This is a genomic window from Paenirhodobacter ferrireducens, from assembly GCF_004022265.1.
GTDB classification, from domain to species: domain Bacteria; phylum Pseudomonadota; class Alphaproteobacteria; order Rhodobacterales; family Rhodobacteraceae; genus Rhodobacter; species Rhodobacter ferrireducens.
Genome location: NZ_SAVB01000025.1, coordinates 1 through 53333, shown reverse-complemented (window position 1 = coordinate 53333; position 53333 = coordinate 1). Strand labels below are relative to the sequence as shown.

The window sequence follows — 53333 nt, the reverse complement described above, 5'->3', positions numbered from 1 at the left end:
ACCGTCTCCATGCCGGCCGAGACGATGGCCTATGCGGGCCATGCCGACGGGCTGAAGGCGATGCTGAGCGTGCGCGAGAACCTGCGCTTCTGGGCCGATGTCTACGCGACGCCCGACATCGCCCCGGCAATCGAGCAGATGAACCTGCGCGCGCTGGCCGACCGGGCGGCGCACAGCCTGTCGGCCGGGCAGAAACGCCGGCTGGGTCTCGCGCGGCTTCTGGTCACCGGCCGCCCGATCTGGGTGCTCGACGAGCCCACCGTCTCGCTCGATGCGGCCTCGGTCGCGCTTTTCGGGACGGCGGTGCGGGCGCATCTCGCTGCGGGGGGTGCCGCGCTGATGGCCACGCATATCGACCTCGGCATCCCCGAGGCCGAGGTGCTCGACCTCGCCCCCTTCAAGGCGCGTCCGCCCGAACAGGGCGGTTTCCGCGGCAGCTTCGACGAGGCTTTCGGATGAGCCGCTGCGGCACCTGTGACATCTGCCGGACGCCTCCGGCCGGAGTATTTGGGCCAGGGAAAAGGCCCCCCGTTTTTTCTTGGCCCGAATGCTCCCCGCGGCGCGTCCGAGCTCTGTGCCGAAACGGAGGCCGGGCATGATTGCGCTGCTTCTTCGCGACCTGCGGCTTGCCGTGCGGGCGGGCGGCGGCTTCGGCCTCGGCCTTGCCTTCTTCCTGATCGTGGTGACGCTTGTCCCCTTCGGCGTCGGGCCCGAGGGCGGGGTGCTCGCCCGCATCGCCTCGGGGGTGCTGTGGCTCGGTGCGCTGCTCGCCTGTCTGCTCTCGCTCGACCGGATCTTCGCGCTCGATTACGAGGACGGCACGCTCGACCTGCTGGTGACGGCGCCGATCCCGCTCGAGGGTGCGGTCTCGATGAAGGCCGCGGCGCATTGGATCACCACCGGGCTGCCGCTGGTGCTGGCGGCGCCGGTCTTCGGCGTGCTGCTGCATCTGCCCGCGCCGGCCTATCTGTGGCTCGTGGTGTCGCTGCTGCTGGGCACGCCGGCGCTCTCGGTGCTGGGCACCTTCGGCGCGGCGCTGACGGTGGGGCTGAAGCGCGGCGGGTTGCTGCTGTCGCTCCTCGTGCTGCCGCTCTACGTGCCGACGCTGATCTTCGGGGCCGAGCTCGTGCGCCGCGGTGCCGCGGGGATGGAGGTGCGGGTGCCGCTCCTGATGCTCGCGGGGATCACCGCCGCGACCATCGCCCTTGTGCCCTTCGCCTCGGCCGCGGCGATCCGGGTGAACCTGCGGCAGGCTTGACGCGCGGCAAGCCGTCGCATCGAATGTCGGGCCATACGCGATAGTGAGTTGAGCGCGAAAGAACAGGAAGGTAGCCAGAGCCCATGTCGATCTGGGAATATGCGAACCCCGTCAAGTTCATGAAGACCTCCTCGCTCGTCCTGCCCTGGGCGACGGGGCTGGCGGCAGCCTGCCTGATCGGCGGGCTGATCTGGGGCTTCTTCCTGACCCCGGACGCCGACAATTTCGGCTCGACGGTGAAGGTGATCTACGTCCATGTGCCGGCCGCGATGATGGCGATCAACATCTGGGTGATGATGCTGGTCACCTCGCTGATCTGGCTCATCCGTCGCCACCATGTCTCGGCACTGGCCGCCAAGGCCGCGGCGCCGATCGGCATGGTGATGACGCTGATCGCGCTGATCACCGGGGCGATCTGGGGCCAGCCGATGTGGGGCACCTGGTGGGAGTGGGACCCGCGGCTGACCTCGTTCCTGATCCTGTTCCTGTTCTACCTGGGCTACATGGCGCTGTGGGAGGCGATCGACAACCCGGACACCGCGGCCGACCTCACCGGCGTGCTGTGCCTCGTCGGCTCGGTCTTCGCACTGCTCAGCCGCTATGCGGTGCTGTTCTGGAACCAGGGCCTGCATCAGGGCGCGACGCTGAGCATGGATTCGGCGCAGCACATCTCGGACGTCTACTGGTTCCCGCTGCTGCTGTGCATCGCGGGCTTCATCCTGTTCTTCGTGGCGCTGGTGCTGTTGCGCACCCGCACCGAGATCCGCCTGCGCCGGCTCAAGGCGCTCGAGCAGAGGGAGCGCATGGCATGATGCCGGAACTCGGGAAATACGCGGTCACGGTGCTCGGCTCCTATGTCGCCACCGTGGCGCTTCTGGCGGGGCTGGTCGCGCTCTCGCTGTGGAAGGGCGCGAAAGTGAAACGGGCGCTCGCGCGCCAGGAAGAACGGATGCGAAAGAATGGTTAAGCCGCTCGTGCTGCTGCCCCCGGTCGCCTTTGCGGCGCTGGCGGGGCTGTTCCTGTGGGGGATGAACCGCACCGATCCGACGGCGCTGCCCTCGGCGCTGATCGGCAAGGCCGCCCCGCCGGTCGAGACCGTGCCGCTTGGCGAGGCGCAGATGTTCACCGATGCCGATCTCCGCGATGGCAAGATCAAGCTGGTGAACTTCTGGGCCTCGTGGTGCGCGCCCTGCCGGGTCGAGCATCCGACGCTGAAGGCGATGGCCGAGGACGGGGTCGAGATCTATGGCGTGAACTGGAAGGACAAGCCGGCGCAGGCGCTGTCCTTCCTCGCCGATCTTGGCGATCCCTTCGCGCGGATCGGGGCCGATCCGAAGAACACCATGGGCCTCGACTGGGGCGTCGCGGGTGTGCCCGAGACCTTCGTGATCGACGGCGAGGGGACGGTCTTGATGCGCTATGCAGGGCCGATCACGCAAAAGGTGCTCGATGAGCAGATCGCACCGCTGCTGGCGGGCGAGGGCGAGTAACCCTCAGTGCAGGCGCGGGCGCGGGGCGCGGTCGAGCCGCGCCCAGTCCGGCCAGAAGCCCAGCTTGTCGACGATGACGATGGCCACGGCGATCGCGAGCACGGTGCCCGCGATCTTGACCTGGGTCATCGAGGGCGGCCGACGCGCCCATTTCGCCATGCGGATGAACCACAGAGGGTTCACTTCGCCGCCTCGCCGGTGAAGCGCACGGTGCCGATGAAAGGCAGGTTGCGGTGCGTCTGCGCGAAGTCGAGCCCGTAGCCCACGACGAATTCATCGGGGATCTCGAAGCCGGTCCAGGTCGCATGCACGTCGACCTCGCGGCGCGAGGGCTTGTCGAGCATCGCACAGCATTCGATCCGCCGCGGGTGGCGGTCGCGCAGGATGTCCATCACCTTGGAAATCGTGTGGCCGGTGTCGACGATGTCCTCGACCACCAGCACGTCGCGCCCGCCGATGCTGCCGCGCAGATCCTTCAGGATGCGCACTTCGCGGGTCGAGGTGGTGTCGTTGCCGTAGCTCGAGGCCTCGAGGAAATCGACCTCGCAGGGCAGGTCGATTTCGCGGATCAGGTCGGCGATGAAGACGAAGGACCCGCGCAGCAGCCCCACCACGACGAGCCGGTCGGTGCCGCGGAAGCTTTCCGAGATTTCGGCGCCAAGCGCCTCGACCCGCGCGGCGATGCGCTTGGCGGAAATCATCTGGTCGATCTCGTAGGTGCGACCATCGGCGGTGCGCTGCGTCATCCTGTTCTCCTGAACCGGCCCGGGGGGCCTTGCATTTCCCCGCCGGTTTATCGCAACAAGGGGGCGAAGGGAACGGCGCACGGACAGGAGCAGATGCCGACACATTCCGAAAAGCGCGTCATGCCCTATTCGGCGCGGCAGATGTATGACCTCGTCGCCGATGTGGCGAAATACCCGCAGTTCCTGCCCTGGAACTCGGCCGCGCGGATCCGTGCGCGCCGCCCGGGCGAGGAGCCCGGCTCCGAGGTGCTCGAGGCCGATCTGGTGATCTCGTTCAAGGTCTTCCGCGAACGCTTCGGCTCGCGCGTGACGCTGTTTCCGGCGCGCTCCCGGGTCGATACCGAATATCTCGACGGTCCGTTCAAGTACCTGAAAAGCTGGTGGCAGTTCACCGACCGCGACGAGGGCGGCTGCAATGTCGATTTCTTCGTCGATTTCGAGTTCAAGAACGCGATTTTGCAAGGCGTGATCGGCGTCGTCTTCGATCAGGCGATGCGCCGGATCGTCAAGGCGTTCGAGGATCGCGCCGTGGCGCTCTACGGGCCGGTTGCCTAGGCCAGCGCCCGCGCCAGCAGTGCGAGCGCATGATCGCGCGCGGCAAGGCGCACGCGGTCGCGGCCAAGGGCGCCGAACTCGACGGTTTCGGTGACGGTCGCGCCCCCCGTGGCGGCAAGGCCGAAGCAGACCCGCCCCTCGGGCTTGAATTCCGATCCGCCGGGGCCGGCGATGCCGGTGATGGAGACCGCAAGATGGGTGTCGGAATGGGCAAGCGCCCCCTCGGCCATCTCGCGCGCAACCTCCTCGGACACCGCGCCATGGGCGGCAAGCGTCTCCGCCCGCACCGCGATCATCTCCTGTTTCGCAAGGTTCGAATAGGTGACGAAGCCGCGCTCGAACACGTCGGAGCTGCCCGGGATGTCGGTCAGCGCCGCGGCGACCATGCCGCCGGTGCAGCTTTCCGCCGTGGCGATGCGCAGCCCCTTCGCGCGGGCCGCGGCAAGGATCTCGGCCGGTGTCATCGCATCATCACCCCGTGATAGAGCCCCGCCAGGATCACCGTGATGATGCCCGCGAAGACGCCCGCGATCAGGTCGTCCAGCATCACGCCGGCCGGGTCGTTGCGGCGGTCGGCGGTGCCGACGGGGCCGGGTTTCCAGATGTCGAAGAGGCGGAACAGCAGGAAGGCCGCGACCGGGCCCGGCCAGACCATCGGCACATCGCGCAGCCAGAACCCCATGGCGGGGAAGAGGAGCGCCAGCCATTGCCCGGCGACCTCGTCGATCACCACCTCTGACGGGTCCTCGCCCGGTTTCAGCGCAGCATTGACCGCCCAGAAGCCGAGGAGCGTGACCGCGACGGTGGCAATCACCAGCGGGATGAAACCGAGCCAATGCTCGATCGCCCAGCCAAGGGCCACCGCGACGAGCGAGCCCCAGGTGCCCGGGGCCGGGCGCAGCAGGCCCACGAAACCGAAAGTGGTGATCGCACGCAGCGTCATGGTCAGTCTCCGATCAGGGTGGCGGTGGCGAGGGCGGCGATGCCTTCCTCGCGGCCGGTGAAGCCGAGCCGTTCCGAGGTGGTCGCCTTGACCGAGACCCGGTTCGGCGAGATCCCGAGGATGCGGGCCAGTTCGGCCATCATCGCCGCCGCATGCGGGCCGACCTTCGGCCGCTCGCACACGATCGTCACATCGACGTTCGAGATGCGATAGCCCTTGTCGGTGGCGAGCTTCGCGGCATGGGCAAGGAAGATCTCGCTCGCCGCGCCCTTCCACTGCGGATCGGAGGGCGGGAAGTGGCGGCCGATGTCGCCCTCGGCCAGCGCGCCATAGATCGCGTCGGTCAGCGCGTGCATGCCGACATCGGCATCCGAATGACCCAGAAGCGCCTTCGTGTGCGGCACTTTCACCCCGCACAGGATGACGCCGTCGCCTTCGCAAAAGGCGTGCACGTCATAGCCGTTGCCCGTTCTCACATCCATGCCTCTGTCCTTTCGTGCGGCGAGGATCGCGCGCGCGCGGGCGAAGTCCTCGGCGAAGGTGATCTTCAGATTGTCTTCCGAGCCGGGGGTGATGTCCACCGTCAGCCCGGCGGCGCGGGCAACCTCGACGTCATCGGCGGCGCCGCCCGGATGGGCGCGATGCGCGGCCAGGATCTGCGCGAAGCGGAAGCCCTGCGGCGTCTGCGCGCGAAAGAGGCCCTCGCGGCTCTCGGTGCCGCTGACATGGCCGTCGGTGCCGCGCCAGAGCGCATCGGTGACGGCAAGCGCCGGCGCGGCGGCGGGCGCGGTGTCGAGCGCGTCGAGCACCCCCGCGATCACCGAACGCGGCACCAGCGGGCGCGCGCCGTCGTGGATCAGCACCTTCTCGACGCCGCTGCCCGTGAGACTTTCAAGCGCTGCCCGCACCGAGGCGTCGCGTGTCGCCCCGCCCGCGACCAGCGTCACCGTGCCGCCGAAGAGCGCGACGCCGCGCGCCATGTCGTCTGGGTGCAGCACCACGGTGATGCGGCCGAGGCCGCGGAAGGCCGCAACGGTGCGCGCCAGCACCGGCACGCCCGCCAGGTCGCGCCACTGTTTCGGCTCGCCCCCGCCCGCGCGGCTGCCACGCCCCGCCGCCACGATGATCACCGCAACCGTCATCCGATCTCCTCCGGTTCCGGCGAAAGGCTTAGGCCAAGCCCGCGCCCGGTGCAATCGGGGGCAAAACCGGGTGATTCCGGTTGTGAGCGGTAACCTCGGGCCAGATTGCCCGGTGTATCGCGTAAATTTTAGGCAAGTGCTGATTTTTCTCGCCGAAACTGGCGCGTTTCAATTGTGATTCCCGATCTCAGCCGCTACCTCAGGTGCAGCAACAATCTGGAATGCCAAGTGACCCTCACGCTCGACACTTTCCGGCTGGAGCCCCCGGTGCTGCTTGCACCCATGGCCGGTATCACAGATCTGCCGTTCCGGCGGATCGTGGCGCGTTTCGGCGCGGGGCTTGTGGTCTCCGAAATGGTGGCCTCGGGCGAGATGTTGACCGCCAAGCCCTCGGTGCGGGCGAAGGCACGCAGCGAGCTTGGCCTCGATATGGCCTCCTCGGTGCAGCTTGCCGGGCGCGAGGCGGGCGCGATGGCCGAGGCGGCGAAGGTCGTGGCCGACATGGGCGCGAAGATCATCGACATCAACATGGGCTGCCCGGCGAAGAAGGTGACGGGCGGCTATTCCGGCGCGGCGCTGATGCGCGACCCGGACCATGCGCTTGGCCTGATCGAGGCGGTGACGGGGGCGGTCGACGTGCCGGTGACGCTGAAGATGCGGCTTGGCTGGGATAGCGACTGCCTGAACGCGGCTCAGATCGCCCGGCGCGCCGAGGCGGCAGGCGTGCGGATGATCGTCATCCACGGTCGCACCCGGATGCAGTTCTACAAGGGCGCGGCCGACTGGGCGGCGATCCGGCCGGTGGTGCAGGCGGTCTCGGTGCCGGTGATCGCGAATGGCGACATCACCGACGCGGCCTCGGCCCGCCGCGCGCTGGCGGAAAGCGGCGCAGCCGGGGTGATGGTCGGGCGCGGCGCGCAGGGAAGGCCCTGGGCGCTGGCCGAGATCGGCGCGGCGCTCTTCGGTACGCCGGCGCCGCGGGTTCCCACGGGCGACGCGCTCGCCGCGCTGGTGGCCGAGCATTACGAGGCAATCCTGTCATTCTACGGCATCGAGGTCGGTCTGCGGCTCGCACGCAAGCATCTGGGCTGGTATGCCGAGGCCGCAGGCGCACCTCTGCGCGCCGAGATGATGGTCTCGCAGACCCCGGCGGCGACGCTTGCGCTGATCGGCGCGGCTTTCGGCGAAAGGATGGCGGCATGACCCTTCCCGCACCCGGCATCATCTGGAGCTCGCTGCCGATCCCGGCGCTTCTGATCGGCGAAGACGACCGGATGATCGAGGTCAACCCGGCGGCCGAGCTGTTTCTCAACATCTCGGCGCGGATGCTGAAGGGGCAGTCGGTGCTCGAGCGGCTGGCGATCTCGGCGCCGCTCGAGGAGATCTTCGCCCGCGTCCGCAAGAACCGCTCGGCACTTTTCGTCAACGACGTCGAGGTGACGACGGGCGAAAAGGCCCCGGTGCAGTGCAACCTGCAGGCGGCCCCGCTGGGCGAGGATGCGGCGACGATCCTGTTCCTGATCTCGCCGCGCGAGCTCGCCGACCGGCTCGGCCGGGCGAGCATGGTGAAATCGGCGGCGCGTTCGGCGATCGGCATGGCCGAGATGCTGGCGCATGAGATCAAGAACCCGCTTGCGGGCATCGCCGGGGCGGCGCAGCTGCTGAGCATGAGCCTTGCGGGCGACGATCTGGAGCTGACCGATCTGATCGTCGACGAGACCCGGCGGATCGTGAAGCTGCTCGAACAGGTCGAGCAGTTCGGCAATGTCCGTCCGCCCGAGAAGAAGCCGGTCAACATCCATGACGTGCTCGACCGGGCGCGAAAGTCGGCGCTGGTCGGCTTTGGCGCGCATATGACGATCATCGAGGATTACGACCCCTCGCTGCCGCCGACGCTGGGCGATGCCGATCAGCTCACCCAGGTTTTCCTGAACCTGCTGAAGAACGCATCGGAGGCCTCGAAGGGCCAGCCCGGAACGATCCGGCTGCACACCTTCTACGAACATTCGCTGCGGCTGCGGCGCGCCGACGGGCTGGGGCAGGCGCTGCCTCTGCAGATCGAGATCGTCGACGACGGCCCGGGCATTCCGCCCGACATCGCCTCGTCGATCTTCGAACCCTTCGTCTCCGGCCGCGAGAACGGCACCGGGCTCGGCCTTGCGCTGGTGTCGAAGATCATCTCGGAACACGACGGCTGGATCTCCGTCGATTCCGTTCCGGGAAAGACCGTGTTCCGGATTTCCCTGCCTGTCGCCCCGAAGGAGAGCTGACCGATGGACGGCACCGTACTTGTCGCCGATGATGACCGCACGATCCGCACCGTGCTCACCCAGGCCCTGACCCGGGCCGGGTGCAAGGTTCATGCGACTGCCTCGCTGATGACGCTGATGCGATGGGTCGAGGAGGGCAAGGGCGATCTCGTGATCTCCGATGTCGTCATGCCCGACGGCAACGGGCTCGAGGCCCTGCCGCGCATCGCGCAGGAACGCCCCGGCCTGCCGGTGATCGTGATTTCGGCGCAGAACACGATCATGACCGCGATCCAGGCCGCGGAGGCGGATGCCTACGATTATCTGCCGAAGCCCTTCGATCTGCCCGATCTGATGAAGCGCGCCGCCCGCGCGCTCGAGCAAAAGCGCAAGGCACAGGTCGTGCAGAAAACGATCGAGCCGCGCACCGAGGGCGGCACCGACCTGCCGCTGGTGGGCCGCACCGCGGCGATGCAGGCGCTCTACCGCCTTGTGGCGCGGGTGATGAACGCCGATCTGCCGGTGCTGATCCTCGGCGAATCTGGCACCGGCAAGTCGCTGATCGCCCGCGCGATCCACGACTTTTCGGATCGTCGCACGCTGCCCTTCGTGGTGGCGCAGGCAGCCGACCTGCAGGGCGCCGACGGCCCCTCGACGCTGCTGGCGAAGGCCAAGGGCGGCTCGCTCGTCTTCGACGAGGTCGGCGATTACGACGACGAGACCCAGGGCCGCATCGTGCGCATGCTCGACGCCTTGCCCGATCCCGCACCGCGGATCATGGCAACGACCCAGGTCGACCTGTCGGCGCTGATGGAGGCGGGCAAGTTCCGCCAGGACCTGTTCTACCGCCTCGGTGGTGTCACCATCGCAGTGCCCGCGCTGCGCGAGCGCGTCGAGGATATCCCGCTGCTCGCCGACCACTTCCTGACCCGGGCCGAGCGCGACGGGCTTGGCGCCCGCCGCTTCTCGGCCGAGGCGCTGGCGCTGGTGCGCGCCTATGCCTGGCCGGGCAACGTGCGCCAGCTTGAGAACACCGTCCGCCGGCTGGTGGTGACCTCGTCCGAAGAGGAAATCACCCGGACCGAGGTGGAATTCGTGCTCGGCAACCAGCCGGCGATCGAGCCGCTGCGCTCGGGCGGCGAGGGCGAGAAGCTTTCCGCCTCGATCGCGCGCCACCTGCGGCGCTATTTCGACCTGCACGGCGGCAACCTGCCTGCGCCCGGACTCTATGACCGGATCCTGCGCGAGATGGAGGCGCCGCTGATCGAGATCGCGCTCGACGCCACCGGCGGCAATCAGGCGAGATGTGCCGACCTGCTTGGTATCAACCGCAATACCTTGCGCAAGAAGATCACCGATCTGGATATTCAGGTGACACGGCGCCGGAAACTGATGTAAACCCGCAACAGGGGATTGTGGCAATTTCGCCTCGGCGGATTCGCCCGGCCCCGGAGAGCGGGAGAGGCATTTTGCACGGCACGGTCGATCGCAGCGCGTGGGGCAGGCTTGTTCGTTTGCGTCGCCAGCGCCGGGTGCAGAACGGCTTTGCGCTCGGGCTCACGGTGTTGGGCCCGGTGCTCGCACTTGGCACCTCCTTCGTGCTCGGGCCGATGGGGCAGGGCGCCGATTCGAATGCGCTGCGGCTGACGCTGCTTGCCGATTTCGTCTATTTCCTGCTGCTCGCCGGACTGATCGTGATGCGCCTGACGCAGATGATCGCGGCGCGGCGCGCCCGTGCCTCGGGCTCGCGGCTGACGCTGCGGCTCACCGGCGTCTTCGCCGGCATCGCGCTGGTGCCGACGATCCTCGTCGCGCTGTTTGCCGGGCTCACCGTGAACATCGGCCTCGAGGGCTGGTTTTCCGACCGGGTGCGCTCGGTTGTCGGCACCTCGCTCGCCGCGGCTGAGGCCTATCAGGACGAGCACAAGCGCGACATCGTGTCCGATGCCGAGGCGCTCGCGGGCTTTCTGAACCTGCGCCGGCAGGCCGCGACTTTCATGTCGGACGGCGACCTGCGCGAGCTGCTGGTTGCCGGACAGGCGGGCATCCAGCGTGGGCTGAAGGAAGCCTATGTGATCGACGGCACCGGCGAGATCATCGCCCGCGGCGAGCGCAGCTATCTCTTCGATTTCGAGAAGCCCGCGCCCGAGAAGATCGTCGAGGCGCAGAAGGGCGGCACCGTCCTGATCGAGGACTGGCCGAATTCCGAGCTGCGTGCGCTCGTTCGCCTCGATGCCTTCGTCGATCGCTATCTCTATGTCTCGCGCACCGTCGACGGCCAGATCCTGTCGCTTCTCGACAGCACGCGCGAGACCGTGCACCTCTATCAGCAGCTTGAGACCACACGCGGCCGGGTGCTGTTCGAGTTCGGCCTCGTCTACATCGGCTTTGCGCTGATCCTGATCCTCGCCGCGGTCTGGGTCGGGCTGTGGTTCGCCGAGCGCCTGTCGCGCCCGATCGGGCGGCTCGCCTCGGCCGCCGAGCGGGTCGGCGCAGGCGATCTCGATGCCCGCGTGATCGAGGATGAGGGCGATGACGAGATCGCCACGCTCGGCATCGTGTTCAACCGGATGACGCGCGAGCTGAAAGGCCAGCGCGAGGCGCTGATCGCCTCGCACCGCAAGACCGAAGAGCGCCGGCGGCTGTTCGATTCGGTGCTGAGTTCGGTCACCTCGGGGGTGATCGGCCTCGATGCCGAGGGCCGGCTCGATTTCCTCAACCGCTCGGCAATGCGTTTGCTGGAGCTTGCCCCGGGCCAGGATCACGACCTTTCCCTTTCCGAGGCTGTTCCTGAATTTTCAAGCCTTTTCCATCGTTTGCAGGATGGTTTTCATCCTGTCGTGCAAGAAGAGGTACGGATCTCGCGCGGCGGGCGGCTGGAAAGCCTGCTGGTGCGGATGGCGGTGCGCAGCGGCGAAGACGGCCAGCGCGAGGGCTATGTGGTGGCTTTCGACGATGTGACCGAGCTGGTCTCGGCGCAGCGCATGGCCGCCTGGGGCGATGTCGCACGCCGCATCGCGCACGAGATCAAGAACCCGCTCACCCCGATCCAGCTCTCGGCCGAGCGGATCAAGCGCAAATATTCGCGCCTTGTCTCGGGCGAGGATCTGGAGACGCTCGAACAGCTCACCGGGGTGATCGTGCGGCAGACGAATGACCTGCGCCGCATCGTCGACGAGTTTTCGCGCTTTGCCCGGATGCCCGAACCCGACCGGCGCGATCACGACCTCGCGCGGCTGATGCGCGACGCGGTGCTGTTGCAGGAGGGCGCGCTGCACGGGGCGAAGCTGGTCTCCGACCTGCCGGCCGATCCGGTGGTGGTGGAACTCGACGCGACGATGATCTCGCAGGCGGTGACCAACCTCATCAAGAACGCCGGCGAGGCGATCGAGAGCCTTGCCGAGAAGGGCGCGCCTGCGGGCTGGGTGCCCGAGGTACGGGTCGCGATGGAGGCCGCGCCCGACGCCGTCACCATCCGCATCATGGACAATGGCATCGGCCTGCCGCCCGACCGCTCGCGGCTGTTCGAGCCCTATGTGACGACGCGGGCGAAGGGCACCGGGCTCGGCCTGCCGATCGTGAAGAAGATCATCGAGGAACATGGCGGTACGCTGGTGCTGACCGATGCACCGGCCTTTGCCGAGGGCGCGCATCGCGGCGCGCTCGCCGAAATCAGACTGCCGCGGGCCCGGGCGGGCCAGCGCGCCATCAAGGACAGTGGGACCCATGAGTGACATTCTGATCGTCGACGACGAGAAGGACATCCGCGAACTGATCGCAGACATCCTGAAGGACGAGGGCTATGCCACCCGTCTGGCGGCGAATTCCGACGAGTGCATGGAGCAGATCAACGCCGAGGCGCCGGCGCTGATGATCCTCGACATCTGGCTGAAGGACAGCCGGATGGACGGCATCGACATCCTGAAGACGGTGAAGCGCGACAACCCGGACATCCCGATCATCATCATCTCGGGGCACGGCAACATCGAGATCGCCGTCGCCGCGATCAAGCAGGGCGCCTATGACTTCATCGAGAAGCCGTTCAACATCGACCAGCTGATGGTGGTGATCGGCCGCGCGATGGAGACCGCCCGGCTGCGGCGCGAGAATTCCTCGCTGCGCCGGCGCGACCTGCATTCGGGCGAGATGCTCGGCGCCTCGGCCGCCTTCCGCAAGCTCAAGGACCAGCTCGACAAGGTGACGAAGTCGAACGGCCGGGTGATGCTGACCGGCGAGCCGGGCTCGGGCAAGGAAACCGCCGCGCGCTTCGTGCATCAGCATTCGAACCGGGCCGCGGCGCCCTTCGTCACCGTCAATTCGGCTTCGATCGCCGCCGAGCGGATGGAAGAGGTGCTCTTCGGCCGCGAGACCTCCGAGCGTGGCATCGAGAAGGGGCTGCTTGAGCAGGCGCATGGCGGGGTGATCTATTTCGACGAGGTGGCCGAGATGCCCTCGGGCACCCAGTCGAAAATCCTGCGCGTTCTGACCGAACAGCAGTTCACCCGGGTGGGCGGCGCCGACAAGGTGCGGGTCGATCTGCGGGTGATCTCCTCGACGACGCGCGACCTGTCCGCCGAGATTGCCGCCGGCCGCTTCCGCCAGGAGCTGTTCGACCGCCTCAACGTGGTGCCGATCGCGGTGCCGCCGCTGAGCGAACGGCGCGAGGACATCCCGCTGCTTGCCCGCCATTTCATCGAGGCCTTCAACCGCACCCAGGGCCTGCCTGCGCGCGAGGTCTCGGACGAGGCGGGGGCGGCGCTGCAGACGATGGACTGGCCGGGCAACATCCGCCAGCTGCGCAACATCGTCGAGCGGGTGCTGATCCTCGGCGAGGGCACCGGCCCGATCGAGGCGCGCGAGCTGCCGGGCGAGGGCAGCCCGGCCGAGGAGGGGCGGATCGTGCTCGGCGGGGCGCTGGCCACGCTGCCGCTGCGCGAGGCGCGCGAACTCTTTGAGCGCGAATACCTGCTGACCCAGATCAACCGCTTCGGCGGCAACATCTCGCGCACCGCGGCCTTCGTCGGCATGGAACGCTCGGCGCTGCACCGCAAGCTGAAGTCTCTGGGCGTCGTCACCTCGGCCAAGGCCGGCGGCCGCGTTGCCCATCTCGAGGAGGACGACGAGGACGACGACCTCTGAGCTGCGCGCGGGCCGCAGCCGCCGATCGCCTCCGGCGGGAGTATTTGGGCCAGGAAAAACCTGAGGCAAGGTCTTTCGGACCTTCGGCTTTTCCTTGTGAAAATACTCCCCGCGGAGCGGCCGCAGCCGGGGCAGGGTGCGGTGTCCGGGCGCCGTGATTGACCGTCGGGGGCTGTGCGCATACAACAGCCAGACGGCCAGTCGGAGGACGGAATGAAGGTCATCATCTGCGGTGCGGGACAGGTCGGCTGGCAGATCGCGCGCCATCTGGCGGGCGAACGCAACGACGTCACGATCGTCGACAGCAATGCCGAACTGGTGCGCCGCGCCTCGGACACGCTGGACGTGCAGGGCGTGGCGGGCTTTGCCTCGCATCCGGACGTTCTGGAAAAGGCCGGCGCGCGCGACTGCGACCTGATCATCGCCGCAACCCATTCGGATGAGGTCAACATGGTGACCTGCCAGGTGGCGCAATCGGTCTTCGGCGTCACCCGCAAGATCGCCCGGATCCGCGCGCAGACCTATCTGGCACCGCAATATGCCGATCTCTACCGCCGCGACCATCTGCCGATCGACGTCGTCATCAGCCCCGAACGCGAAGTGGCCGAGGCTGCGCTGCAGCGGCTGAACGCGCCCGCGACCTTCGACACCGAGAGCTTCCTCAACGGCGGGGTGCAGCTTCTGGGCATCGTCCTCGAGGAGGACTGTCCGGTGCTGAACACCCCGCTGCGCCAGCTCACCGACCTCTTTTCGACGCTGCGCGCGCTGGTCGTCGGTGTGCGGCGCGAGGGCCGTCTGTTCGCCCCCGAGCCGGGCGATCAGCTTTTCGCCGAGGACCAGATCTATGTCTTCGCCTTCACCGAGGATGTGAACCGCACCCTCGAGATTTTCGGCAAGGCGACGAAGAAGCAGGAACGCATCGTCATCATCGGCGGCGGCAATGTCGGGCTTGGCGTTGCCCGCGCGCTTGAGGCGCGCTCGGACCGGGTGCGGGCGAAGATCATCGAGAAGAACCGCGCCAATGCCGAACGCGCGGCCGACGCGCTCGAACGCACGATCGTGCTCAATGGCGACGGGATGAGCGCCGAGCTGCTCGAGGAAGCGAACATCGACCGCGCAGACGCGGTGCTGGTGGTGACGGACGACGACAAGACCAACATCCTGGCCGCCGTGCGGGCGAAGCAGGCGGGCTGCAAGATGGCGATCTCGCTCGTCAACGACCCGACGATGGTGCCGCTGATGGCGCCGCTCGACATCGACGCCTACATCAACCCGCGCGCCACCACGGTCAGCTCGATCCTGCGCCACATCCGCCACGGCCGGGTGCGGGCGATCTACTCGATCGGCGATGCCGAGGCCGAGGTGATCGAGGCGCAGGTGCTGGGCACCTCGCCGATCGCAGGCCGGCTGCTGCGCGACATCGACTTCCCCGAGGGGGTGCTGATGGGGGCGCTGATGAAGGGCGACCGCATCGTCAAGCCGGGCGGCGACACCAAGGTCGACGAGGGCGACGTCATCGTGCTCTTCGCGCTTGCGGCGGACGTTCCGGTGGTGGAGCGCTTGCTGCAGGTGTCGATCGACTTCTTCTGAGGCGGCGCGATGCTGCAGAAGCTGCGCCATGTTCCGCTTTTCGTCTTCCTGATCGCGATCGCGGCGGCGGCGATGCTGGTGCCGGCCGCGCATGCCTTCGTGCTGCGCAACTACGCGGTGTCGCGCGCCTTCTTCTATTCCGGCGTGCTGTTTCTGATGCTGAGCGCGTTGCTCGCCCTCGCCACCGCCTCGAACCCGAAGGGGCATCAGGGGCGCACGCATCTGCTGACCATGTTCGCGGCCTTCGTGCTTCTGCCGGTGGTGCTGGCGGTGCCGTTCAACGAATCGGTGCGCGACACCGGGCTCTACAATTCCTGGTGGGAGATGGTCTCGTCGCTGACGACGACCGGCGCCACGCTCTACGTCCCCGACCGGCTGGCGCCGAGCCTTCACCTGTGGCGCGCGCTGGTGGGCTGGATGGGCGGCTTCTTCATGCTGGTGATGGCGATCGCAGTGCTCGCCCCGCTGCGTCTCGGGGGCTTCGAGATTTTCGTTGCCGGCAACAGTTCGGGGGGGGAGGCGCCCTCCTTGCTGCGCGACGGCGCGGCCGAGCCGGGCGAGCGCGTGGTGCATTACGCGGGCGTGCTGCTGCCCGCCTATGCCGGGCTTACCGCGCTGCTGTGGCTGCTGCTGATGATGGCGGGCGATGATTCCCTCGTCGCGCTGTGTCATGCGATGTCGACGCTGGCGACCTCGGGGATCTCGCCGCTGACCGGCGTCGCCGGGGCGCCCGCGGGGCTCGTGGGCGAGATGCTGATCTTCCTCTTCCTGATCCCGGCGCTGTCGCGTCGGCTCTGGCCGGGCGGCGGCGAGCTGCGGGCCTCGGAAAAGCTGCGCGACGACCCCGAGCTGTGGCTCGCCGCGGTGCTGGTGGGGATGGTGGCGGCCTTCCTGCTGATGCGGCACTGGATCGCGGCGCTCGATGTCGAAACCCCCACGGCCTTCGGCCCGGTGCTGCATTCGCTCTGGGGGAGCCTCTTCACCGCGCTCTCCTTCCTGACCACCACGGGCTTCGAGAGCGCGAGCTGGGACGACGCGCGGCACTGGTCGGGGCTGGGCACGCCCGGCCTGATCCTCGCGGGGCTGGCGATCACCGGCGGCGGCATCGCCACCACGGCGGGGGGCGTGCGGCTGCTGCGCGTCTATGCGCTGCTGCGCCACGGCGAGCGCGAGCTGAACAAGCTCGTCCACCCGACCTCGATCGCGGGCGGCGGGCCCACGGCGCGCAAGCTGCGCCGCGAGGGCGCCTATATCGCCTGGATCTTCTTCATGCTCTTCGCGATGTCGATCGCGGTGGTGATGATGGCGGTGTCGCTGACCGGGCTGGCCTTCGAGCCGGCGACGATCATGTCGATCGCGGCGTTGTCGAACACCGGCCCGCTGGCGGCCTTTGCCGCCGACACGCCGCTGAGCTGGGCGGACCTCGGCGACGCGACAAAATTTGTTCTGGCCGCGGCGATGGTGCTTGGCCGGCTCGAAACCCTCGCGATCATTGCACTTTTCAACCCCGAGTTCTGGCGCGGCTGAACGGGCTGCGAGCGCTATCTTTGGCGCGCATGGGGTAACGGGCTGTTTTTGGGGGTGGAATCTCCCCCACTCTTGCGCATACTGATTCCAACGGACGCAGCAACGCGGCCGGCGCGCGACAAAAACACGAAGGCATAATAAAAATGGCTGCCGACAAACAGAACCTGCAGGACGCATTCCTCAACCACGTCCGCAAGACGAAGGTTCCGGTCACGATCTTCCTCATCAACGGGGTCAAACTGCAGGGCGTGATCACCTGGTTCGACAACTTCTGCGTGCTGCTGCGCCGGGATGGCCAGAGCCAGCTTGTCTACAAGCACGCGATCTCGACGATCATGCCGGGTCAGCCGATTTCTCTGTACGAGGGCGAAGACTGAGCGATCCCGTCCTGTCGCAGGCACGGCCCACGCGGGCCTGGGTCCTGCATCCCGATCTGAAGACGGCCGATGCCCGCCGTCTGCCGCAGCACCGCCTCGCCGAGGCGGTCTCGCTGGCGGCGGCCCTGCCGAACCTCGAGGTTGTCGGCGCCGAGGTCGTGCGCCTGCCGAAACCCAACCCCGGCCATCTGTTCGGCACCGGCAAGCTTGCCGAGCTGAAGGAGCGCCTGCAGGCGGCCGAGGTTGACCTTGTCCTCGTCGACGGGCCGGTGACGCCGGTGCAGCAGCGCAACCTCGAGAAGGACTGGGGGGTGAAGCTCCTCGACCGGACCGGGCTGATCCTCGAGATCTTCGCCGACCGAGCCCGCACGCGTGAAGGCGTGCTGCAGGTCGAGCTTGCCGCGCTCAGCTATCAGCGCACGCGGCTGGTGCGCGCCTGGACTCACCTCGAGCGGCAGCGCGGCGGCTTCGGCTTCGTCGGAGGCCCCGGCGAGACGCAGATCGAGGCCGACCGGCGCGCGATCGACGAGCAGGTCATCAAGATCCGCCGTCAGCTCGCCAAGGTGGTGAAGACGCGCGAGCTGCACCGGGCCGCGCGGCGCAAGGTGCCGTTCCCGATCGTCGCGCTCGTTGGCTATACCAACGCCGGGAAATCCACGCTCTTCAACCGGATGACCGGGGCGGATGTGCTGGCGAAGGACATGCTCTTCGCCACGCTCGACCCGACGATGCGCGGCATCACGCTGCCCTCCGGGCGCAAGGTGATCCTGTCGGACACGGTGGGCTTCATCTCGGACCTGCCGCACGAGCTGGTCGCGGCCTTCCGCGCGACGCTCGAGGAGGTGCTCGAGGCCGATCTGATCTTGCATGTGCGCGACATCGCGCACCCCGAGACCGAGGAGCAGGCGGCCGATGTCGGCGAGATCCTCGAAAGTCTGGGTGTGTCCGAGGACGTGCCGCTGATCGAGGTCTGGAACAAGATCGACGCGCTGTCCGAGGAAACCCGCGCGGCGCTTCTGGTGCAGGACGCGCGGCGCGGCGACGTGCAGGCGGTCTCGGCGCTGACCGGCGAGGGCTTCGAGCCGCTGCTCGCGGCGATCGAGACCCGGCTGGGCGAGGAGCGGCACGACGAGCTGCTGCACCTGGGCTTCGATCAGGGCCGCGCCCGCGCCTGGCTGCACGAGCAGAACGTCGTGCGCGGCGAGCGCGAGACGAAGGACGGCTGGGACCTTGACGTGAACTGGTCGACGAGCCAGCGGCACCGCTTCCGCGCGCTCTGAGCGCGGGGAAGCGCCTCCGGCCGGAGAATTTGCACAGCAAAAAGCCGCGGCACGGGATCCCTGTGCCGCGGCTTTTACCTTGCCCCCGCGGGCTTACTTGTCGTCGGGCGCGGCCGGTTCCAGCCGGGTGATGCCGGCGGCAGCGGCACGGGCGAGATCCGGGTCGAGCGACATCGGGATGTACTCGCCGCGCCGCCACAGGTCCGACAGGTCGTCATAATGGCGGCTGAGCGGGTGGCCAGACTGACCCGTGGCGATGATGAAGACCGAGCTGTCGGGATCGGCGAAGTCATAGACGCCACGATAGCCCGCGCCGTTCACATTGGCGAAGGGGTTGGCGCCGGTGCCCGAGGTCAGGCCGCGGTTCAGGGTGAAATCGCCGCCCGAGGTCGATTGCCGGATGTTCATCAGCCAGTTCAGGATCGGCGTCTTGCCGAGCACGGCATGGTCGTGCAGCGCCTCATGCGCGTCGCCCCAGCGCCAGCTTTCGATATTGGGCCCGTATTTCGCCTTGAGCTCCAGAAGCGCCTCGTCGAGCGAGATCCGTGCGATGTCGGTGCAGGTCTCGACCGGGGCCGACTGCATCACGTCGCACCAGCGGCTGGCGCCCTCGGTGTTGCGGAAGACGCGCTCGATGAACAGCGGCTCGAGATGGGGGAACTCGTTGGCGAGCGGGCCGAGCTCGTCGCGGATCAGCCGGTTCTGCAGATGCCGCATCCAGGCGGCATAGATCAGCGGCTCGGGCAGGTGCTCGTTCATGTCGCCGTCCCAGGCGGCGAGCAGTTCGAGCGCACGCTGGCGCAGCCGTTCGGGCGTGCCCTCGGGCGCGGCCTCGCCGGTGAACCACAGATCCTTGCCGACCAGCGGCAGCAGGTTGCGCGCGGCAGGCGAGACGGTGTCGAGCTGGGCCGAGATGAAGCTTTCGCGCGAATGCACCTCGCGCTCGCCCATCAGCCGCGTCAGGCGCAGCACGCGCTGGCTGTCGCCCCAGTCGAAGCTGACGTTGTAGGGGAAGGGGCGGTCGATCATCTTGTTGTTGGTGTTGATGACGATGCCGCCCTCGGGGTTCAGGAAGCGCGGGTTGTCGGCATAGGGCAGCCGGCCCTGCCAGCGGTTCACCGTCTCCCAGCCCGGCGAGGGCATGCGGCCCTGCGTGGTGTGGCCCGGATCGCGGGCCGGGATCGCGCCGATCGTCACCATGCCGACGCCCTTCTCATCGGCGAGGATCAGGTTCTCGGCCGGCGCGATGTAGCGCTCGCCCGCCGCCACCGCCGCCTCGACCGAGCCCGCCTGCATCAGCGCGAGCCCCGCGCTCATCGAGGTGTCGGCGGGATCGAGTGCGGTCCAGTTCAGCGAGACGACATCGCCCGGCGGCGTGATCGCGGCGAGGTTGAAATGGCCCGCCGGCAGCACCGGGCCGTTGTCGGTCCAGCGCAGGGTGATGGTGACGGGCTGAGCGTCCTTCACCTCGATGATCGCGCGGCGGGTGTCGAAGGCCTTCCAGCCGTCGGGCGTGCGGTAGCGCTCGGGATCGGCGGGGTTCAACTCCTCGATATGCAGGTCCTGATCATCGACATGGGCCGAGGTGATGCCCCAGCCAAGCCGCGGGTTGCGCCCGCTCAGCACCAGCGGAATGCCCGGGATGGTGGCGCCGATGACGCCGCCGCTGCTCAGCTCGAGGCGCGCGAGATACCACCACGACGGCGCGGTGAAGGCCATGTGCGGGTCGTTCGCCAGCAGCGTGCCGCCTGCGGCCGAGCGGCGCGGCGCGGCGGCGATGGCATTCGAGGCGCCGGCGAAGTCGCGCGGCGGGAAGGGCGACATCGCGCCCTCGGCATCGGCCAGCTTCACCCCGGGGGGCAGGCCGGGAAAGAGGCTCGCGTAATCGGGCAGCGCCGCGGTGCCGGCGCCGGGCACGTCGGGCAGGATGTCCTTCACCCAGTTCTGGCCCAGCATCGAGACGCGCGCGCGCAGCACCTCGGTCTGCACCTGGCTTGCCGTTTCGGCGGCCAGAAGCTTGAGGATGGCGATGGAATCGGCGGGAGTCCAATAGGCGATATCGGCCTTGAACAGGAAGAACTCGGGCGCGCCGCGGCCAAGGGCGCCCTTGTTCACCTGCTCAATCCAGGCGTTGACGCCGCGGGCATAGGCCTCGAGCGCGGCCTTCGTCTGCTCGTCCTGCGCCGCCACCGATTTCACCGCCGCGCCGTAAAGGTCGAGGCGGCGCATCAGTTCGTCGGTCTTCAGAGTTTCGGCGCCGAAGACCTCGCTCAGACGGCCCTGCACGGTGCGGCGCAGCACGGTCATCTGCCACAGCCGGTCCTGCGCATGGGCAAGGCCGAGGGCGAAGAACACGTCGGCATCGGTCTTGCCGAAGATATGCGGCACGTCCTCGGTCGAGCGCACGATCTCGACCGGAGCCGAGATCCCCGAGACGCTGTAGCTCGCGTTGTAATCGGGCAGCGAGCGCGAGGCGAAATACCACGCCCCGAGGCCCACCAGCACAAGCGCCACCAGCGCCAGCGTGACAAGGCGGACCATCCAGCGAAACAGGGTGAACATCGGCAGGCTCGGCGGCTGAGGGAGGGGGCGTCGGTTGACGGGGCGGGACGAGAGGTTACTAAGTCAGGCAGGACCAATGATCAACGCGCGTTTCGCGCAAGAAAGCGGGAGCAGACCCATGGCGAAGGTGGCATTTCTGGGGCTCGGGGTGATGGGCTTCCCGATGGCGGGGCATCTGGCGGCGAAGGGACATGAGGTGACGGTCTACAACCGCACCCCGGCCAAGGCCGAGGCCTGGGTGGCGCGCCATGGCGGGCGGGCCGCGGCCACGCCGGCCGCCGCCGCCGAGGGGGCCGATTTCGTCATGGCCTGCGTCGGCAATGACGACGATCTGCGCGCCGTCTGTCTGGGCGACGAGGGCGCCTTCGCCGGCATGGGCCAGGATGCGATCTTCGTCGATCACACCACCGTCTCGGCCAAGGTCACGCGCGAGCTCGCGGCGGTCGCCGCGCCGATGGGGCTTGGCTTCGTCGATGCGCCGGTCTCGGGCGGGCAGGCGGGCGCCGAGAACGGCGTGCTGACGGTGATGTGCGGCGGGTCGGAGGCGGATTATGCCGCGGCCGAGCCGGTGATCGCGGCCTATGCCAAGGCCTGCCGGCGGATGGGCGAGACCGGCGCTGGCCAGCTGACCAAGATGTGCAACCAGATCGCCATCGCGGGCCTCGTGCAGGGCCTCTCCGAGGCGCTGCATTTCGCCGAGAAGGCCGGGCTGCCGATCTCAGACGTGGTCGAGGCGATCAGCCAGGGCGCGGCGGGCAGCTGGCAGATGTCGAACCGCTACAAGACGATGGAGGCCGGCACCTTCGACTTCGGTTTCGCCGTCGACTGGATGCGCAAGGATCTGGGGATCTGCCTTGCCACCGCCGACGAGACCGGGGCGAGCCTGCCGGTCACCGCGCTCGTCGACCAGTTCTACAAGGAGGTGCAGGCCATGGGTGGCAGCCGCTGGGACACCTCGAGCCTGATCGCGCGGCTGCGCAAGCTGAACTGAGACCGCACCGCGGGGCCCGGCGGGACGAATCGCCTGCGCTCCAGTGTCTGCCGTCCGGGCACGGGGGGAACGGGTGTGCCCCGTGCCCGTGCCCGTGCCCGTCGGGCGATCTTGCCGCGGGGCCAGACTGTCAACATGCTGATATGATGTGCGGTGATAACATGGGAGGGAAGCGGCCCTCCCTCGAATCGTGTGCGCCCATCGCGCGGCGCCGGGCGGTGACGGTGCGTCCGGTCGCGCAGAGGTTGTCACAGATCAATTCTGCACCTGCAAAAACGTGTTAGAGTTCCTGCATTGGAAAGCCTGAAGGAGGACAGTCATGCCAACGAAGACCCCGCCGTCGACGATCACCTTCGCCTCCATGATGAAGGCACCGTCGGCCGAGACTTGGACGATGTTCATGAAGCCGCAGGCCCGGATGGCCGAGTCGCTGCTGAAACACAACATCGAGATGCTGGAGTTTCTCAAGGCCCGCTTCGAGCGCGATCGTGAGATGCTGGATGAACTGGCCGATGCCGGCAGCCCCGCCGAGGCCATGGCGATGTGGCAGGGATTCTGGCAGAAGATGCTGACCGATTATTCGGTCGAGACGAACAAGCTGGCCGCTTCGGCCACCGAAATTGCCGAGCAGGCGATCCGCACCGCGACTGAGGAGGGCGAGGCGATGGTGACGGCTGCAGGCGGCAAGAGCAAGGACTGACGCAGCGGGCGGGCGCTCTGCCCGCCCCGAGAATGAGGAAACGCGATGACGACTACCCTCCGCAAGACGCGCGGCCGGCGCGTCAAATCTGACGCCCCGGCGTCGGACGAGATCCTGAGCGCTGATGAAATGCCGGTGGTGAAGCCCGCCGTGCGGGCGAGGGCGAAGGTGGCCAAGCCCGCCCCCGTGGCCGAGGCCCCGCGGGTGCAGCTGCCGGTTCCTCTCGTGACGAGTGCCGGCATCGTGGGCGACACGCCCGAGAAACGTGCGGCTGAGGAGTCCTTCCGCCAGCTTGACCATTATGTGCATGCGCTGATGGGCAAGGCTGAGGGCGGTCTGTCGCCGCTTGCGCTGTCGCTCGCCTGGGCCGACTGGGCGGCGCATCTCGCGATCAGCCCCGGCAAGCAGGCCGAGCTTGCCTGGAAATCGGCCCGCAAGGCGCAGCGTCTGGCCGCCGAGGTGATGTGCCAGATCGGCGGTGTCGGCACGGAAACGGCCCCCTGTATCGAACCGCTGAAGCAGGACCGGCGTTTTGCCGGGCCGGAATGGTCGAAGCTGCCCTTCTCTTACTGGTCGCAAAGCTTCCTGCTTGCCCAGCAATGGTGGGCGAAGGCGACGACCGACGTTCCCGGCGTCGAGAAGAAGCACGAGAAGCTGGTCGAATTCTATGGCCGGCAGATGCTGGACATGTTCTCGCCCTCGAACTTCCTCGCGACCAACCCGCAGCTGATCTCGCGCACGATCGAGGAGGGCGGGCGCAATCTGGTGCGCGGCGCGCAGTATTTCGCCGAGGACCTGCTGAAGAAGGCGACCGGCCAGGAAGAGATGGCCGATGTCTTCGTGCCGGGGCGCGAAGTCGCGGCGACGCCGGGCAAGGTGGTGTTCCGCAACCGGCTGATCGAGCTTCTGCAATACGCGCCGACCACCGGGGTCACGCATCCGGTGCCGCTGCTGATCGTGCCGGCCTGGATCATGAAATATTACATCCTCGACCTGACGAAGCAGGAATCGCTGATCAACTGGCTGGTGGGCCAGGGCTTCACCGTGTTCTGCATCAGTTGGAAGAACCCCGACGAGGAGGATCGCGATCTCGGCTTCGATGATTACCGCAAGCTGGGCGTGATGGCGGCGATCGACGCGGTGACGGCGATCACCGGCTCGGAGAAAGTGCACGGGCTCGGCTATTGCCTCGGCGGCACGCTGTTCTCGGTGACCGCGGCGACGATGGCGCGCGACGGCGACGAGCGGCTGGCGACGCTGACCATGCTGGCGGCGCAGGTCGACTTCACCGAGGCGGGCGAGTTGAGCCTGTTCACCAACGAGGACCAGCTTGCGCTGATCGAGGACATGATGTGGGAGGAGGGGTATCTCGACAAGGAAGCGATGGCCGGCACCTTCTCGATGCTGAAGTCGCAAGACCTCGTGTGGTCGCACATGGTGCGCGAATACATGATGGGCGAGCGCGAGACGGCCTCGTCGCTTGGTGCCTGGTCGAAGGATGCCACCCGGATGCCCTACAAGATGCATTCGGAATACCTGCGCAAGCTGTTCCTGAACAACGATCTGGCCGATGGCCGGATGGAATCGGGCGGCGGGCACATCTTCTTGCAGGACATCAAGGCGCCGATCTTCGCCGTGGCGACCGAGCATGACCACATCGCCCCCTGGAACTCGGTGTTCAAGCTGACCTACCTGATGCATGGCAGCGTGACCTTCGCGCTGGTCTCGGGCGGGCACAACACCGGCATCGTCGCCCCTCCGGGTAGCCCGCGGGCGAAGTACCGGATGATGACGCACGAGCCGGGCCGGGCGCATCCCGGGCCGAAGGAATGGGCGGCAAGCGTGCCGAAGGTTCCGGGCTCGTGGTGGCAGCCCTGGGCCGACTGGCTGCGCGAGACGCAGGGGCTCGAGGATGGCGCACCGCCGCCGCTGGGCAACGAAGAGGCGGGCTATGCCCCGCTCGCCGACGCCCCCGGCAGCTACGTGCTGGTGCGCTGAGCCCTATCTGAAATGGAAAACCCCTCGCCTTGGCGAGGGGTTTTTCTTTGCGCGGGGCTCGACGTCCGGGGGCGGGCGGTCAGGCGGTGCGGCCCTTCCAGATCCAGCCACCGCCGAGGATGCGGGTGCCGCCGGTCTCGTAGAAGACGCAGGCCTGGCCCGGGCTGACGCCTTCCTCGGGGTCGAGCAGCTCGACCTCGGCCTCGGTTGCGCTGAGCGGCCGCACGATCGCCTCGCGCGGCGGGCGGGTCGAGCGGACCTTGACCGAAACATGCCATTCCGGCCGCGCGGTCAGCGGTTCGTCACCGAGCCAGTTGATCTCGCGCACCGGGATGATGCGGGTGGCGAGCGCCTCCTTCGGGCCGACGATCACCCGCCGCGTCCCGGGATCGAGCTTGACGACGTAAAGCGGTTCGCCGCCGCCAATGCCGAGGCCGCGACGCTGGCCGATGGTGTAATGGATCACGCCGCGATGCGTGCCCAGCACCTTGCCCGACAGATCGACGATCTCGCCCGGATCGGCGGCCCCCGGGCGCAGCTTCTCGATCACGCTCGCATAGCTGCCGTTCGGCACGAAGCAGATGTCCTGACTGTCGGGCTTGTCGGCGACCGGCAGACCGTATTTTGCGGCAAGCGCCCGGGTCTCGGCCTTCGAGGCGAGATGGCCGAGCGGGAAGCGCAGGAAGGCCAGCTGCTCGGGCGTGGTCGAGAACAGGAAATAGCTCTGGTCGCGGTTCGGATCGGCAGCGCAATGAAGCTCCGGCCCGGTCGGCCCGATCCGGCGCTGGATGTAATGGCCGGTCGCCATGCAATCGGCCTCGAGATCCTTCGCGGTCTCGAGCAGGTCCTTGAACTTCACCCGCTCGTTGCAGCGGATGCAGGGCACCGGGGTGGCGCCGGCCAGATAGGCATCGGCGAATTCCTCGATCACCGCCTCGCGGAAGGTGTTCTCGTAATCGAGCACGTAATGCGGAAAGCCCATCGTCTCGGCGACGCGGCGGGCATCGTGGATGTCCTGGCCCGCACAGCACGCGCCCTTTTTCGCCAGCGCCGCGCCATGGTCGTAAAGCTGCAGCGTCACGCCGACGACATCATAGCCTTCCTCGGCCAGCATCGCCGCCACCACCGAGCTGTCGACGCCGCCCGACATCGCCACCACGACTCGCGTCTCGGCCGGCGCCTTCGGCAGGCCGAGCGAATTCAGGGGGGTGTCCACAGGCAAATCCTTGCTCATGTCGAGGGTCCTTTAACCAGACCCGGAGGAATATAGGAAAAACCGCTGCGGTCACAACCCTTGGCTTCACCCGTCGTTAAGACCGTGGGCTCATGGTGGGGACCGCAGATCTCGGGGAACGGAAGGTCGGAGGGGAGAGCTATGTATCTGAAGAAAGTCGATGGTCCGCGCTCGGTCACCCTGCCTGATGGCACGATTCTGACGCGCGCGGACTTGCCGCCGAAGGACACGCGCCGTTGGGTTGCGTCGCGCAAGGCGGTGCTGGTGCAGGCCGTTGCCTGTGGGTTGATTCCCCGGGCGGAGGTTTTGCAACGCTATGAACTTTCCGACGAGGAGTTCGATCTCTGGACGGAGGCGGTGGAAAAACACGGGATTGCCGGGCTGAAAGTGACTGCAATTCAGAAATTCAGACAACTTTAAGTTGCGCAACGTTAAAAATATGCAACATTAAGGAGGTGTTAACCACTTGATGCGAGTCTCGAGAGCGATCGAGGGACGAATGCGGAGGACTGACGATGCGGATCTTGCTGGTGGAGGATGACCCCACGACCTCGCGCAGCATCGAGCTCATGCTGACCCATGCGAACCTGAATGTCTATTGCACGGATCTGGGCGAGGAGGGAATCGATCTCGCCAAGCTCTATGACTACGATCTGATCCTGCTCGATCTGAACCTGCCCGACATCAACGGGCTCGAGGTGCTGCGCCAGCTGCGCCTCGCCCGCGTCGACACGCCGATCCTGATCCTCACCGGGGCCGATGACACCGAGAACAAGATCAAGGGCTTCGGTTTCGGCGCCGACGATTACATGACGAAACCCTTCCACCGCGAGGAGCTGATCGCCCGCATCCATGCGATCATCCGCCGCTCCAAGGGCCATTCGCAATCGGTGATCCGCACCGGCAAGATCGCGGTCAACCTCGATGCGAAGACGGTCGAGGCGGGCGGGCGCCCGGTGCATCTGACCGGCAAGGAATACCAGATGCTCGAACTGCTCAGCCTGCGCAAGGGGACCACCCTGACCAAGGAGATGTTCCTCAACCATCTCTACGGCGGCATGGACGAGCCGGAGCTGAAGATCATCGACGTCTTCATCTGCAAGCTGCGCAAGAAACTGTCGGAAGTGACCGAGGGCGAGAACTATATCGAGACGGTCTGGGGCCGCGGCTATGTGCTGCGCGACCCAGATCACAGCGCGCTGGGCGGTCGTGTCGCCATGGGGGCCTGAGGCTCTGGACGCCCCCCTCGGCTGACCCTATGGATTGGGTCAGTCGAAAGGGACAAAGATGACGGACGACACGCCCGCGATCGCAGATCTGACCCATGCGCAGGCCGCCGCCGAGCTGCCTGCGCTCGTTGCCGGCATCGAGGCCGCGAACACCGCCTATCATACGCTCGACGCGCCCGAGATTTCGGATGCGGACTATGACGCGCTGAAGCAGCGCCTGCGGGCGATCGAGGCGCGATTCCCTGATCTCGCCCGCCCCGACAGCCCGACTCAGCAGGTCGGCGGCGCGGTGGCCGAGGGCTTTGGCAAGGTCACCCACGCGGTGCCGATGCTCAGCCTCGAGAACGGCTTCACCGACGAGGACATCCGCGATTTCGACGCTCGGGTGCGCAATTATCTGGGCCTCGGTCCCGAAGCGCCGCTGACCTATACCGCCGAGCCGAAGATCGACGGGCTGTCGCTTGCCCTGCTCTATGAAAAGGGCGTGCTGGTGCAGGCCGCGACCCGCGGCGACGGCGAGGTTGGCGAGAATGTCACCGAGAACGCCCGCACCATCGCCGATATCCCGCAGCGGCTCGAGAACGCCCCCGAGGTGCTCGAGGTGCGCGGCGAGGTCTACATGAGCCACGCCGATTTCGAGGCGCTGAACGCGCGCCAGGCGGCGGCGGGAGAGAAGACCTTCGCCAACCCGCGCAACGCCGCCGCGGGCTCGCTGCGCCAGCTTGACGCGCGTATCACTGCGGCGCGCTCGCTGCATTTCTTCGCCTATGCCTGGGGCGCGCATTCCGAACCCGTGGCCGAGACCCAGAGCGCGGCGATGGAACGCTTCCGCGCGCTCGGCTTTACCGTCAACCCGCTCACCGTGCTGTGCGACGGGCCCGAGGCGATGCTGGCCCATTACCGTGCCATCGAGGCGCAGCGCGCGACACTCGGCTATGATATCGACGGCGTCGTCTACAAGGTGAACGACCTCGCCTTGCAGCGCCGGCTTGGCTATCGCTCGACCACGCCCCGCTGGGCGATCGCGCACAAGTTCCCGGCCCAGACCGCCTGGACCCGGCTCGAGAAGATCGAGATCCAGGTCGGTCGCACCGGCGCGCTCAGCCCGGTGGCGCGGCTGACGCCGGTCACCGTCGGCGGCGTCGTGGTCTCGAACGCGACGCTGCACAACGAGGATTACATCGCCGGCCGCAATTCCTTCGGCGAGGAGATCCGCGGTGGCAAGGACATCCGCGAGGGGGACTGGGTGCAGGTCTACCGCGCCGGCGACGTGATCCCGAAGGTGGCCGATGTCGACCTGAGCCGGAGGCCCGAGGACGCCGCGCCCTATGTCTTCCCGGCGATCTGCCCGGAATGCGGTTCGCCCGCGATCCGCGAGGAGGGCGATGCGGTGCGCCGCTGCACCGGCGGGCTGATCTGCCCGGCGCAGGCGGTCGAGAAGCTGCGCCACTTCGTCTCGCGCGCGGCCTTCGACATCGAGGGGCTCGGCGCGAAGCAGATCGAGTTCTTCTATGAGCTGTGCCGGATCTCGGAACCCGCCGACATCTTCACCCTGGCAGCCCGCGACGGTCAGCCCGGGGCGCTGGTCGCCCGGCCGCGCGAGCGGCTGGCGCATCAGCTCGCCTTGCCCGACCGGGTGCCGGACCTGCTCGCAGGGCTGGCTGAGATGTTGCGGGCGTCGGGCGTGCCGGTCAATGAGGCCGACCCCGACCATGTCATCGCCGGCATCGAGTATCTGGCGGCGAAGCCGCTCGCCCGGGTCAAGGGCTGGGGCGAGAAATCGGCGCAGAACCTGTTTGCTGCGATCGAGCTGCGGCGCGAGATCGGGCTCGACCGGCTGATCTTCGCGCTTGGCATCCGCCATTGCGGCGAGGCGGCGGCGAAGGACGTGGCGCAGCATTACGGCAGTTGGGCGGCGATGGCCGAGGCGCTCGACCGGGCCCGCCCGGTGGCCCTTGCACAGCGCGCGGCCGATGCGGCGGAAGAGGCCGAGCGGGCAACGGCGCAGGCCGAGGGCCGCCGGGCGCGGATCACCGAGGCGCGCAACGCGGCGATTGCGGCCCTTGATGTGCCGGCCGAGGCCACCGCCGCCTGGGCCGATCTTGTCGCCACCGACGGCATCGGCCCGGTGCTGGCGCTCTCGCTCTCGGACGCTTTCGCGAACCCCGAGGAGCGCTCGGCCATCGACCGGCTGGTGGCACAGCTCACCATCCTGCCGCCGCCCGCCAAGGCCGCGAGCGGCGCGATCGCCGGCAAGACCCTCGTCTTCACCGGCACGCTCGAGAAGATGACGCGGGCCGAGGCGAAGGCGCGGGCCGAGGCGCTTGGCGCCAAGGTGGCGGGCTCGGTCTCGGCGAAGACCGATCTGGTCATCGCGGGACCGGGCGCGGGCTCGAAGGCCGCGAAGGCCGCCGAGCTTGGGATCGAGGTGATCGACGAGGACGCCTGGCTCGCGCTGGCGCAGGGCGCATGAGCGGCCGCCCCGCGGTCCTGTTTCCGCTGTTTGCCGGGCTCGAGACCTTGCCCGGCATCGGCGCCAAGACCGCGGCGGCGCTTGCGCAGCTCGATATTGCGCGCCCGCGCGACGTGCTCTTCGCGCTGCCGCATTCGGTCATCGACCGCACGCCCTTGCGCACGATCCGCGAGGCGGTGCCGCCCGCCATCGTCACCGTCGAGGTCACCATCGACGCCCATGTGCCGGCGCGGCGCAAGGGCGGGCCGTCGCGGGTTCTGGTGCATGATGCCGAGGCCGAATTCGCGCTCGTCTTCTTCCACGCCCGCGGCGATTTCCTCGAACGGCAGCTGCCCATCGGCGCGCGCCGCCTCGTCTCGGGCAAGCTCGAGCTTTTCGACGGCGCCGCGCAGATGGTCCACCCCGATCACCTCTTGCCGCCCGAAGAGGCCGGCAAGCTGCCGCGTTTCGAGCCCGTCTATCCGCTTGGCGCCGGGGTGACGCAGCGGGTGATGGCAAAGGCGGCCGAGGGGGCGCTGGCCCGTCTGCCCGATCTCTCCGAATGGATCGACCCGGCGCTCCGCGCGCGCGAGGGCTGGCCGGGCTGGGCCGAGGCGCTGCGCACGGCCCATGCGCCGACCTCTCTGGCCGACACCGCGCCCACCACGCCCGCGCGCACCCGTCTCGCCTATGACGAGTTCTTCGCCCATCAGATGACGCTGGCGCTCGCCCGGCGGATGCAGCGGCGCGGCAAGGGGCGGGCAAGCCTGGGCGACGGCCGGTTGCGGGCCCGCGTGCTCGCCGCGCTGCCCTACCGGCCGACCGGCGCGCAGACCCGCGCGGTCGAGGAGATCACCGCCGACATGGCCTCCGAGCGGCGGATGAACCGGCTGCTGCAAGGCGATGTCGGCTCCGGCAAGACGCTTGTGGCGCTGCTCGCGCTGCTCGCCGTGGTCGAGGCGGGCGGGCAGGGGGTGATGATGGCCCCGACCGAGATCCTCGCCCGTCAGCATCACGAGGGGCTGGTCGAGCTGGCCGAGGCCGCAGGGGTGCGCCTTGCGCTGCTCACCGGCCGCGACAAGGGGGCGGAGCGGGCGGCGAAGCTGACTGACCTCGCCGAGGGCCGCATCCACATCCTGATCGGCACCCATGCCGTCTTCCAGAAGGACGTGGTCTTTCACGACCTGCGGCTTGTGATCGTCGACGAGCAGCACCGTTTCGGCGTCGCGCAGCGGATGGAGCTGGGCGCCAAGGGGCAGGCGGCCGACGTTCTGGTGATGACCGCAACGCCGATCCCGCGCTCGCTGGCGCTTGCCCAATACGGCGACATGGATGTCAGCCTGCTCGACGAGAAGCCGCCCGGGCGCAAGCCGGTGCAGACCGCGCTGATCTCGACGGCACGGATCGAGGAGGTGGTCGAACGCCTGCGCCGCGCCGTGGCCGAGGGGCGGCAGGCCTATTGGGTCTGCCCGCTGGTCGAGGAGAGCGAGCGCGTCGATCTGACCGCCGCCGAGGACCGCTTCCTCGCCCTGCGCGCGGCGCTTGGCGAGGGGGTGGTGGGGCTCGTCCACGGCCAGATGCCGCCTGCGGACAAGGACGCCGCGATGGCCGATTTCGTCGCCGGCCGCACCCGGGTTCTGGTCGCGACCACGGTGATCGAGGTCGGCGTGAACGTGCCCGCGGCCTCGATCATGGTGATCGAGCGGGCCGAGACCTTCGGCCTTGCGCAGCTGCACCAGCTGCGCGGCCGGGTCGGGCGGGGGGCGGCCGCCTCGACCTGCCTGCTGCTCTACCAACCGCCGCTGTCCGAAAGCGGCGAGCGGCGCCTGGCGATCCTGCGCGAAAGCGAAGACGGTTTCCGCATCGCCGAGGAAGACCTTGCGATGCGCGGCGCGGGCGATGTGATCGGCACCGCGCAATCCGGCCTGCCGCGCTTTCGCATCGCCGATTTCGAACGTCAGGCGGGGCTGATGGCGCTCGCCCAAAGCGATGCGCGCACGCTTCTGGCCCGCGACCCCGAGCTTGCCAGCGAGCGCGGGCAGGCGGTGCGGGTCTTCCTGTGGCTGATGGAGCAGGACCGCGCGATCCGGCTGATCGACGTCGGTTGAGAAATGTTCTCAAAAAGTTCTTTACTTGCGGAACGGGATATGAGAACAAAATAGCAACTGGAACGAAAGGAGTACGGAATGCGCAAGGATCTGAATGCCACCCTCGGCCGTCTGCCGAACACTCTGCTGCACGACGCCCTGGGCGCCCTTTCGCTCTGCGTGACTTTTGTCGCGATTCTCTATCTGCCCGGGCTGTTCTGAGCCCGGCCCTGTTCACTGCCTCGCGCTTTCGCTGCCGCCTCTGTCCCCGATGTGCGGCCGCCTGTCCAAAGAGGGGTTCCGCCCCCCGAAAGCGCTCCTGCGCCGTCATCTTCGGATGGCGGCGTTTTTTTATCTCGACTGGGAAAGGGGATCAGGCGGCCTTCGCCGCCGCATCAAGCGCCTCGAGCGTCGCCTCGGGGGCGAGCAGGATCGAGGCGTGGCGGTTCGGATAGTCGCGCGCGGCCTGCAACACCTCGTATTCGCCAAAGGGCGCTGCCGGCACCGGCCCGCCTGTCAGCATCGCCGCCAGCGCATCGCGCAACGCCGCCACCTCGTCACGGCTGCGCCCGATCACCGCCGCCCCGAAAATCGCCGCCGAGGCCTGACCAAGCGCGCAGGCATGCACCTGCTGGCTGTAGCCGGTGATCCGCCCGTCGGTCAGCGTCAGCGAAACGGCCACGGTCGAGCCGCACAGCGGCGCCCGCTTGCGGGCGCTTGCATCCGGGGTGGCGAGCGGCTCGGTAAAGGGGATGTCGGCCGCCAGCGCCAGAATGCGCTGCGAATAGAGCTTGAACAGATCGGCGTCGCTCATGGCTTTTCCCCCGGGGTTGCGCAGGTTAGATAGGACGCCACAACGCGCAAGGAAAGCCCGATGAGTTTCGACACCGCCACGCTGAAATACGACGCCAACGGCCTGATCCCGGCAATCGCGCAGGACGCGGCGACCGGGGATGTGCTGATGATGGCCTGGATGAACGCCGAAAGCCTCGCGCGCACGCTCGAGACCGGGCAGGTGACCTATTGGTCGCGCTCGCGCCAGGGGTTCTGGGCGAAGGGCGAAAGCTCTGGCCACGTGCAGCGGCTGGTCGAGCTGCGCATCGACTGCGACCGCGATTGCCTGCTGCTGCTCGTCGATCAGACCGGCCCGGCCTGTCACACCAACCGACGCTCGTGCTTCTACACCGCGCTGCGGCAGGGCGACGAGGTCGAGATCCTGAAGCCGATGGCGTAAGGCTACAGCCCGACCAGGCGGCGGATATCGGCCGGGGTCGCCCCCTCGGCCCGGTATTTCGAGAGCGCGCGGGCATCGTCGCGCTTCGCCAGCCTCTTGCCATTCTCGTCGCGGATCAGACCGTGATGACAATAGGTTGGCACCGGAAGCTCAAGTAGTTTCTGAAGTGTGACATGGATCGCCGTCGCCTCGAACAGGTCTTCGCCGCGGGTCACGAGCGTCACCCCCTGCGCCGCATCGTCGAGCACCACCGAGAGGTGATACGAGGTGCCCATGTCGCGCCGCGCCAGCACCACGTCGCCCACCTCGCGGATCATCTGCGCGGGCGTGATCGCATGGATACCGCGGTATCTCTCGCCGATTTCGGTGTAGGAACAAGCGCTTGCGGCACGATCCATGTAAAGCCGCAAAGCCGCGTCGGGCAGCGGTTCGCCGGGTTTCGGTGCGCCCGTCAGCCGGCAGGTGCCGGGGTAGATGATGCCGTCGGGACCAAGCTGCACACCTTCCTGCGGCGCCGAAGCCGCCGCCTCGATGTCACGACGGCGGCAGGAGCAGGAGAAGAGAAAGCCGGAAGTCCACAGTTTTTCAAGGCAGTCGCGATAGACCTTCAGGCGCTCTGACTGGCGCATCACCGGCCCGTCCCAGCTCAGCCCGAGCCAGCGCAGGTCATCCTGGATCTGCGCCTCCCACTCGGGTTTCGAACGCTGCCGGTCGATGTCCTCGATCCGCAGCAGGAACTGCCCGCCGGCAGCGCGCGCTATGTCATGGGCCAGGATCGCGCTATAGGCATGGCCCAGATGCAGTGGCCCGGTCGGCGAGGGCGCGAACCGGGTGATCATCTCAGCCCTGCGCCGCAAGCCAGTGCGTGAACAGCTCTTTCGCCCGGTCGGTATAGCCCTTGTAGCGGTCCTTGCGGCCCTTGCGGCCGCCGCGGGCTTCCTCGAGCGGCGGGAAGAGGCCGAAGTTCACGTTCATCGGCTGGAAGCTTTTCGCCTCGGCGCCGCCGGTGATGTGGTTCACCAGGCTGCCCATGGCGGTCTCGGGCGCGGGCGGCGGCAGGCAGCCGCCCTTGATCTCGGCCGCGGCCATGCGGCCCGCCAGAAGCCCCATCGCCGCGCTTTCGACATAGCCCTCGACGCCGGTGATCTGCCCGGCAAAGCGCAGGTTCGGCCGCAGCTTCAGCCGCATCTGGTCATCGAGCAACGTCGGCGAGTTGATGAAGGTGTTGCGATGGATCCCGCCAAGGCGCGCGAAACTGGCGTTCTGCAGCCCCGGAATCATCTTGAATACAGAGGTTTGCGCGCCGTACTTCATCTTCGTCTGGAAGCCGACGATGTTATAGAGCGTGCCGAGCGCATTGTCGCGGCGCAGCTGCACCACGGCATAGGCCTTTTCCTCGGGCTTGTGTGCATTGGTCAGGCCGACGGGCTTCATCGGCCCGTGGCGCAGCGTCTCGCGGCCGCGCTCGGCCATCACCTCGATCGGCAGACAGCCGTCGAAGTACCCCGCCGTCTCGCCCGCGTGGAACTCGGTCTTCTCGGCCGCCAGCAGCGCGTCGATGAAGGCCTCGTATTCCGCCTTGGTCATCGGGCAGTTGATATAGGCGGTGCGCTCTTCCTCGGTCTCGCCCTTGTCGTAGCGGCTTTGCCGCCAGGCGATGTCCATGTCGATGGTCTCGGCATAGACGATCGGCGCGATCGCGTCGAAGAAGGCCAGGCTCTCGGCCCCGGTGGTGGTGCGGATGCTATCTGCCAGCGCGCCCGAGGTCAGCGGCCCGGTGGCGATGATCCAGTGGCCCGAGGTCGGCAGCTCGGTGATTTCCTCATCCGCGAAGGAGATCAGCGGGTGCGACCGCAGTGCCGCCGTCACCGCCTGCGAGAACGCCTCGCGGTCGACGGCCAGGGCGCCGCCGGCGGGCAGCGAATGGCGGTCGGCAGTGCCCATGATCAGCCCGCCCGCAGCCCGCATTTCCCAATGCAGCAGGCCCACGGCGTTGCGTTCGTCATCATCCGAGCGGAACGAGTTCGAACAGACCATTTCGGCGAAATCGCCACTCTGATGCGCGAAGGTGGCGACCTTCGGCCGCATCTCGTGCAGCACGACGGGAACGCCCGCCTGTGCGGCCTGCCAGGCGGCTTCCGATCCGGCCATGCCGCCGCCGATGATGTGAAGTGTATCGCTCATGGGGCCCGTTTACGGTGGGTTGCGGAAAAAGGAAAGCGCCCTCGCGGGGAGGGCGCCGGGGACGCCCCCGAAGGGGCGCCGAAGGACAAGGGCTCAGAGCCCGGGCAGGAAGTCCTGCAGGCCGCGGCCACCGAAGGTCACGCCATTGTTGTTGCCGAAGGTGGCCTTCACGCCAACGCCGACAAAGCTTTCGGCCGCCATGCCGTCGCCGTCATAGAAGCCGAGCTCGCCCGTGGCCTTGATGCCGGGGGTGATCTCGTAGCCGGCGGTACCGCTGACGCGGTAGTTGTTGTCGCCGTCGCCATGGACGATGTCGACCCGGCCGCCGAGGTCGAGCTGCTGGTTCACCGCATAGCCGCCGCGCAGGGTCAGACCGTTGGCGTTCTTGCCCATGCTGTCGAAGTGGGTGAACGCCGCCTCATAGGAGATCTGATTGACCTTGTTGGCGAATTCGAGGCCGTAATAGATCACGTCCTGATTGTCGAGCCAGTCATGGCCGACGAAGGCACCGGCGGCCATGGCGTCGGTCGGACGATAGCTACCGTGCAGGGTGAAGGTGGTGCCGTCCCAGTTGGTCAGCCCGTAGTAGCGCTGCGCGAGATCGCCCTGCACCGAGAACTGCGGCCCGATGCCATATTCGAGCGCACCGCCGAGTGTGGCTTTGTTCAGGTCGCGCGCATCGGCGTCGGCCAGCGTCGAGTAGTGGAAACCGACCTCGGCGCCGGTCACCTCGGCGATCCCGGTCTGCGGCAGCAGCCCGGCTGCGCAAAGCGCGAGAAGGAGTTTTTTCTGCATCATGCACCTCATCAACTGCCCTCCTTCACGGAAGGTCATGCTTCACTGTCTTCATCGCCCTGGTCGGCGACGCGCGCCACCGTGACGACTTCTTCTTCGGCTCCGGTGTTGAACACCTTCACCCCGCCCGCCGAGCGCGAGCGGAAAGAGATCCCCGCCACCGGGCAGCGGATCGACTGGCCCGTCGAGGTGGCCAGCATGATCTGATCCTCGTCCTCGACCGGGAAGGAGGCGACGAGCGCGCCACCGGGCATGCGCTTGTCGAAGGCGGTGACGCCCTGGCCGCCGCGGCCGCGCACCGGGTAATCGTGGCTCGACGAGATCTTGCCCAGCCCCTTGGCGGTGACGGTCAGGATCAGATCCTGTGCCGCGAGCATCTCGGCATAGCGCGCCTCGGACAGCGTGCCCTCGGCCACGGCCTCGTCCTCGTCGGCCTCGACTTCGGTGTCCTCGATCTGGTCCTCGGCGCCATGTTCCGCGCGGTAGCGGCGGATGAAGGCGGCGCGTTCCCAGGGCTCGGCCTCGAAGTGGCGGATCACCGACATCGAGACGACCTTGTCGCCCTCGGCCAGTCGCACGCCGCGCACGCCGGTGGAGGAGCGGCCCTTGAACACGCGCACCTCGGGGACGGGGAAGCGGATCGCCCGCCCGCCCGCCATCACCAGCATGATGTCATCCTCTTCGGTGCACATGCGGGTATCGACCAGCGTCACACCCTCGGGCAGTTCCATCGCCCGCTTGCCGTTGCGCATCACCTTGGCAAAGTCGCTCAGCGCGTTGCGGCGCACATCGCCATCCGAGGTCGCGAAGAACACCTGATAGTTCCCCCAGTCTTCCTCGGGCGCATCGACCGGCATCAGCGAGGCGATGGAGACACCCTGCGGAATTGGCAGGATGTTGACGATCGCCTTGCCCTTCGAGGTGCGGCCCGCGAGCGGCAGGCGCCAGCACTTCAGGCTGTAGACCATGCCATCAGTGGTGAAGAACAGAAGCTGCGTATGGGTGTTCGCGACGAAGAGGGTGGTGACGACGTCGTCTTCCTTCGTCGCCATCGAGGCGAGCCCCTTGCCGCCGCGGCGCTGCGCGCGGAACTCGACCAGCGGCGTGCGCTTGATGTAGCCGCCCGAGGTGATGGTGACGACCATGTCCTCGCGCTCGATCAGGTCCTCGTCATCGAGGTCGCCCGCCCAGTCGATGATCTCGGTGCGGCGCGGCACGGCGAACTGGTCCTTCACCTCGCGCAGCTCGGCCGAGATGATGCTCATGATCCGCTCGCGCGAGCCGAGGATCTCGAGATAGTCGCGGATCTTTGCCGCGAGATCGGCGAGCTCATCGGTGACTTCCTTGACGCCGAGCTGGGTCAGCCGCTGCAGCCGCAGGTCGAGAATGGCGCGGGCCTGGACCTCGGAGAGGTTGTAGGTGCCGTCCTCGTTCATCTCATGGAGCGGATCGTCGATCAGCCGGATATATCCCGCGATCTCATGCGCCGGCCAGCGCCGGGTCATCAGCTTCTCGCGGGCCTCGGCGGCATCGGCCGAGGCGCGGATCGTCGCGACGACCTCGTCGACGTTCGAGACAGCAACGGCCAGACCGCACAGGATATGGCTGCGCTCGCGCGCCTTGCGCAGTTCCCAGGCCGTGCGCCGCGCCACCACTTCCTCGCGGAAAGTGATGAAATGGGTGAGGAAATCGCGCAGCGTCAGTTGCTCGGGCTTGCCGCCGTTCAGCGCCAGCATGTTGCAGCCGAAGGAGGTCTGCAGCGGCGTGAAGCGGTAAAGCTGGTTCAGCACCACATCGGGCGTCGCGTCGCGCTTCAGCTCGATCACCACGCGCACGCCGACCCGGTCGGATTCGTCGGCGATGTTCGAGATCCCCTCGAGCCGCTTGTCACGGACGAGTTCGGCGATCTTCTCGATCATCGCGGCCTTGTTCACCTGATAGGGAATGTCGTCGACGATGATCGCGTGGCGGTCCTTGCGGATCTCCTCGATCCGGGTCTTGGCGCGAATGATGACCGAGCCGCGGCCTTCGAGATAGGCCTTACGGATGCCGCCGCGGCCCATGATCTGCGCCCCCGTCGGGAAGTCGGGGCCGGGCACGATCTGCATCAGCGCCTCGGTCGACATGTCGGGGGTCTCGATCAGCGCGAGCGTCGCATCGACCACTTCGCCCAGGTTGTGCGGCGGGATGTTCGTCGCCATGCCGACCGCGATGCCGCCCGCGCCGTTCACCAGCATGTTCGGGAAGCGCGCCGGAAGGACGGTCGGTTCCTTGTCCTTGCCGTCGTAGTTGTCCTGGAAGTCGACGGTGTCCTTCTCGATATCGGCAAGCATGAAGGCCGAGGGCTTGTCCATGCGCACTTCGGTGTAGCGCATCGCCGCGGCGCTGTCGCCGTCCATCGAGCCGAAGTTGCCCTGACCGTCAAGCAGCGGCAGCGACATCGAGAAGTCCTGCGCCATGCGCACCAGCGCATCATAGATCGCCGCATCGCCGTGCGGGTGATACTTACCCATGACGTCGCCGACCGGACGGGCCGATTTGCGATAGGGTTTGTCCGCGGTGTTCCCGGTCTCGTGCATCGCATAGAGGATGCGCCGGTGCACCGGCTTCAGACCGTCGCGCAGATCGGGGATCGCGCGGGACACGATCACGCTCATCGCATAATCGAGATAGGCGGTCTTCATCTCCTCGGCGATCGAGACGGTGGGGCCGTCATAAAGAGGCCGCTTCGGGCCGTCGTCGAGAGTTTCCGGCGTTTCGGGAGTATCGGTCACGCGCGTCTTCTTTTTCTAGATCTTGTTGGCCGTCTTATAGCCGATCCAACGGTTTGGGTGCAATCTCGAAGCGTCGTGCCGGGCGGAGACCGGCGGATTCGAGTATTTTTGCCAAGAAAAAGCCCAAGGGCGCGCCCGGATGGAAACCGGCGCGGCTCAGGCGGTGGCGCGGCCCCTGAGAAAGGCCCAGACCCAGATCCCGGCGAAGACGAGCGAGCCGACCGCGTTCAGGTTCGCCATGGTGATGCCGAAGATCTCCCAGCTGATCTCGTCGCAGCGCACCAGCGGCGCGGCCTGGATCTGCGCGAGCAGGTCCTGCGCCGACATCCCGCCCACCGGGTTCGAGGTGCAGGCGTCGGGGCCGGCGAAGATGTGCCGTTCGACCCCCGAATGGTAGAACCCCAGCACCGAGGTGGTGAGCGCGGCAAGCGCGCCCAGAAGCGACAGCCCCATCGGCAGGCGGAACAGCAGCATCGCCGCGCCGAGAAGGGCCGCGAACAAATGCGGCCAGCGTTGCTCGATGCAGAGCTCGCAAGGGGCGTAGCCGATCGCCTGGAAGATCAGCGCGCCGACCAGCACCGCGGCAGAGCCGAAGGCGGCGAGGCCGACGAGGCGGCGGGGGGTGAGAAGCTCGAGCATCACAGATACCTCAGGGCGTAGAAACCGCCGATCAGCAGCACGACGAAGGCGGTGAAGAGCGGGCCGAGCCAGCGCTCGATGAAATCGCGGATCGGGGAGCCGAAGCGCCACAGCAGCCCGGCGACGACGAAGAAGCGCAGCGCCCGGGCGACGACCGAGACCGCGAGGAACAGTGGCAGGGAAAGCTGTGTCGCGCCGGAGAAGATGGTGATCACCTTGTAGGGGAAGGGGGTGACGCCGGCGACCAGCACCGCCCAACCGCCGTAGGTGTTGAAGCGCAGGGCGAGCTCGTCGAACTTGTCGGCCTTGCCGTAGAACTCGAGGATCGGCTTGCCGATCGCATCCATGAAGCCATAGCCGATCGCATAGCCGAGACAGCCGCCGACGACCGAGGCGAGCGTCGCGACGAAGGCGATCTTCCACGCCTTTTCACGCGCCGCCAGAACCATCGGAATCATCAGCACGTCGGGCGGAATCGGAAAGACCGAGCTTTCGACGAAGGCCACCGCCGCCAGCGCCCACATCGCGCGCGGATGGCCGGCAAGGCTCATCGTCCAGTCGTAAAGCCGTCGGATCATCTGCGCCCCATCTCAGGTTTCGCCTGATGTCTCGCCGCTCTGCGCTGCAAGGTCAAGCAGCGGCGCAAGCTTTTGCGTTGTGCGGGGGGAGCCGGAACCGTTAATCTCGCGCTTGTGACCAGTGGAGGTGTGCAATGAAATGGCAGGGACGGCGCGGCAGCCGCTACATCGAGGATCGGCGTGGGGCGTCGGGCAGCCCGGTGGGGCTGCGCGGGGCAGGCGGTCTCGGTGTGCTCGCGGTCGTCCTCGTCGGTTGGTATTTCGGCGTCGACCTGACGCCCTTGCTCGATCAGGGAGGGCAGGGCCCCTCGGTGCAGACTTCGGGCACGCTCAGCGAGGAAGACCAGCAGATGGGGGATTTCGTCTCGGTGACGCTTGCCGATACCGAGGAGGTCTGGGCGAAGATCTTCACGGACGAGCTGGGCCGGACTTATCACCCGGCGACGCTGGTACTCTACAGCGAGGTGACGCAATCGCCCTGCGGCACGGCCTCGGGGGCGACCGGGCCATTCTATTGCCCGAGCGACAAGAAGGTCTACCTCGACACCGCTTTCTTCACCACGCTGTCGCGCGAGCTTGGTGCCTCGGGCGATTTCGCCGCGGCCTATGTCGTGGCGCATGAGATCGGCCACCATGTGCAGGACGAACTGGGCGTTCTGTCAAAGGTGAACGCGCTGCGCGCGAAGGCGGACGAGGCGGAGAGCAACGCGCTGTCCGTGCGTACCGAGCTGCAGGCCGATTGCCTGGCCGGGATCTGGGCCTTCCACGCCGAGGAGCAGTTCGGCTCGATCGAGCGCGGCGACATCGCCGAGGCGATGAACGCGGCCGAGCGGATCGGCGACGACACGCTTCAGCGCAACGCCGGGCGCCGGCCGATGCCCGACAGCTTCACCCACGGCACCTCCGAACAGCGCCAGCGCTGGTTCGAGACCGGCTATGAAAGCGGCAACATCTCGCATTGCGACACCTTCTCGGTGGCCGAGCCCTGAACCGGGCAGCCGGGCGCGGCAAGCCCCTTGCCAGTCGCCCGGCCGCCCGCTACATGGGCAGGAACTGGCCCGAGTGGCGGAATGGTAGACGCAGGGGATTCAAAATCCTCCGCCGCAAGGCGTGCGAGTTCGAGTCTCGCCTCGGGCACCAGTTTGAAATCACACACTAAAATCGTTCCGTCCCGTTCCGTCGCGTAGGTCGCCCGCGGGCAGTTCCCACATGCGCTTCCCACGGTCATGTTTCGGTCTTGTTCCGTTCCATCATCGTCATCGCCGATTTCGACAGCCGCTTTCGATTCGCCCGGGAGCGGTAATAGGCGATCATCTCCGGTGTCTGATTGGTGATCGACTGGATCTGCGCATCGGTGCAGCCGGCCTCCGCCAAACGCACGATCGCGAGCTTGCGCAGGCCATGCAGCGTGTAGGGTTTCGCCTTGGCCCCGAGCCCCGTGCGCCATCCGCGGAATGCCTTCTCGATCGCGGAATATCCAAGCGGCTCGGTGAGGTTCTTGGCAATGATGTGGGTGCCGCGCTTTGGCTGCGCGGCCAGAAACGCGCGCAGACTTGGCGGGCTGTAGACCTCGATCCGAGTATCTGTCTTCTCGTCGAGAACATCCATCCACTCGCCTCGGAAATGGTCATGGCGCATGATGATCGCCGCATTCGGGCGCTGCCCGGTGCCGAGGATCAACTCGGCCGCGGTGCGAACCGCCGCCGGGGCGGTGTCGAGCGCCGAGACCATCCAGTCCGGCCATGGCTCGAACTCGCGCTGCTTGCCGTAAAGCTCGATCCCCTCGGCCACGTTCTCGACGTTCCAGTCGAGCGTGTTTCGCGCGAAGTTCAGCAGCAGGCTGATGATCTGCACCATCCAGTCGGCGCGGCGCGGAGTTTCGACATACTTCGCATGGATCGCGCGCACCTGGGAGCGGGTGATACTGCGCACCGCCTTGTCCCCGTTCTTCTCGGCGATCTCGTTGAGGATGCGGTCGTAGCTTCTCCTGGTGCTGTATGCGAGGCGGGTGAATTTCGGATGGGCCCGGTAGGCGCGGATCAGATCTCCCCAGGTATCGCGCTCGGGCTTTTTGAGCGCCTCGCTGGTGCCGGACCGGATCGCCCAATAGGCGCGGTCGAATTCTTCAGAGTCTGGGTCATCGGGCAATGGAATGAACCGCTCACGCCGGCGCCCGTCCTGAAACCATGTCATCCGGTAGTAGGGGCGCAGGCGCCCCCCGACCTTCTTGAACTGGACATATGGCTTCTGAGACCGCTTCAAAGGTCGAATTCCTCGGTTGGCTTTGGCTTGGTTCCGCGAACGATAGCGTCGATGTCGGAAATCGACCAACGCTCGTGCTGCCCGATTTTGAGCGGAGCGGGGAGAGCCCCCGCGGATACCAGATCCCTAAATTCAGCCGGGCGCATGTCAAGCAAGCGCGCCGCGGTGCGATCAGTGGCATAGATGATCTGCTCATGCCTTGCCATCAGTCGGTCTCCATCTTCTCAAGCGCATCCAGCGCGATGCGGCGGATCGGCCCGGCGCTGATCCTGGCGATTTCAGTGAGCGCTGCGCGGGCGGTGGCCACATCGGCGCGCACCTCAGGCACAGGGCGGTCGGTGACGGAGGCGTAGAGGGGCGTCACCGTCCAGTCGCCTTCGCTCTCGAAAAATGCGGCCCTCTCCGCCTTTCGCTCGAAGTGATATTCCCCCTTGAAAGTCTGGTCTTCGCAGAGCCATGCCACAGGTTCAGCCCGAACCCGCAGCCGCTCAACTTCGGCCTCAGCTTGCTCAGCGAAACTCACCACCGCGTAGCTCTTAGCCACAAGCTCTCTGACTGCATTTTCAGATGCCTGCGCTACGGCGGCGCGTGAAAGTTCGTGCAGGTCGCTGAGATAGCTGAGATAGCGGTCAACAGCCGCAGCGATCGTGCTCATTCCTGTTTCCCTTCTCGCTTCGCTCCGACCATCGTCAGCACAACCGCTGCGACGATGACCAAGGCCTCGATGGTGAGGCGGAGGATGGTTCCGGTTGGCGGTGCAGCGCTCATGCGGCTCTCCTGATCTCATTGAGGGCGTGATCGCCCCATTGCTCGGCCATGGCCGCCGCGAGGCCGGGAAAGAACCGGCTGCGGAAGACCTTGCGCCCGGGCCCGGGCGGGGCGCGGTGGATCTCGTCGCGCGCGGTGCTGCCGTCGAGCGTGCCGGTGGCCGTGAGCTTCGGCAGCCCGCGCAGCCACAGGCAGGTGCGCTTCGTCACGTTGTCCGGGCCGGCAGGATCGGTGCCGAACTGCCAGGGCTGAACGCTTTGGCTGAAGGGGCGGAAATCGCGGATCCGGGCCTTGGCATGCTTGTGCATCACCGGGTTCTCGATCGCGATCCGCGGCACCGGCGCGCTCCAGCACGCCGAGAAGAGTGCCGCGCCCTCATCGAGCAGGCGCCACATGATCCGCAGGCGGGTCGCCTCATCGAGACCGCGCCAGGCCGCGTGCTCGGCCGCGGTGACCTCGTCGGGCGGATTGCACGGCGGGGTGGTCAGCCAGCGCACGCCGCTGTTGGCGAGGCGCGTGCAGGGCGGGTGGCAGATGACGGCCAGATCCCAGCCGAGGCCGAGCGCCTCGCGCACATCGCAGACCATGTGCCGGTTGCTGCCATCCTCGGCCGGGGCGAGATCGCACGACCAGGCATCATGCCCGCGGGCCGCGAAGGCACGGCGCACGATGCCCGAGCGCTCGCAGCCGATCAGGACGCGCAGGGCGGTCATCGGCCCACCTCCGCCAGCATCTCGCGCAGCGCTACGACCAGAACGTGAGGCCGGCGGCGCGGCCGGCGCGGTGGCGTGATGACGTCGCGAGGCGGCGCCGTCTCGGCGCGCGGATCGTGGTGTGGCGGGCGCAGCGCCGCCGGGAGCGGCGCAAGGCTGACGCGGGCAGGGTGGTGGTGAGGCTGTTCCATCACACCCTCGCCGGCATAAGAACGAACATGGCGTCTGGATCGTCGCCGTGGATGATGAACGGATCTCTGGGGCTGGCGCCCTTGACCGTGAAGGTCGGCGTAACCCGCCCCTGCTCGGCGAGATAGCGAAGGTTGAAGCCGAAAACCGGCGGCGCCATGCCATCCTTGCACTTGATGCCGATCGGCATCTCTATCCCGCCGTCCTGGTTGCCGATGCAGATCATCCCCTTGCTGGCGTCGAGGCGCGCGATATGGGCGTCATAGTCGGCACCAGCCGCCGCACGCTGCAGCCGGGTCAGCTCTGCCCCGGAGATGGTGCAGCAGATCGCATCGGATGCGGCGGGGATCACGCGGCTGTATTCGGGATAACGGCCGTCGATCAGCTTTGCGCTGACCTCGATGTCCAGCCCATGAATATGCACGTGGCGCTCCCACATCGTGACCCTCAGGGGGGCGTTATCCCCGGGCCGCGTGACTTGCTTCAGCAGATCCACCAGCTGTTTCGGGATGATGGCGCTAAGCGTCTGGCCGGGGATCGCGCCGATCTGCGTGTCGGTATCCACGACCGCCAGACGGTGCCCGTCCGTCGCCACCGCGCGCAGGGTGCTGCCATCGGGGCGTGCATGCAGGTAGATGCCGTTCAGGTAATACCGCGTCTCTTCGGCGCTGATGCAGTGCCGGCACAGGTGGATCATCCGTCGCAGCTCGTCAGGTGTTTGCGTCCAGGTGGCGGTCTTGACGGTCGAGGCGGAGAACTGCGGGAAATCCCCGGCCGGGATCAGGGCGCGCTGACGCACCACCATGTCGCCGCCGTCCATCAGGATCATGCTCGGCGTGTCCTCGACCGCCGGTGCGTGCACCGAGATCTTGACCACGGACCGCGCGGCCGCCGCGAAGGATGCGAGCGTGGCAGCACGGATCATGACCGCGGCCTCGCCCTCAAACGCCACATCGGCGTCGATATTGACGGTCAGCTCGATGTCGAGGTCTGTCGCGCACAGGCTGACGCGCCCGTGGCCGATTGTGACGCGCACATAGCCAAGCACAGGGATAACGTTCCAGCGCGGCACCACCTGTGCCATCAGCCGTGCGGCGCGGCGAAACTCCGCCAGCGGGATATGGGCGCTGGCGATCTGGTGCGTGTCGGCGGAGATCTTGGATTGAGCGTTCATCACCGCCCCCCAAGTGCTTGCATGTAGATCTCGAGGATCGCCTCTTCCGCGGCCAGATCATCGTGGTCGCGTTTGCGCATCACGATGATCTTCTTCATCACCTTGGTGTTGTAACCCCGCGCCTTGGCCTCGGCCATCACGTCCTTCTGCTGCTCGGCGATGTCCTTCTTCTCGGCTTCGAGGTGCTCGAATTGCTCGATGAACTGGCGCAGTTCTTCGGCGGTGACGTTGTAGAGATGATCCCCGACCGCGACGTCGGCGGGCGTATTCTTGACCGGGATCCGCCCGCCCGTGTCGACCGGCGGCATGGCGGTGAGGTCGGCCATGCTGGCCTGCGTCTCGCTGCCGCCCGGGGGCGGCGCGGGCGTGGATTTCTGGGGATCGGGGGCGGGGGGCATGAACATCGGATCCTCCGTGAGGGGTTGGCGGGCGGGTGCCAGCCGAATGCAATCCCGCCCGCACCGGGCGACATGCCCGGATCACTGCCCCGGCGGCAGCTGTGGTCATCGTGAGTGGTGGCGCCGCCGGGGTCGCGGCTGCGCGGGCGGCGGCGGGGAGGTCCCGGCGCCCCCGCCGTGAAATCAGCCGGTCAGCGCGAGGCGCGCGCGGGCCTCGGCGAGCGGGGCGGCATCGACCGCCGCGGCGATCCAGCGCGCACATGCGGATGCGATGTCGCGGCCGGTGGCCTTGATGCCGTGCAGCTCGATCCTGACGCCGGCTGACACTCTCTGGGCGGGCCGCCAGGCCACCCAGAGCTGGCCGGCGCCGGTCGCGTTGATCTCGCCGACGATCGCGTCAATGCGGTCCACGGTGTCGAGGGGCGTGAGCCGGTCGAGCAGGCGGGCGAGGGGGGAGACGGGCAGCACCATCAGGCCAGCGCCCCGGCGGAAAGCTGCGGCAGCGCCAGCGCGGTGTCGAGCGCGGCGCGGGCGATGACCAGGCTGCCGGCGCAGATCAGCGCCGCGAGCAGCAGGTCGGAGACGTGCAGGCGGGTCTTGCCCATGTGATCCTCCATCGGTGATCCCGCGATCGGCCCGGGGTGGGTGTCAGCGGCGGGTGATGGGAAGAGAGTACGTGTGAAATATCACATCGTCAATGGAACAAATGGGAAAAAACACATTTGCCGTGAGCCGGTGTGCGCGATAAGGGTGAGAAAATGCACACCGTATCAGCGTTATCCGATTTTCAAATCATGGTTGCCGTCGACGCTATTCGGCGCGCGGGCGGGGGAGAGCCGTCAGAGCGTCTAGAAAACGCGCTTGGTCTTCTGGGCCAAATTGCTCAAGAAATTCTGCAAGGCGTCGATCGAGTTGATACCTCTGCCCGATCCCGAGTAGTTCTCCCGGATCTCGATGAAGGGCTTGAGCTAGTGCAAACACGGTAGATATTTTGGGGCTCACCGTCCTGCGCTCTCGAATATCCGTCACGGCCCTGCGGTTCAGCCCGGCCTTGATCGACAGTTCTGCCTCAGTCATGCCAGACTCAGCCAAGGCTGCCAGCAGGTTCTCTCGGAAGGTTTCGTTCTGATCCATAGTGAGAGAAATACCGCCACCTCGTCGTGCGGGCGAATGTGAAATTCCTGCTTGTTTGGTGTGAAAAATCACACTACCTTGCCCGCCATGCAAACGGAAACTGACCAGCTGATCTCTGAGATCGAAGCCGCTGCCGCGGTCCTCGGGCTGTCCCCCAGCACTATCGGTGAACGCGCCGGTCAGGGAGGGCAGTTCTATTCCCGCCTCAAGCGCGGATCTCGCGCATGGCCCGAAACGGTCAAGTCCGTGAGGGCAAGGATAGTCGAAATGCGAGCTGCATCCATTGGGGATGGCGGAGCTTCCGCATGACCGCCGCTGTCCTTCCTGCAAATTCCGCTTTCCCATGCCTGAGCCTTCTCATGGCTGAGGGCACGCGTCACGGAATCCCGGTTTCCGACGGAGGATCAGCGACGACCATATTCGTTGATCTCGAGAGAGAGGCTTTTCATCCGGGCCAGTCTTGCCCCCTCCATCGTGCCATTCGTCATTGCCAGCCGCATCATTGCCTCGTTGAAGACGTTGATGCGGCGGCTGTTGTACTGGTCGCCCCAAAGGGACTTCACATAGGCTTCGACGTGTTCACGGCGGGGGCGCAGGATCGCAACCAGGCCACGCAGGATTGGCCAAGCGTCTTGCTTCCTTCCGTAGGGGACCCAGCCGTCGCTGACGGCAAAGCGACATTCCCTCTTGGCGTATTCGACGATTTGGTCGAGCGCTTGATCTCGGGAGATTTCCGCGGCTTCGGCGATGAGCAACATCAGCGAGATCTGGCTGACGAGCTGTCGGCGAATGGCGAGCGCCATGGACTGGGGCTGAGTGTAGTAGATGTAGGGATCGTATGGAAATGTGCTTGTTGCGTCCCAGTAGACCGACGTCTGGCACTCTTCACCGGTCGCCACATCCACCATGCGAGAGACACCTCCCTCGCTCAGGTGTCGAATGCGACGCTTGTCGAGGTCGATGATCGTCATCACGTAGGGCGGCGATCCGCAAAGGATAATGGCCGATCGTTCAGAGATTGCGCCGTTGCGATCCGTGTAGGTGATCCGGAAAACCCTGTCGAAAATGTGCGGTTCGGTCGTCATCAATGGGAGGTCCTTCTTATGCAGTTCGCAGATGATAGCGCCTGCATTTCGCGGCGCATCCGAAAAGCGGCATGGGGAGTTGCCCATGTCTGACCGGGTGATGATCAACCAGTTCATGCACGCGCTGGTGTCGCGCGCGGGCGGGGTCGAGAACGCGGCGCGCTTCGTCGACGCGCGCCTCGGCATCCCGCTGGACGGCTCGGGGTTCTCGACGCGCAAGGGCACGTTCTCGAAGCGGCTGGCGGGGCATCTGGATTGGCCGCTGGTCGAGATCATGGCGCTCGAGGATGCGGTCGGCGATCCGGTCGTGCGGCGCTGGCTGGCGCGCAGCCTGCCCGAAACCACCGAGGCGATCGACCTGATGCTGTGCGTGTCGGAGACGGCGCGCGAGGTGGGCGAGGCGGTCGGTGCGGTTGCCGATCTCGCCTCGGGGCGGGGTGACCGGGCGCGGGCGCGCAAGGAAGTGCATGAGGCCCGCGGCGCGATCGACCGCCTCGCCGCCGCCGTTGACGGAGAGGAAGCATGAGTACCAATGTTCTCTCGCCGGCCTTCGATACCGTCGAAATGCGGCAGTTCGTCTTTGGAGACGGCGAGACGGTTCACGATGTCATGGTCGAACGGTTCAGTGATGACCGCATTGCCATTACCATCGAGGCGTCCAATCCGGAGGAAGCCACGTGGCATTCCATGGTGCTTCCTCTGGACCAGCGATACGCCCGGTTGATTGGCGGCGCGCTGCTTGATCTTGCGCAGGCGCCTGCGCCGAAGGGCGGTGCGTGATGGGGCTGCGCAAGTATTGGGAAATCACGATCCGCGGCGTGACCTATCCGGACGTGAACGCCGCGGCGCAGGCATTTGGGGTCGGCGCACATGCGATCCGCCAGGCGGCACGGGCTGGCCGGCTTGACCGTGTGGGGATGCCGAAGGGGTGTGAGCCGATGCCGGTGCGTATCAGGGGTGAGGATTACCCCGATGCGAAGGCGGCTGCGCAGGCGCTTGGGGTGACGACGAACGCCGTTTACCAGGCGATCGTGCAGGGGCGGGAAGACAGGCTCGGCCTGCCCCGGGCGCCTGTGAGCAATCGGGGGCGGCAGTTCTCGATTGGCGGCATGTCCTGGCCGTCCGAGGCAGAGGCGTGCCGGCAGCTGGGGCTGTGTCTGAATTATATCTACCTCGCCCGCCGGCGCGGATCTGTGGCGATGCAGCAGGTGATCTTGCAGCGGGCCATGCAGATGCGGGTGCAGCACGCCCGGGCGAGCGGCACCTCGGATTTCCCGCCGGCCTGCGACCCTGTCCACGGGCGCCGCACGGCAGGCCGGCCAACTGGCGCGGCGGGCCGATCCCGCCGCGCCCCTTTGGGGCTTCGCGCGCAGGAGCGGCGGCGATGACGGCGAAGGTGATCCATGTGCTTTCCGGCGGTGAGCGAGCCCTGATCAGCTGTGATGCGTGCTGCGCGCAAATCTCGTTTGACATGCGCAAGCCGCTCGGAACGATCTCGAAGCGCACCGCAGCTAGCTCGGGCCACGCCATGAGACGAGCGGCCCTGTCCAAGGGGTGGAGCAATCCATCTGGCAAGCACTTCTGCCCCAGATGCACCAAACGCCGGCGTGGCGCCGATGAACCCAACCCCAAACCCAAACCGATCGAGGAGAAGACGATGGTCCAGAAGACCGAGGCAAAGCAGGCGCTGCGGCAGCCGTCGCAGGAACAGCGCGGCGACATCATCGAGATGCTGGTGCTGACCTATGACCGCAAGGCGAAGCGCTACAAGGGGGCGGACACCGACAAGACGGTTGCCGAGGCCGTGGGCACCTGGTGCCTGCCCGGCTGGGTGACCGAGATCCGCGAGCGGGACTTCGGCCCCGCGGGTGGCAACGAGGAGATCGAGGCGATCCGGGCCGAGATCGCCGCGGTGCAGGCAGACTGCGCCGAGCGGGTGGCGGTGCTGGGCAAGCGGCTTGATGCGGTCTGCGCGGCGATCGGGCCGCGGGCGGCGCGGATCTAGGGCGGGGCGCGCGGGAACAGCTGCGCGGGAGGTGACGACATGATTGATCCGGCAAGGCCGCGGCTCGTGCAGATGGACGAGCTCGAGGAATATCCGATCGGCCGCGACGAGCGGCTGGATGCGCATTCCTTCGTGAAGTGGTGGCATCACCGCTGGCTGTCCTCGCGCACCTTCCGCCTGGCGTCCTGGGAGACGCAGGGAATGGCGCGGGCGCTGTTCGACATGTCGCAGACGGAAAGCCCGATCGGCACCTTGCCCGATGATGACGACGAGTTGGCGGTGATGCTGCGGGTCGAACGGCGGCGGATCGGCGAGCTGCGGCGCGCCGAGTTCGGGCCGTTCCGGGGCTGGCGGCGGTGCCGCTGCGGCGACGAGGTGCGGCTGATGCACCCGGTCGTTCTCGAGCAGGTGCGCGATGCCCTGGACCGGCGCGAGGCGCGCGAGATGTCGCGCGAGGCGGCGGCGGTGCGCAAGCGGCGCGAGCGGCTGCGCGACGGGTTGGGCAAGCTCGGGCTGTCGGACGCCATTCTGGGCAGCGATCTGCTGATCGAGCGCATGGACGAGTGGATGCTCGCCAATGTGCGCGGCCGGCGGGACGGGCAGTCCTATGGCGCGGCGCTGCTGCATGCGCGGCGTGAAAGATGGCTCTAGGCGGGGGTGTGACTGTCCCGTGAGTGTCACGCGTGACGGTTTGTGACTGTCACGGACAGTCCGGGACAGTCACGTCTGTCGTGTGACAGTTCTGCCTAGAGAAGAAGAGACAAGAAAAGACAAGAAAAGACAGACGCGGCCGTGACGGCCGGGCAACGGCGCCTGTGGATAACTTCGGCAATGCGATGAGAATGGAGCAGGTGGAATGGACAGTGCAGAACAGGCAGCCGGCGAGCGTCGGGTGCGGGAATTGCTGATTGAGCCGCTGGCGCGGCGGGGGCTCGCGCGGCCGAGCAGCCTGACGCGGGCGCAGTATGAGGAGATGTGCCGCGACCTCTGCGCGCGGCTCGCCTACATGGACAGCCTCAGCCTCGAGGCGCTGGAGGAACAGGTGGCGGCGAACCCGGCGGGCAAGGATCTGGATCGGCTGCCGATCGCGAACCGGATCCTCGACTGGGCCGGACAGATCCAGCCGCCGCGCGATGACAGCGTGTCGCCGCTGATGCGGCGGGCGTTCTCGCACCGCATGGGCGCGGCCGCGATCGAGCAGGGCTGGGGGCCGGAACTGCTCGACTACCTGCGCCGCAAGCGGCTCTGGCCGGGCGAGTTCATGGTCGGCGAGCTGCGCAAGGCGGGCCATGACAACGCGCGGCAGATGGTGCTGATCGAAGAGCGCCTCGCGGCCGGCCGGGTGGTGCCGCCGGAACAGCTGCGCTGGCGCGACGAACGGGCCGCGGCCGCGGCGCGGTGCCGCCGGATCGCCGAGCTGGTGCAGGCCGGGGGTGCGGCATGAGCGCGATGGCAGATGCGGCGCGGCCGGCCGCGGTGTCGGCGCAGGACTGGGCGCGGCTGAGCGCGGCGCAGCGGCTGGCGGCGGCCGAGTTGCTGGCGGTGCGCCCGGCCGAGATCTCGGTGACGCGCTGGCTGACGATGGGCGAGGCGGGGCGGCGCGCGGCGCTGCTGCGGGCGGCGACGGCGCCCGAGGCCTGCGGTCCCGAGATCCCGGTGGCGCCGGCGCGCGGGGCGTGCCGGGTGTTCACCGTGCGGCAGATCCGGCCGGGCACCCGCAACACGATCGAGGATGCGGGCTATCAGGGCCCGGGAGAGGCGCAGCCGCGCCGGGCGGTGCGTGCGGCCGATGTCTTCGACCGGATGGAAGCGCGGGCGCGCGCGGCAAAGAAGCCGCTGCCCTTCACGCCCGGGCAGATCGCGATCGCGCGGCTTTACCGCACGCTCGTCGAGCGGCACGAGGCCGGGGCGATCAAGCTCTCCAGCCTCGAGGGCCGGACGGGCGGCTCGGGCCGGGGCGCCGACGTCACCGACCTGCGGCTCGAGGAAGCGCGCAAGATCGCGCTCCTGCGCCGGCGGATCGGCGACGGGGCGGCGATGGTGGTGCGCCGGGTGCGGCCGAGCGCACGCGGGGCCGGCGCCTCGATCATCCTCGACCGCCGGCTGGTGGATGCGGTTTGCCTTGAGGATCTGGACCCGAGCGCGGTGCTGGTGGCGCATGGCTGGGCTGCCAAGGGGGATCGTCAGAACATGCTGAGACAGGCACTCGGCGCCGCCCTGGACCGCATGCAAGGGTATCTGTGAGAAAGGGGATTGACGCTTAAGTCTACCGGCGGCATATCTCTTCCTATGATCTACACGAGCGCCCGGCGGGACCCACCCGACCGGGCGTTCCTGTTTCGCGAGGTGGAGATGACGGAGATTGCTCTGGACGTCTCGGGCTTCGTCTCTGCGCTGAAGGTGATGGCCGAGCGGGATCTCCGCATCGCCGCGACCTGGGCGCTGAACGATACGGCGAAAGAGGCAAGCGACCACATCCGGGACCGGATGACGGTGGTGTTCGACCGGCCGACGACATTCACCGAGAACGCCTTTTACGTGAAGAAGGCGCGGGTGGATGACCTGACCGCCGCGGTGATGGAACGCCCGACGCGGGCGTCGCGCGACTATCTGAAGGTCGAGGAAGCGGGCGGGCCGCGCCGGCCGACCGGGTTCGAGGGCCAGATGCAGCGGGCGCTGGCCTATGACGGGCTGATCTCGGCGGTGATCCCGGCGGACGAGGCGCGGCTCGATGCCTATGGCAACTGGTCGGTGGGCGAGCGCAACCAGGTGATGTCGGCGCTGAAGATCCAGCGCGACTATGCCGCGAATGCCACGGCGCGCTCGACCCTGAGCGGGCGCAAGCGCAAGCGCTCGACCTATTTCGTGCCGCAGTCGGGGCTCTATCCGGGGATCTACCGCAAGGACGCCTCGGGCAATATCGGCATCGTCGCGATCCTCACGGACAAGGTGCCGCGATACGCGCCGCGGCTCGGCTTCCATGCCGAAGCGATGGCGGTCTTCGAGGCGCGGCTGCAAGGCCATTTGTCCCGGACGCTGAGCCAGGTGTTCTACAAGCGGCTCGGCTGAGCGAGACCGGCCCCATGACCGGGGCGGAAACTAGGAGATCTGAACATGGATATCGTTCGCATCGTCCCGCCGTCTGGTGAGGGCGTCAAATCCGGCTGCGGAACGCAGGTGCTGATGCCCGACGGGACGGAGGTGCCGTTCGTCACCTCGGTGACAGTTACCTTCGCGCCTGACATTCCGGTCAGGGCAGAAGTCGAGGTCGCGACCGACTTCGTGGAAGAGATCTCGGCGCACCCGATCCTTGGGCTCGATACGCTGAAAGCCTCAGCCGCGCGGTATGGGCTCCAGCTGGTCCCTGTCGATGGAACCGTGAGCTGCGTGACCCTCGCGGGAAAGACGATCAATCGCCTGCTCCCCGCGGGTCCTTCCCGGGCAACCTCGTCGCACGGGTAATTCGCGCCCCGTTCGTTTCGGCCCGCTTAACGACCGGGCAAGCCTTAACCTGCCGGGCCTTAACAAGTCCCGCCGGGCTTTACCAGAAAACCATGGGAGATTGCGGCGTGCAGGTGAATGCCACGACGCTCGCGCAGCGCCTTGGCGTGTCGAAGGCGCGCATTTCGCAATATGTCGCCCAGGGCACGCTGGCCGGGTGCTTTACCGGCGAGGGGCGGGCGCGACGGTTCGACCTCGACCTCGTGCAGAAGGCGCTGCATCAACGCCTCGACCCGGGGCAGATGCTGGGCAACGGGGCGGGCACGCGCGCGGCACTGCGCGATCTCGATGCCCCGGCACCGCGCACGGCGCCGCGGACCGACAGCCTGCTCGAGCCGCGGGACCCGGATC

General features: G+C 67.3%; 59 protein-coding genes, 1 tRNA gene and 1 pseudogene (1 of these 61 running past the window's edge). 36 read left to right on the top strand and 25 right to left on the bottom strand.

Annotated elements, in window-relative coordinates; translation table 11 throughout:
- The 5 genes from ccmA to EOW65_RS16905 all read left to right on the top strand — a co-directional run.
- Nucleotides 1-459 carry the 3' portion of a heme ABC exporter ATP-binding protein CcmA gene (gene ccmA, locus EOW65_RS16925; RefSeq protein WP_128151442.1) on the top strand. It extends 174 nt beyond the left edge of the window, so only the last 459 of its 633 coding nucleotides appear in the window; its start codon lies beyond the left edge, outside the window; its stop codon occupies nucleotides 457-459.
- 136 nt (nucleotides 460-595) lie between these two features.
- Nucleotides 596-1258, top strand: coding sequence for a heme exporter protein CcmB (ccmB, locus tag EOW65_RS16920; protein WP_128151440.1), 663 nt, complete (start codon nucleotides 596-598; stop codon nucleotides 1256-1258).
- Nucleotides 1259-1341: 83 nt separating this feature from the next.
- The gene (locus tag EOW65_RS16915; protein WP_128151438.1) at nucleotides 1342-2070 is read left to right on the top strand and encodes a heme ABC transporter permease; all 729 of its coding nucleotides are present in this window, start codon (nucleotides 1342-1344) and stop codon (nucleotides 2068-2070) included.
- Nucleotides 2067-2225, top strand: coding sequence for a heme exporter protein CcmD (ccmD, locus tag EOW65_RS16910; protein ID WP_164880138.1), 159 nt, complete (start codon nucleotides 2067-2069; stop codon nucleotides 2223-2225). The genes EOW65_RS16915 and ccmD overlap by 4 nt, the downstream gene beginning before the upstream one ends.
- On the top strand, nucleotides 2218-2748 hold the full coding sequence (locus EOW65_RS16905) for a DsbE family thiol:disulfide interchange protein (protein ID WP_113900310.1): 531 nt from the start codon (nucleotides 2218-2220) through the stop codon (nucleotides 2746-2748). Before ccmD ends, EOW65_RS16905 begins: the two co-directional genes overlap by 8 nt.
- A gap of 3 nt (nucleotides 2749-2751) precedes the next feature.
- Here the strand turns inward: EOW65_RS16905 and EOW65_RS16900 are convergent, their stop codons facing one another.
- Together EOW65_RS16900 and hpt are read right to left on the bottom strand one after the other, a co-directional pair.
- Nucleotides 2752-2931, bottom strand: coding sequence for a hypothetical protein (locus EOW65_RS16900; RefSeq protein WP_128151436.1), 180 nt, complete (start codon nucleotides 2929-2931; stop codon nucleotides 2752-2754).
- Nucleotides 2928-3494: a hypoxanthine phosphoribosyltransferase gene (gene hpt / locus EOW65_RS16895; protein WP_121532478.1), complete on the bottom strand. Its 567-nt coding sequence runs from the start codon at nucleotides 3492-3494 to the stop codon at nucleotides 2928-2930. Before hpt ends, EOW65_RS16900 begins: the two co-directional genes overlap by 4 nt.
- Before the next feature lie 93 nt (nucleotides 3495-3587).
- On the opposite strand from hpt, the gene EOW65_RS16890 reads away from it, so the two are divergent.
- On the top strand, nucleotides 3588-4049 hold the full coding sequence (locus tag EOW65_RS16890; RefSeq protein ID WP_128151434.1) for a type II toxin-antitoxin system RatA family toxin: 462 nt from the start codon (nucleotides 3588-3590) through the stop codon (nucleotides 4047-4049).
- Here EOW65_RS16890 and EOW65_RS16885 read toward each other — a convergent pair.
- The 3 genes from EOW65_RS16885 to EOW65_RS16875 are packed head-to-tail and all read right to left on the bottom strand — an operon-like array spanning nucleotide 4046 to nucleotide 6134.
- Nucleotides 4046-4513: a CinA family protein gene (locus EOW65_RS16885; RefSeq protein ID WP_128151432.1), complete on the bottom strand. Its 468-nt coding sequence runs from the start codon at nucleotides 4511-4513 to the stop codon at nucleotides 4046-4048. The two genes, EOW65_RS16890 and EOW65_RS16885, sit on opposite strands and share 4 nt — an antisense overlap.
- Entirely contained in the window at nucleotides 4510-4992 is a 483-nt protein-coding gene (locus EOW65_RS16880) for a phosphatidylglycerophosphatase A family protein (RefSeq protein WP_128151430.1), read from the bottom strand. Before EOW65_RS16880 ends, EOW65_RS16885 begins: the two co-directional genes overlap by 4 nt.
- A gap of 2 nt (nucleotides 4993-4994) precedes the next feature.
- The gene (locus tag EOW65_RS16875; protein ID WP_128151428.1) at nucleotides 4995-6134 is read right to left on the bottom strand and encodes a bifunctional 2-C-methyl-D-erythritol 4-phosphate cytidylyltransferase/2-C-methyl-D-erythritol 2,4-cyclodiphosphate synthase; all 1140 of its coding nucleotides are present in this window, start codon (nucleotides 6132-6134) and stop codon (nucleotides 4995-4997) included.
- Nucleotides 6135-6416: 282 nt separating this feature from the next.
- On the opposite strand from EOW65_RS16875, the gene dusB reads away from it, so the two are divergent.
- From dusB to hflX, 9 genes are all read left to right on the top strand, one after another.
- Nucleotides 6417-7337, top strand: a complete 921-nt coding sequence (dusB, locus tag EOW65_RS16870) for a tRNA dihydrouridine synthase DusB (protein ID WP_240664751.1) — start codon at nucleotides 6417-6419, stop codon at nucleotides 7335-7337.
- Nucleotides 7334-8404 carry a two-component system sensor histidine kinase NtrB gene (locus tag EOW65_RS16865; RefSeq protein WP_128151424.1) on the top strand — a complete coding sequence of 357 codons (1071 nt, stop codon included), beginning with the start codon at nucleotides 7334-7336 and terminating at the stop codon, nucleotides 8402-8404. Before dusB ends, EOW65_RS16865 begins: the two co-directional genes overlap by 4 nt.
- A 3-nt stretch (nucleotides 8405-8407) precedes the next feature.
- The gene (locus EOW65_RS16860) at nucleotides 8408-9781 is read left to right on the top strand and encodes a response regulator (RefSeq protein ID WP_128151422.1); all 1374 of its coding nucleotides are present in this window, start codon (nucleotides 8408-8410) and stop codon (nucleotides 9779-9781) included.
- 71 nt (nucleotides 9782-9852) lie between these two features.
- A complete protein-coding gene (locus tag EOW65_RS16855) occupies nucleotides 9853-12117 on the top strand; it encodes a sensor histidine kinase NtrY-like (protein WP_128151420.1) in 2265 nt (754 codons plus the stop codon).
- Complete coding sequence (ntrX, locus tag EOW65_RS16850) at nucleotides 12110-13522, top strand: nitrogen assimilation response regulator NtrX (RefSeq protein WP_128151418.1); 1413 nt, start codon at nucleotides 12110-12112, stop codon at nucleotides 13520-13522. The genes EOW65_RS16855 and ntrX overlap by 8 nt, the downstream gene beginning before the upstream one ends.
- 213 nt (nucleotides 13523-13735) lie before the next feature.
- Nucleotides 13736-15112: a Trk system potassium transporter TrkA gene (trkA, locus tag EOW65_RS16845; protein ID WP_128151416.1), complete on the top strand. Its 1377-nt coding sequence runs from the start codon at nucleotides 13736-13738 to the stop codon at nucleotides 15110-15112.
- A 9-nt stretch (nucleotides 15113-15121) separates the two neighbouring features.
- A complete protein-coding gene (locus EOW65_RS16840) occupies nucleotides 15122-16639 on the top strand; it encodes a TrkH family potassium uptake protein (protein WP_128151414.1) in 1518 nt (505 codons plus the stop codon).
- Between the two features lie 143 nt (nucleotides 16640-16782).
- A complete protein-coding gene (gene hfq, locus EOW65_RS16835; RefSeq protein WP_107323454.1) occupies nucleotides 16783-17016 on the top strand; it encodes an RNA chaperone Hfq in 234 nt (77 codons plus the stop codon).
- Nucleotides 17013-18296: a GTPase HflX gene (gene hflX / locus EOW65_RS16830; RefSeq protein ID WP_128151412.1), complete on the top strand. Its 1284-nt coding sequence runs from the start codon at nucleotides 17013-17015 to the stop codon at nucleotides 18294-18296. Before hfq ends, hflX begins: the two co-directional genes overlap by 4 nt.
- 93 nt (nucleotides 18297-18389) lie before the next feature.
- On the opposite strand, the gene EOW65_RS16825 is transcribed toward hflX, so the two are convergent.
- Entirely contained in the window at nucleotides 18390-20858 is a 2469-nt protein-coding gene (locus tag EOW65_RS16825) for a penicillin acylase family protein (RefSeq protein ID WP_128151410.1), read from the bottom strand.
- 118 nt (nucleotides 20859-20976) lie between these two features.
- Here EOW65_RS16825 and EOW65_RS16820 point away from each other — a divergent pair, with 118 nt between their 5' ends.
- From EOW65_RS16820 to EOW65_RS16810, 3 genes are all read left to right on the top strand, one after another.
- A complete protein-coding gene (locus tag EOW65_RS16820) occupies nucleotides 20977-21849 on the top strand; it encodes an NAD(P)-dependent oxidoreductase (RefSeq protein ID WP_128151408.1) in 873 nt (290 codons plus the stop codon).
- Nucleotides 21850-22168: 319 nt separating this feature from the next.
- Nucleotides 22169-22549, top strand: a complete 381-nt coding sequence (locus tag EOW65_RS16815) for a phasin family protein (protein WP_128151406.1) — start codon at nucleotides 22169-22171, stop codon at nucleotides 22547-22549.
- Between the two features lie 45 nt (nucleotides 22550-22594).
- Nucleotides 22595-24547, top strand: a complete 1953-nt coding sequence (locus EOW65_RS16810) for a PHA/PHB synthase family protein (protein WP_206364091.1) — start codon at nucleotides 22595-22597, stop codon at nucleotides 24545-24547.
- 79 nt (nucleotides 24548-24626) lie between these two features.
- On the opposite strand, the gene mnmA is transcribed toward EOW65_RS16810, so the two are convergent.
- Nucleotides 24627-25781 carry a tRNA 2-thiouridine(34) synthase MnmA gene (gene mnmA, locus EOW65_RS16805; protein WP_128151404.1) on the bottom strand — a complete coding sequence of 385 codons (1155 nt, stop codon included), beginning with the start codon at nucleotides 25779-25781 and terminating at the stop codon, nucleotides 24627-24629.
- A gap of 141 nt (nucleotides 25782-25922) precedes the next feature.
- On the opposite strand from mnmA, the gene sciP reads away from it, so the two are divergent.
- The 5 genes from sciP to EOW65_RS20420 all read left to right on the top strand — a co-directional run bounded on the left by sciP (nucleotide 25923) and on the right by EOW65_RS20420 (nucleotide 31771).
- The gene (gene sciP / locus EOW65_RS16800) at nucleotides 25923-26201 is read left to right on the top strand and encodes a CtrA inhibitor SciP (protein WP_128151402.1); all 279 of its coding nucleotides are present in this window, start codon (nucleotides 25923-25925) and stop codon (nucleotides 26199-26201) included.
- Between the two features lie 95 nt (nucleotides 26202-26296).
- Nucleotides 26297-27010 carry a response regulator transcription factor CtrA gene (gene ctrA, locus EOW65_RS16795; RefSeq protein WP_113900329.1) on the top strand — a complete coding sequence of 238 codons (714 nt, stop codon included), beginning with the start codon at nucleotides 26297-26299 and terminating at the stop codon, nucleotides 27008-27010.
- Nucleotides 27011-27068: 58 nt separating this feature from the next.
- Nucleotides 27069-29483 (top strand): NAD-dependent DNA ligase LigA, encoded by a 2415-nt coding sequence (gene ligA / locus EOW65_RS16790; RefSeq protein WP_128151400.1) that lies wholly within the window; start codon nucleotides 27069-27071, stop codon nucleotides 29481-29483.
- Nucleotides 29480-31570, top strand: a complete 2091-nt coding sequence (gene recG, locus EOW65_RS16785) for an ATP-dependent DNA helicase RecG (RefSeq protein ID WP_128151398.1) — start codon at nucleotides 29480-29482, stop codon at nucleotides 31568-31570. The genes ligA and recG overlap by 4 nt, the downstream gene beginning before the upstream one ends.
- A 78-nt stretch (nucleotides 31571-31648) precedes the next feature.
- Complete coding sequence (locus EOW65_RS20420) at nucleotides 31649-31771, top strand: hypothetical protein (RefSeq protein ID WP_276319610.1); 123 nt, start codon at nucleotides 31649-31651, stop codon at nucleotides 31769-31771.
- A gap of 151 nt (nucleotides 31772-31922) precedes the next feature.
- Here the strand turns inward: EOW65_RS20420 and EOW65_RS16780 are convergent, their stop codons facing one another.
- The gene (locus tag EOW65_RS16780) at nucleotides 31923-32363 is read right to left on the bottom strand and encodes an iron-sulfur cluster assembly scaffold protein (RefSeq protein WP_128151396.1); all 441 of its coding nucleotides are present in this window, start codon (nucleotides 32361-32363) and stop codon (nucleotides 31923-31925) included.
- 60 nt (nucleotides 32364-32423) lie between these two features.
- Between EOW65_RS16780 and hisI the strand changes: the two genes are divergently transcribed.
- Nucleotides 32424-32783 (top strand): phosphoribosyl-AMP cyclohydrolase, encoded by a 360-nt coding sequence (gene hisI / locus EOW65_RS16775; RefSeq protein ID WP_121532430.1) that lies wholly within the window; start codon nucleotides 32424-32426, stop codon nucleotides 32781-32783.
- Nucleotides 32784-32785: 2 nt separating this feature from the next.
- Here the strand turns inward: hisI and gluQRS are convergent, their stop codons facing one another.
- The 6 genes from gluQRS to EOW65_RS16745 all read right to left on the bottom strand — a co-directional run bounded on the left by gluQRS (nucleotide 32786) and on the right by EOW65_RS16745 (nucleotide 39753).
- On the bottom strand, nucleotides 32786-33622 hold the full coding sequence (gluQRS, locus tag EOW65_RS16770) for a tRNA glutamyl-Q(34) synthetase GluQRS (protein ID WP_128151394.1): 837 nt from the start codon (nucleotides 33620-33622) through the stop codon (nucleotides 32786-32788).
- Between the two features lies 1 nt (nucleotide 33623).
- Nucleotides 33624-34967: a methylenetetrahydrofolate--tRNA-(uracil(54)-C(5))-methyltransferase (FADH(2)-oxidizing) TrmFO gene (trmFO, locus tag EOW65_RS16765; protein ID WP_128151392.1), complete on the bottom strand. Its 1344-nt coding sequence runs from the start codon at nucleotides 34965-34967 to the stop codon at nucleotides 33624-33626.
- 93 nt (nucleotides 34968-35060) lie between these two features.
- Entirely contained in the window at nucleotides 35061-35762 is a 702-nt protein-coding gene (locus EOW65_RS16760) for a hypothetical protein (RefSeq protein WP_128151390.1), read from the bottom strand.
- Nucleotides 35763-35797: 35 nt separating this feature from the next.
- Nucleotides 35798-38536, bottom strand: coding sequence for a DNA gyrase subunit A (gene gyrA / locus EOW65_RS16755; RefSeq protein WP_128151388.1), 2739 nt, complete (start codon nucleotides 38534-38536; stop codon nucleotides 35798-35800).
- A gap of 156 nt (nucleotides 38537-38692) precedes the next feature.
- Entirely contained in the window at nucleotides 38693-39175 is a 483-nt protein-coding gene (locus EOW65_RS16750) for a disulfide bond formation protein B (protein WP_128151386.1), read from the bottom strand.
- The gene (locus EOW65_RS16745) at nucleotides 39175-39753 is read right to left on the bottom strand and encodes a YqaA family protein (RefSeq protein WP_128151384.1); all 579 of its coding nucleotides are present in this window, start codon (nucleotides 39751-39753) and stop codon (nucleotides 39175-39177) included. The genes EOW65_RS16750 and EOW65_RS16745 overlap by 1 nt, the downstream gene beginning before the upstream one ends.
- A gap of 134 nt (nucleotides 39754-39887) precedes the next feature.
- Between EOW65_RS16745 and ypfJ the strand changes: the two genes are divergently transcribed.
- Both ypfJ and EOW65_RS16735 read left to right on the top strand, forming a co-directional pair.
- A complete protein-coding gene (gene ypfJ, locus EOW65_RS16740; protein WP_128151382.1) occupies nucleotides 39888-40742 on the top strand; it encodes a KPN_02809 family neutral zinc metallopeptidase in 855 nt (284 codons plus the stop codon).
- A gap of 67 nt (nucleotides 40743-40809) precedes the next feature.
- Nucleotides 40810-40893 (top strand) — tRNA-Leu (locus EOW65_RS16735).
- Nucleotides 40894-40977: 84 nt separating this feature from the next.
- Here the strand turns inward: EOW65_RS16735 and EOW65_RS16730 are convergent.
- The 11 genes from EOW65_RS16730 to EOW65_RS16685 form a co-directional block, all read right to left on the bottom strand.
- Nucleotides 40978-41901: a site-specific integrase gene (locus tag EOW65_RS16730; RefSeq protein WP_164880136.1), complete on the bottom strand. Its 924-nt coding sequence runs from the start codon at nucleotides 41899-41901 to the stop codon at nucleotides 40978-40980.
- Between the two features lie 110 nt (nucleotides 41902-42011).
- Nucleotides 42012-42221, bottom strand: a complete 210-nt coding sequence (locus EOW65_RS16725; protein WP_113900342.1) for a hypothetical protein — start codon at nucleotides 42219-42221, stop codon at nucleotides 42012-42014.
- Nucleotides 42221-42670 carry a hypothetical protein gene (locus tag EOW65_RS16720; RefSeq protein ID WP_128151380.1) on the bottom strand — a complete coding sequence of 150 codons (450 nt, stop codon included), beginning with the start codon at nucleotides 42668-42670 and terminating at the stop codon, nucleotides 42221-42223. Before EOW65_RS16720 ends, EOW65_RS16725 begins: the two co-directional genes overlap by 1 nt.
- A 109-nt stretch (nucleotides 42671-42779) precedes the next feature.
- Nucleotides 42780-43496: a hypothetical protein gene (locus EOW65_RS16715; RefSeq protein WP_128151378.1), complete on the bottom strand. Its 717-nt coding sequence runs from the start codon at nucleotides 43494-43496 to the stop codon at nucleotides 42780-42782.
- Nucleotides 43493-43687, bottom strand: a complete 195-nt coding sequence (locus EOW65_RS16710) for a hypothetical protein (protein WP_128151376.1) — start codon at nucleotides 43685-43687, stop codon at nucleotides 43493-43495. Before EOW65_RS16710 ends, EOW65_RS16715 begins: the two co-directional genes overlap by 4 nt.
- Nucleotides 43687-44859 (bottom strand): DNA polymerase III subunit beta, encoded by a 1173-nt coding sequence (locus tag EOW65_RS16705; protein WP_128151375.1) that lies wholly within the window; start codon nucleotides 44857-44859, stop codon nucleotides 43687-43689. Before EOW65_RS16705 ends, EOW65_RS16710 begins: the two co-directional genes overlap by 1 nt.
- Nucleotides 44859-45263, bottom strand: a complete 405-nt coding sequence (locus tag EOW65_RS16700; RefSeq protein ID WP_369407177.1) for a DUF2312 domain-containing protein — start codon at nucleotides 45261-45263, stop codon at nucleotides 44859-44861. Before EOW65_RS16700 ends, EOW65_RS16705 begins: the two co-directional genes overlap by 1 nt.
- Nucleotides 45264-45440: 177 nt before the next feature.
- Nucleotides 45441-45728, bottom strand: coding sequence for a hypothetical protein (locus tag EOW65_RS16695; RefSeq protein ID WP_128151373.1), 288 nt, complete (start codon nucleotides 45726-45728; stop codon nucleotides 45441-45443).
- Nucleotides 45728-45862 (bottom strand): hypothetical protein, encoded by a 135-nt coding sequence (locus EOW65_RS20415; protein ID WP_275402030.1) that lies wholly within the window; start codon nucleotides 45860-45862, stop codon nucleotides 45728-45730. Before EOW65_RS20415 ends, EOW65_RS16695 begins: the two co-directional genes overlap by 1 nt.
- Before the next feature lie 205 nt (nucleotides 45863-46067).
- Nucleotides 46068-46736: a helix-turn-helix transcriptional regulator gene (locus EOW65_RS16690; protein ID WP_128151371.1), complete on the bottom strand. Its 669-nt coding sequence runs from the start codon at nucleotides 46734-46736 to the stop codon at nucleotides 46068-46070.
- Between the two features lie 59 nt (nucleotides 46737-46795).
- Complete coding sequence (locus tag EOW65_RS16685) at nucleotides 46796-47593, bottom strand: hypothetical protein (RefSeq protein ID WP_164880135.1); 798 nt, start codon at nucleotides 47591-47593, stop codon at nucleotides 46796-46798.
- Here EOW65_RS16685 and EOW65_RS16680 point away from each other — a divergent pair.
- The 10 genes and pseudogenes from EOW65_RS16680 to EOW65_RS16635 all read left to right on the top strand — a co-directional run.
- The gene (locus tag EOW65_RS16680) at nucleotides 47562-48002 is read left to right on the top strand and encodes a phage regulatory CII family protein (protein ID WP_113900350.1); all 441 of its coding nucleotides are present in this window, start codon (nucleotides 47562-47564) and stop codon (nucleotides 48000-48002) included. The two genes, EOW65_RS16685 and EOW65_RS16680, sit on opposite strands and share 32 nt — an antisense overlap.
- The gene (locus EOW65_RS16675) at nucleotides 47999-48256 is read left to right on the top strand and encodes a hypothetical protein (protein WP_128151367.1); all 258 of its coding nucleotides are present in this window, start codon (nucleotides 47999-48001) and stop codon (nucleotides 48254-48256) included. The genes EOW65_RS16680 and EOW65_RS16675 overlap by 4 nt, the downstream gene beginning before the upstream one ends.
- Complete coding sequence (locus tag EOW65_RS16670; RefSeq protein ID WP_128151365.1) at nucleotides 48256-48864, top strand: hypothetical protein; 609 nt, start codon at nucleotides 48256-48258, stop codon at nucleotides 48862-48864. Before EOW65_RS16675 ends, EOW65_RS16670 begins: the two co-directional genes overlap by 1 nt.
- A gap of 269 nt (nucleotides 48865-49133) precedes the next feature.
- Nucleotides 49134-49481: a hypothetical protein gene (locus tag EOW65_RS16665; RefSeq protein ID WP_128151363.1), complete on the top strand. Its 348-nt coding sequence runs from the start codon at nucleotides 49134-49136 to the stop codon at nucleotides 49479-49481.
- Nucleotides 49482-49520: 39 nt separating this feature from the next.
- Entirely contained in the window at nucleotides 49521-50132 is a 612-nt protein-coding gene (locus EOW65_RS16660) for a hypothetical protein (RefSeq protein ID WP_128151361.1), read from the top strand.
- 205 nt (nucleotides 50133-50337) lie between these two features.
- Nucleotides 50338-50925: a hypothetical protein gene (locus EOW65_RS16655; RefSeq protein WP_128151359.1), complete on the top strand. Its 588-nt coding sequence runs from the start codon at nucleotides 50338-50340 to the stop codon at nucleotides 50923-50925.
- Nucleotides 50922-51725, top strand: a complete 804-nt coding sequence (locus EOW65_RS16650) for a hypothetical protein (RefSeq protein WP_128151357.1) — start codon at nucleotides 50922-50924, stop codon at nucleotides 51723-51725. Before EOW65_RS16655 ends, EOW65_RS16650 begins: the two co-directional genes overlap by 4 nt.
- Before the next feature lie 108 nt (nucleotides 51726-51833).
- Entirely contained in the window at nucleotides 51834-52550 is a 717-nt protein-coding gene (locus tag EOW65_RS16645; RefSeq protein ID WP_240664749.1) for a hypothetical protein, read from the top strand.
- Nucleotides 52551-52595: 45 nt separating this feature from the next.
- Nucleotides 52596-52943 (top strand): hypothetical protein, encoded by a 348-nt coding sequence (locus EOW65_RS16640; RefSeq protein WP_128151355.1) that lies wholly within the window; start codon nucleotides 52596-52598, stop codon nucleotides 52941-52943.
- Nucleotides 52944-53050: 107 nt separating this feature from the next.
- Nucleotides 53051-53333: pseudogene (locus EOW65_RS16635) on the top strand (hypothetical protein); the annotation flags it as partial.

What these genes read in the sequence shown, in the direction of transcription:
- mnmA (WP_128151404.1), bottom strand. Translation starts at nt 25,781, where the DNA reads ATGAGCAAGGATTTGCCTGTGGACACCCCCCTGAATTCGCTCGGCCTG.
- trkA (WP_128151416.1), top strand. Translation starts at nt 13,736, where the DNA reads ATGAAGGTCATCATCTGCGGTGCGGGACAGGTCGGCTGGCAGATCGCG.
- EOW65_RS16875 (WP_128151428.1), bottom strand. Translation starts at nt 6,134, where the DNA reads ATGACGGTTGCGGTGATCATCGTGGCGGCGGGGCGTGGCAGCCGCGCG.
- EOW65_RS16825 (WP_128151410.1), bottom strand. Translation starts at nt 20,858, where the DNA reads ATGTTCACCCTGTTTCGCTGGATGGTCCGCCTTGTCACGCTGGCGCTG.
- EOW65_RS16880 (WP_128151430.1), bottom strand. Translation starts at nt 4,992, where the DNA reads ATGACGCTGCGTGCGATCACCACTTTCGGTTTCGTGGGCCTGCTGCGC.
- EOW65_RS16890 (WP_128151434.1), top strand. Translation starts at nt 3,588, where the DNA reads ATGCCGACACATTCCGAAAAGCGCGTCATGCCCTATTCGGCGCGGCAG.
- EOW65_RS16915 (WP_128151438.1), top strand. Translation starts at nt 1,342, where the DNA reads ATGTCGATCTGGGAATATGCGAACCCCGTCAAGTTCATGAAGACCTCC.
- hisI (WP_121532430.1), top strand. Translation starts at nt 32,424, where the DNA reads ATGAGTTTCGACACCGCCACGCTGAAATACGACGCCAACGGCCTGATC.
- ypfJ (WP_128151382.1), top strand. Translation starts at nt 39,888, where the DNA reads ATGAAATGGCAGGGACGGCGCGGCAGCCGCTACATCGAGGATCGGCGT.
- EOW65_RS16645 (WP_240664749.1), top strand. Translation starts at nt 51,834, where the DNA reads ATGACGGAGATTGCTCTGGACGTCTCGGGCTTCGTCTCTGCGCTGAAG.
- dusB (WP_240664751.1), top strand. Translation starts at nt 6,417, where the DNA reads ATGGCCGGTATCACAGATCTGCCGTTCCGGCGGATCGTGGCGCGTTTC.
- EOW65_RS16860 (WP_128151422.1), top strand. Translation starts at nt 8,408, where the DNA reads ATGGACGGCACCGTACTTGTCGCCGATGATGACCGCACGATCCGCACC.
- EOW65_RS16680 (WP_113900350.1), top strand. Translation starts at nt 47,562, where the DNA reads ATGTCTGACCGGGTGATGATCAACCAGTTCATGCACGCGCTGGTGTCG.
- EOW65_RS16780 (WP_128151396.1), bottom strand. Translation starts at nt 32,363, where the DNA reads ATGAGCGACGCCGATCTGTTCAAGCTCTATTCGCAGCGCATTCTGGCG.
- EOW65_RS16810 (WP_206364091.1), top strand. Translation starts at nt 22,595, where the DNA reads ATGACGACTACCCTCCGCAAGACGCGCGGCCGGCGCGTCAAATCTGAC.
- EOW65_RS16820 (WP_128151408.1), top strand. Translation starts at nt 20,977, where the DNA reads ATGGCGAAGGTGGCATTTCTGGGGCTCGGGGTGATGGGCTTCCCGATG.
- recG (WP_128151398.1), top strand. Translation starts at nt 29,480, where the DNA reads ATGAGCGGCCGCCCCGCGGTCCTGTTTCCGCTGTTTGCCGGGCTCGAG.
- EOW65_RS16725 (WP_113900342.1), bottom strand. Translation starts at nt 42,221, where the DNA reads ATGGCAAGGCATGAGCAGATCATCTATGCCACTGATCGCACCGCGGCG.
- EOW65_RS16675 (WP_128151367.1), top strand. Translation starts at nt 47,999, where the DNA reads ATGAGTACCAATGTTCTCTCGCCGGCCTTCGATACCGTCGAAATGCGG.
- EOW65_RS16710 (WP_128151376.1), bottom strand. Translation starts at nt 43,687, where the DNA reads ATGGAACAGCCTCACCACCACCCTGCCCGCGTCAGCCTTGCGCCGCTC.
- ctrA (WP_113900329.1), top strand. Translation starts at nt 26,297, where the DNA reads ATGCGGATCTTGCTGGTGGAGGATGACCCCACGACCTCGCGCAGCATC.
- EOW65_RS16690 (WP_128151371.1), bottom strand. Translation starts at nt 46,736, where the DNA reads ATGGGAAAGCGGAATTTGCAGGAAGGACAGCGGCGGTCATGCGGAAGC.
- EOW65_RS16705 (WP_128151375.1), bottom strand. Translation starts at nt 44,859, where the DNA reads ATGAACGCTCAATCCAAGATCTCCGCCGACACGCACCAGATCGCCAGC.
- ntrX (WP_128151418.1), top strand. Translation starts at nt 12,110, where the DNA reads ATGAGTGACATTCTGATCGTCGACGACGAGAAGGACATCCGCGAACTG.
- EOW65_RS16670 (WP_128151365.1), top strand. Translation starts at nt 48,256, where the DNA reads ATGGGGCTGCGCAAGTATTGGGAAATCACGATCCGCGGCGTGACCTAT.
- hfq (WP_107323454.1), top strand. Translation starts at nt 16,783, where the DNA reads ATGGCTGCCGACAAACAGAACCTGCAGGACGCATTCCTCAACCACGTC.
- EOW65_RS16750 (WP_128151386.1), bottom strand. Translation starts at nt 39,175, where the DNA reads ATGCTCGAGCTTCTCACCCCCCGCCGCCTCGTCGGCCTCGCCGCCTTC.
- EOW65_RS16865 (WP_128151424.1), top strand. Translation starts at nt 7,334, where the DNA reads ATGACCCTTCCCGCACCCGGCATCATCTGGAGCTCGCTGCCGATCCCG.
- EOW65_RS16700 (WP_369407177.1), bottom strand. Translation starts at nt 45,263, where the DNA reads ATGTTCATGCCCCCCGCCCCCGATCCCCAGAAATCCACGCCCGCGCCG.
- gluQRS (WP_128151394.1), bottom strand. Translation starts at nt 33,622, where the DNA reads ATGATCACCCGGTTCGCGCCCTCGCCGACCGGGCCACTGCATCTGGGC.
- EOW65_RS20415 (WP_275402030.1), bottom strand. Translation starts at nt 45,862, where the DNA reads ATGGGCAAGACCCGCCTGCACGTCTCCGACCTGCTGCTCGCGGCGCTG.
- EOW65_RS16640 (WP_128151355.1), top strand. Translation starts at nt 52,596, where the DNA reads ATGGATATCGTTCGCATCGTCCCGCCGTCTGGTGAGGGCGTCAAATCC.
- hpt (WP_121532478.1), bottom strand. Translation starts at nt 3,494, where the DNA reads ATGACGCAGCGCACCGCCGATGGTCGCACCTACGAGATCGACCAGATG.
- EOW65_RS16655 (WP_128151359.1), top strand. Translation starts at nt 50,338, where the DNA reads ATGGACAGTGCAGAACAGGCAGCCGGCGAGCGTCGGGTGCGGGAATTG.
- EOW65_RS16840 (WP_128151414.1), top strand. Translation starts at nt 15,122, where the DNA reads ATGCTGCAGAAGCTGCGCCATGTTCCGCTTTTCGTCTTCCTGATCGCG.
- EOW65_RS16685 (WP_164880135.1), bottom strand. Translation starts at nt 47,593, where the DNA reads ATGAACTGGTTGATCATCACCCGGTCAGACATGGGCAACTCCCCATGC.
- EOW65_RS16665 (WP_128151363.1), top strand. Translation starts at nt 49,134, where the DNA reads ATGGTCCAGAAGACCGAGGCAAAGCAGGCGCTGCGGCAGCCGTCGCAG.
- EOW65_RS16715 (WP_128151378.1), bottom strand. Translation starts at nt 43,496, where the DNA reads ATGACCGCCCTGCGCGTCCTGATCGGCTGCGAGCGCTCGGGCATCGTG.
- EOW65_RS16905 (WP_113900310.1), top strand. Translation starts at nt 2,218, where the DNA reads ATGGTTAAGCCGCTCGTGCTGCTGCCCCCGGTCGCCTTTGCGGCGCTG.
- EOW65_RS16885 (WP_128151432.1), bottom strand. Translation starts at nt 4,513, where the DNA reads ATGACACCGGCCGAGATCCTTGCCGCGGCCCGCGCGAAGGGGCTGCGC.
- ccmB (WP_128151440.1), top strand. Translation starts at nt 596, where the DNA reads ATGATTGCGCTGCTTCTTCGCGACCTGCGGCTTGCCGTGCGGGCGGGC.
- sciP (WP_128151402.1), top strand. Translation starts at nt 25,923, where the DNA reads ATGTATCTGAAGAAAGTCGATGGTCCGCGCTCGGTCACCCTGCCTGAT.
- EOW65_RS16650 (WP_128151357.1), top strand. Translation starts at nt 50,922, where the DNA reads ATGAGCGCGATGGCAGATGCGGCGCGGCCGGCCGCGGTGTCGGCGCAG.
- EOW65_RS16745 (WP_128151384.1), bottom strand. Translation starts at nt 39,753, where the DNA reads ATGATCCGACGGCTTTACGACTGGACGATGAGCCTTGCCGGCCATCCG.
- EOW65_RS16660 (WP_128151361.1), top strand. Translation starts at nt 49,521, where the DNA reads ATGATTGATCCGGCAAGGCCGCGGCTCGTGCAGATGGACGAGCTCGAG.
- ccmD (WP_164880138.1), top strand. Translation starts at nt 2,067, where the DNA reads ATGATGCCGGAACTCGGGAAATACGCGGTCACGGTGCTCGGCTCCTAT.
- ligA (WP_128151400.1), top strand. Translation starts at nt 27,069, where the DNA reads ATGACGGACGACACGCCCGCGATCGCAGATCTGACCCATGCGCAGGCC.
- EOW65_RS16815 (WP_128151406.1), top strand. Translation starts at nt 22,169, where the DNA reads ATGCCAACGAAGACCCCGCCGTCGACGATCACCTTCGCCTCCATGATG.
- EOW65_RS20420 (WP_276319610.1), top strand. Translation starts at nt 31,649, where the DNA reads ATGCGCAAGGATCTGAATGCCACCCTCGGCCGTCTGCCGAACACTCTG.
- EOW65_RS16760 (WP_128151390.1), bottom strand. Translation starts at nt 35,762, where the DNA reads ATGCAGAAAAAACTCCTTCTCGCGCTTTGCGCAGCCGGGCTGCTGCCG.
- EOW65_RS16720 (WP_128151380.1), bottom strand. Translation starts at nt 42,670, where the DNA reads ATGAGCACGATCGCTGCGGCTGTTGACCGCTATCTCAGCTATCTCAGC.
- EOW65_RS16695 (WP_128151373.1), bottom strand. Translation starts at nt 45,728, where the DNA reads ATGGTGCTGCCCGTCTCCCCCCTCGCCCGCCTGCTCGACCGGCTCACG.
- trmFO (WP_128151392.1), bottom strand. Translation starts at nt 34,967, where the DNA reads ATGAGCGATACACTTCACATCATCGGCGGCGGCATGGCCGGATCGGAA.